Genomic DNA, 56,178 nt, shown 5'->3' on the forward strand with positions numbered 1-56,178 from the left:
ATCAACCGCTCTCGTTCGGCACGGGGTCGGCCATGTCGTCGTATTCTTCCACCGTGCGCTTCGGCTTGACCAGCGGCTCCGGCTTGACCGGGCGCGAGTAAAGCATGTGACGTCCGGCCTGCAGGCCTTCGGCCGCCTGCAGGACCAGCCGGTCCTCGTCGCGGCGGCGGATGTCGTCGCTGATCAACGTTGCGTCCTCCTCCCGCAACCCCAACCCTTCCAGTGCCCGGCGGCCGAACAGCAAGCCGGATTCCAGGGTTTCGCGCAGCTCGTATTCGATGCCGCGTTCGCGCAGCGCCAGCGTGTGGATACGGTCATAGGCGCGCACGAACAGTCGCGCCTGCGGGAATTCGGCGCGCACGAGTTCGACGATGCGGTCGGTCACCTGCCGGTTGTGGGTACAGATGGCGATGATTTTCGCCCGTTCGATGCCCGACGAAAGCAGCACGTCCTTGCGGGTGCCGTCGCCGAAATAGATGCGGAAACCGAAGCTTGCCGCCTGGCGGATGCGGTCGGCGGAATAGTCGATGACGGTCACGTCGCGGCCGCCGGCCAGCAGGATCTGCGCGGCGATCTGCCCGAAACGGGAAAAGCCGATCATCAGCACGTCGGATCCGGCGCCGTCGAAATCCTCTTCCAGTTCCTCGTGCCCTTCTTCCTTCATCAGCCGCCGCGACAGGGAGGCGCCGAGCGGCGTCAGCGCCATCGACAGGGTGACGATGGCGACCAGCAACGATGCCGTTCCCGATGCCATCAGCCCATGGGCGGCAGCGGTGGTGAACAGCACGAAGCCGAACTCGCCCCCCTGCGGCAGCAGGAAGGCGATGCGGATGGCGTCATTGTGGTTCGAGCCGGCAGCGCGGCAGACGAGATAGACGACCGTCGCCTTCAGCGCCATCATCAGCGGTACGGCGACGACAATGAGGGCGATGTTGGAAAGAATGACCTGGAGATCGAGCGACAGGCCGACGGCGATGAAGAACATGGCGAGCAGGATGCCGCGGAAAGGCTCGATATCGGCCTCCAGTTCGTGCCGGTAGGAGGATTCCGCCAGCATGACGCCGGCAAGGAAGGCGCCCATGGCCATGGAGAGGCCGACCGCCTGCATCAGTGAGGCAGCGCCCATGACCACAAGCAGGGCGGCGGCGATCATCACCTCGCGGGCACCGGTGCGGGCAATCACCTGGAACAGCCGAGGCAGCAGGTAGCGTCCCGCAAGCACCATCACCGCCACGGCGGCAACGGCGATGAACAGATCGCGGATCGGCTCGCCCATCTCGCCGTCCGGCCCGTCGAGAACGGTGATCAGGGCCAGCAGCGGCACGATCGCCAGATCCTGCAAGAGCAGGATGCAGAAGGAAAGCTGTCCGTAACGTGTATTGGTGTCGCCGGACTCGCCGAGGATCTGCAGCGCAAAGGCCGTCGAGGACAGCGCCAGCCCGAAACCGGCGATCAGCCCGCCGCGCCAGTCGACGACGCCGCTCAAGGTGGCAACGGCCGACAACACGAGGCCGGTCACCAGCACCTGCGCGGTGCCGAGGCCGAAGATGTCGCGCCTGAGCTGCCACAGCCGCGAGGGCTTGAGCTCGAGGCCGATGATGAACAGTAGGAAGACGATGCCGAGTTCGGAAACACGAAGGATGTTGTCGGCATCGGTGATCACCTGCAGCGCCGGGCCGATGACGACGCCGGCGAACAGGTAACCGAGCACGGTGCCAAGGCCGAGCTTCTTGAACACAGGTGCGGCGACCACCGCGCCGCCGAGCAGGAGAAGCGCCTCGGAGAAAAGGGAAGTCGGCTCGGACATGAAAAAGAACGTCTTTCGAGAGCTTGTAAAACGACGACAGAAAGAATCGGCGGCTGCGGACTTGATGCTTGCTGGAGTGCACAATAAATGGAACGCGAATGAAAGGCTAAATCATGTCCTCAGAAATCGACTCCGCAACATTGCTTTCGCAGGCCAGCCAGCTCATCGATCTTGCACTTGCCGCCGGCGCTGACAAGGCCGATGCCGTGGTTGTGCGCTCCCGTTCCCGTTCGGTCAGTGTCCGTCTCGGCAAGGTCGAGGCGACCGAGGCATCTGAGAGCGACGATTTCGCCCTCAGGGTCTTCGTCGGCAACCGTGTGGCCAGCATCTCGGCAACCCCGGGGGCGACCGATGCCCGGACGATTGCCGAACGCGCCGTCGCCATGGCAAAGGTTTCCCCGGAAGATCCCTTCGCCTGCCTGGCGGATGAAGCCGATCTCGCAAAGAGCTACCCGGACCTCGATCTCTTCGATGGCACCGAGATCCCCACCGACGCGCTTGCCGAGGCGGCGCTGGCGGCGGAGGCCGCGGCCATGACGATCCCGGGCGTGGCGAATTCTTCCGGCGCCGGCGCTTCGGCGGGCATGGGCGGCATGGTGCTCGCCACCTCGCACGGTTTTTCCGGCAGCTACATGGGCTCGCGGTTCGGCCGTTCCGTCAGCGTCATCGCCGGCGAAGGCACGAAGATGGAGCGCGACTACGATTTCGACAGCCGTCTCTATTTCGCCGACCTCGACAGCCCGGAGGAGATCGGCCGGCGGGCCGGCGAGCGGACCGTCAAGCGGCTGAACCCGCGGCAGGTCGATACCGGCAAGAACGTCACCGTCGTTTTCGATCCCCGCGTCGCCCGCGGTTTTGTCGGCCACATCGCCGCGGCGATCAATGGTGCTTCCGTGGCCCGTAAGACGAGTTTTTTGCGCGACAAGATGGGGCAGCTGGTGCTGAAATCCGGCCTGACCATCACCGATGACCCGCTGATCGTGCGCGGCCCGGCATCGCGGCCGTTCGACGGTGAAGGCATCACCGGCAAGAAACTCGCGATGATCGAGGACGGGGTGCTGCAACAGTGGTTCCTGTCGACCTCGACGGCACGCGAGCTCGGCCTGAAGACCAACGGCCGCGGCGCCCGCGGCGGCTCCTACGTCAACCCCACCTCCACGAACCTGACGCTCGAGCCGGGCACGATCGATCCCGAAGCGCTGATCCGCCAGGTCGGCACCGGCTTCTACGTCACCGAGCTGATCGGCCAGGGTGTCAACATGATCACCGGCGAATACAGCCGCGGCGCCACCGGCTTCTGGATCGAGAACGGCGAGATCGCCTACCCGGTCTCGGAAGTGACGATCGCCTCCAACCTCAAGGACATGTTCATGCGGGTGACGCCGGCAAACGACATCGACCGCAGCTTCTCCATCGTCGCGCCGACCATCGCCATCGAGGGAATGACCCTGGCGGGACGCTGACCATGGACACCGCAAAACAGCCCGACTGGAACGCGGACCTGCAGCTGATCCGTGATGCGGCGCGGCAGGCGGGCGAGATCGCGCTGAAATTTTTCCGGCGTTCGCCGGAGGTCTGGTGGAAGAACGAAGGCCGCTCGCCGGTCAGCGCCGCCGATTATGCCGCCAACGAGTGCCTGGAAAGCGTCTTGCGCGGCGCCCGGCCCGGTTACGGCTGGCTTTCGGAGGAGACGGACGACGATGTGGCGCGGCTTGGCCACGACACGCTGTTCGTCGTCGATCCCATCGATGGCACCCGGGGCTTCATCAACGGGCTGGAGATGTGGTGCGTCAGCGTTGCCGTCGTCCATCGCGGTCGGCCGGTGGCGGGCGTCTTGTTTGCGCCGGCGCTGCAGGAAGAGTTTTCCGCCGGTCTCACCGGTGATGCGCTCAAGAACGGCCAGCCGATTGCCGTCTCGTTGCCTGATCCCGGCCGTCTCCAGAAATTCGCCGCAGCGGAAGAGATGGTCTCGAAACTGGAGCCGGCTTTTCGCGCAACCATCGAACGCGCCAAACACGTGCCCTCGCTGGCCTACCGGCTGGCCATGGTCGCCGATGGCAGGCTCGACGGCACGCTGGTCAAGCGCAATTCCCACGACTGGGATCTGGCTGCCGCCGACCTTATCCTTGCCCGTGCCGGCGGACAGCTTGTCGATCTGGAGGGCGCGCCGTTGTCCTATAACCGCCCGGAGGTGACGCACGGCACGCTCTGCGCAGCCGGAGAAAGCCGTCTTCCCGAGATTCTCGACCATCTGCGACGCATTTGAACGTTGACCTTTCGGACAAAATCTCGCAGAGGAAAGGGGGAGGGAGTACAAATTGGGAAAACCAGAATGACCGACTCCGGCGACAAGAAACAACTCCTGCACCTCGTTTTCGGCGGTGAACTCGACGATCTCTCGAAGGTCGATTTCCGCGATCTGAACAAGCTTGATATTGTTGGTATTTTTCCAGACTATGCGACGGCATTGACCGCCTGGAAGGCAAAAGCACAGCAGACGGTCGACAATGCCCACATGCGTTATTTTATCGTTCATATGCATCGGTTGCTGAATCCGGCGGACTGACGAAAGGCGGGGCTTGCGCCGCAGGCCCCGGCCGGGACGCGAATTTGTCCAATTCGTCGATCATGAATGACCGGAAACTATTGGGGAACTTGGCTTTGAAGACGATCGTGCAAGATCGGAGACCGCATTCATGAGCAGCCGCATGGCGCGCATGGCTTTGACCAGCTACCGTTGGGCCGGCGTGGCGTTCTATCCGTTGGTCGGCGCTTACCTGACATACAGGGCGGCGAAGGGCAAGGAAGACCGCACGCGCCGCTCCGAGCGGTTCGGCTTCGCCAGTGCCGCGCGTCCGCAAGGGCCGCTCATCTGGTTCCATGCCGCCAGCGTCGGCGAGACCAATGCGGTGGTGCCGCTGATCCGCGAAATGCGTCGGCGCGATATCAATGTGGTGCTGACGACGGGCACCACCACCTCCGCCAAGGTTGCCCATGCGCGCCTCGGCAGCGAGACGGTGCATCAATACGTGCCGCTCGACCTGAAACCGGCCGTCGGCCGCTTCCTCGACTACTGGCAGCCGGATGTGGCGATCATCGCCGAATCCGAAATCTGGCCGATGACGATCATGGAGCTTGGCAACCGCCATATTCCGCAGGTCCTGGTCAACGCCCGCATGTCGGACCGCTCCTTTGCGCGCTGGCGCAGCCGGCTGTCGCTGGCGGAAGCGCTGTTCGAGAACCTGGCGCTGGTCATCGCCCAGTCGGATGTCGATGCCGAACGTTTTCGCGATCTCGGCGCCCTGCCGGTGACGGTCTCGGGCAATCTCAAGGTCGATAACGACATGCCGGCACACGATCCAGCGCAGCTTGAAGACTACAAACGCCAGATCGGCGCACGCAAGACATGGGCGGCGATCTCCACCTTCGAGGGCGAGGAGATGGCGGCGGCGACCGTGCACCGGGCGCTGAAGGAGCGTGACGGAGTGCTGACCATCATCGTGCCGCGCCATCCGGAGCGCAGCGACGATCTGGAAAAAGCCTTGACGGAAAAGGGCCTCAAGGTGGCCCGTCGCACCCGCAACGACCCGCTGACGCCCGATACGGACATCTTCCTCGGCGATACGATCGGCGAGATGGGTCTCTACCTTCGGATGACCGAAGTCGCTTTTGTCGGCCGCTCGCTGTTTGCCGAAGGCGGCCAGAACCCGCTGGAGCCGGCCATGTTGGGTTGTGCCGTCCTTTCCGGTGGGCACGTACAGAATTTCCGCGATACCTACCAGAAGCTTGCCCGCAACGGCTCCGCTCGCATGGTGCGGGATGTCGAGATGCTGGCGAAGGCGGTTCACTACCTGCTTGCCAACGATGCTGCCCGGCAGACGATGATCAATGCCGGTCTGGAGACGGTGCAGGAAATGCGCGGCGCGCTCACCGCCACCATCAAGGGGCTGGAACCCTACATCAATCCCCTCACGGTCAAGGCCCGCCTGCAGCCGAGAACTGCGGCGCAAGGCTGACAACGGAAGATTTTATCGTGGCGTCATCCCCCATCTCAGGCATTCTCTTCGACAAGGACGGCACGCTTCTGGATTACGCCAAGACCTGGCTGCCGGTGAACCGTGCGCTGGCACGCTTCGCGGCGCAGGGCGACGGCGTGCTCGCCGACCGGCTGCTGTCGGCCTGCGGCATGGACCCGGTGAGCGGCTATGTGGTGCCGGACAGCCTGCTGGCAGCCGGCAATACGGTCGAGATCGCCACCGGTCTCGTCGAGGCCGGCTCGCCGCTCTCGGTCGAGGCGCTGACGGAAGAACTCGATGCGATGTTTGCCGATGCCGCCCAGCATGCCGTGCCGGTCACCGATCTCGAAAGCTTCTTCAAGGGCTTGAAGGCGAAGGGGTATCGCCTCGGCGTCGCTTCCAGCGACAACGAACAGTCGATCCGCCAGACCGCTGACCGCCTCGGTTTCGCACCCTATCTCGATTATGTCGCCGGTTACGACAGCGGTTTCGGCGTCAAGCCGGAGCCCGGCATGGTGCTCGGCTTCTGCATGGCAACCGGGCTTGATCCGCGAGAGGTCGCTGTCGTCGGCGACAACAATCACGACCTGCATATGGGGCGCAATGCCGGCGTTGGCCTGACCGTCGCCGTACTGACCGGCACCGGCTCGCGCGCCTCGCTGTCGGCCGGCAGCGATCATTGCCTCAACGATATCACCGAGCTTGAGTCGGTCCTGCCGAACCTCCAGACTGTTTGAATTCGCCGCACGGTGCCGGCGGTCTTCGGCATAAGGGGAGGGGGGACAAGATGATTTCGGAAGCGCCACCCTTCTGGTGGAAACGTCCCGGCTGGCGGGCATGGCTGCTTTCACCCTTTTCCTTCCTCTATGGCCGCATCGCCGGCTATCGTATGACCCATGGCCGGCGGGCTTCGATCCCCGTTCCGGTTATCTGCGTCGGCAATTTCACGGTCGGCGGTGCCGGCAAGACGCCGACGGCGCTGGCGATTGCCAAGGCCGCCAAGGCACGCGGCCTGAAACCCGGCTTCCTCAGCCGCGGTTACGGCGGGTCGCTCGATGTGACGACACTGGTCGATCCGCATCATCATCGGGCGACGGCCGTGGGCGACGAACCGCTCCTGCTGGCGCAAGAGGCGACAACGGTGATCTCGCGGCGCCGCGTCGAAGGCGCAAAACGGCTGGCCGAGGCCGGTGTCGACCTGATTATCATGGATGACGGTTTCCAGAGCGCCCGGCTGGCCGTCGATTATGCGCTGGTGGTCATCGACACGGTGCGCGGTATCGGCAACGGACATCTGGTGCCGGGCGGTCCTGTCCGGGCGCCGATCGACATCCAGCTGCGATATGCCTCGGCCCTGATGACCGTCGGGCGTGGCAATGCCGCAGACCGTCTGGTGCGCCGTGCTGCCCGTGCCGGCAAGGGCATCTTCGTCGGCACCATCACGCCACGGCCGGAGCCGGATCTCGGTGGCCGCCGTGTTCTCGCTTATGCAGGCATCGCCGATCCGGAAAAATTCTACCGGACGGTGGAGGAATTGGGGGCGGAGATCGTGGCTCGCCATGCCTTCGGCGATCACCAGCATATTTCCGACGACGAGATGGCCGACCTGCTCGATACGGCTGCCCGCCAAGGCCTGCAACTGGTGACGACGTCGAAGGATATCGTCCGCCTGACGGGGACGCACGGCCGGGCTTCGGAGCTGGTCTTCCTGTCGAAGGTCATCGAGGTCGACATGGTCTTCGACGATCCGCATGCTCCCGACCATATCATCGACGATGCGATCAAGGCGTCGAAGACACGGCTCTTCGCCAAGGGCGGCAAGCAGCATTGACTGCGAGCCGGTGCGCCTTGAACGGCATTCGCGTCAATACCAGGCGTCGGGGATATCCCGCGTCTTCCGCTCCATGAAATCTTTCAACGCGTCATCGATTGCGACATCCAGTGGCGGCGCTTCATATTCGGCCAGCGTCTTTTTCCACTGCCGGTTGGCGCGGGTGGCGATATCGGTCGAGCCGCCTTCCTCGCTCCATTTCTCGAAGGGCTCGTTGTCGGAGAGTGTCGAGTCCCAGAAGGCGCTGGTGTAGTTGCGCATCGTGTGGTCGCAGCCGAGGAAATGGCTGCCGGGGCCGACCTGCAGGAAGGCGTCCATGGCCAGCGTATTGTCGTCCACCACCACGCCGGCAAGATAGGAGTGCAACGCGCCGCAGAGATCGGCGTCCATGACGAATTTTTCGTAGGACATGGCCAGCAACCCGTCGAGGAAGCCGGCCGAATGCAGGATGAAGTTGGCGCCGCAATGCACCGCCGACAGCATCGACATCAGCCCTTCCTGCATCGCCTGGCCGTCCGGCAGCTTGGAGTTGGAAAAGTTGCCGGCGCAACGCAGCGGCAGTTTCAACCGGCGGGCAAGCTGGCCGATGACCATCGAGCCAATCGCCGGCTCCGGCGTGCCGAAGGTCGGCGAGCCGGAGCGCAGCGACATGGAGGAGAGGAAGTTGCCGAAAATCACCGGCGCACCCTTGCGCTCCAGCTGCGTCAGCGCGCAGCCGGCCATGGTTTCGGCAAAGGATTGCGCGATCGCGCCGGCATTGGTGACCGGCCCCATGGCACCGCCGAGAATGAAGGGCACAATCACCGCCGCCTGGTTGGCACGGGCATAGGCGCGCAGCGACTTCGTCATCGTGCCGTCCCAGACGAGCGGCGAATTGACGTTGACGTTGCCGAGGATGACACAGTTCTTGTCGACGAAATCGGCGCCGAACAGGATGCGGGCCATCTCGATGGAATCGTCCGCCCGCTCTTCCGCCGTGATCGAGCCCATGAAGGCGCGGTCGGAATATTTGATATGGCTGTAGACCATGTGCAGGTGGCGCTTGTTGACGGCGATGTCCACCGGCTCGCAGATCGTGCCGCCGGAATGGTGCAGCCAGGGGCTCGACTGCGCCAGCTTGATGAAGTTGCGGAAATCCTCGATCGTGCCGTAGCGGCGGCCCTTGTCGAGATCCATGACGAAGGGGGAGCCGTAGGCCGGGGAAAAGACGACGTTGCTGCCGCCGATCTCGACGCTGCGGGCGGGGTTGCGGGCATGTTGGGTAAAACTTGCAGGCGCCGATTTGAGGATCTCGTTGAGCATGCCCGGCTCGAACTTGACGAGCAGCCCGTCCACCTTGGCGCCCGCCTTCTTCCAGAGGTCGATCGCCTCAGGATCGTCGCGGAATTCGATGCCGACTTCCGAGAGGATGCGATCCGCGGTGCGCTCGATCTTCTGCAGGTTCTCTTCGGAGAGGATGTCGTAGGTCGGGATGTTGCGGCGGATATAGGGAATACCGGCCGGCTTCGTCGAGGCGTCGCGCCTGTTGGCGCGCCCCCCGCGTGCGCGGCGACCGGTGTCGAGTGTGGTGTCTTCCGCCAGGGCCATCTGCTTTCCTCCGTTTCCGCTGATGGTAACGGCCAGAAAATCCGTTGTAACGCCGGAAAGATTTGAGGCATGATATAAGCTGAGCTTATGGAAAAAATGACGATGAACAGTTTCCGCCGTCTTCTTCCGTCTGCCACCAGCCTCATCGTCTTCGAGGCGGCGGGGCGGCATGAAAATTTCACCCGCGCCGCCGAAGAACTCGGCATGTCGCAGGCGGCGGTGTCTTATGCCGTGCGGGGGCTGGAGGAGCAGCTCGGGGTGCCGCTGTTCCATCGCGTCCACCGGGCGGTGGAGCTGACCGACGTCGGCGAACGTTTTCATGCCGACGTATCCGCCGGGCTGGCGCGCATCCAGAAATCCGCGGAGGATATCCGCGCCAAGGGCCGCGAGGTCAATGTGACGCTTGCCGCCTCGACCGCCTTTGCCTCGATGTGGATGCTGCCGCGCCTGCCGCGGCTGCGCCAGGACCTGCCGGAGGTCGATCTGCGCATCCAGACCAGCGTGCGTGAACTCGATCTGGAGGAGGAATCGATCCCGCTCGCCGTCCGCGGCGGTGGCGATCCGGTGGACTGGCCGCGTTATCACACGGCGCTCCTGGCGCCGGAGGTGATCAACGCCGTTGCCAGCCCCGCTTTCGTCGAGGCGCACGGCATGCCGGAAACGCCGGCGGAGCTGGCGCGCCATCGCCTGATCTGGCTGGAAGAGCCTGTGCGCAAGGCCTGCGACTGGCCGGAATGGTTTGCCAGCGCCGGGGTCTCCTACACATCGCAGAGCAAGGGCCTGGTGATCAACGACTACGTGCTGGTCATCCAGGCGGTGCTGGCGGGGGAGGGCATCGCGCTCGGCTGGCAGCACCTGACCGGGGGGCAGACGCGTTCCGGCGCGCTTTTACCGGTCGGCGGCCATGTGCTGGAAACCGGGCAGGCCTTCTACATCGTCTGGCCGCGCTCGCGCGAGCTGAACGCCCATGCCGCCCGCGTGCGCGACTGGTTGCTGCAGGAGGGACAGCGTGACCGGGAGGCTTCCGCTACTGGCTAGAGCAATTCCAGCAAAAGCGCATAGCGGTTTTACGTCCGGAATTGCCTGGAAACAGCGAGATAAAGGGGATCAGGCGAAGGCGGATTCGATGGCACCGGTGTTCTGATAGAAGCTGTGGACGCAATCGAGCGTCGCGGCGGCGTCGGCGGGGCGACCGTAGAAATAACCCTGCCCCATGGCACAGCCCATCGCCTTGAGTTTCTTGGCTTCGATGACGCTTTCGATGCCTTCCGCCACCACTTCCAGATCCAGCCCGTCGCACATGGCGACGATGGCCTTGACGATATGCTCGGAAGCACGGTCTGTGGTGATGCGCGAAACGAAGGCCCGGTCGATCTTCACCTTGTCGAAGGTGAAATCGCGCAAGCGACCGAGACTCGACTGGCCGGTGCCGAAATCGTCGAGCGAGATGCGCACGCCGGCATGGCGTAGTTCGGAGATGATCTTCTGGGCGGTTTCCGCCGAGGTCATCACCGCAGTTTCGGTGATTTCAAGCTCCAGCCGGTGCGGATCGAGACCGACGCGGCCGAGGATGGACAGGATATTGAGCGCCGTCGACGGATCCATCAGCTGCGCCGAGGACAGGTTGAACGACAGGAATAGGTCGCGCGGCCAGGAGAGCGCCGCCTCGGCAGCCTTGCGCAGCAGCGTTTCCGACAGCGCGTCGATAAAGCCGCGCTCTTCGGCCAGCGGCACGAAGACGGCGGGAGAAACGAAACCGAGATCGGCATCGTTCCAGCGCGCCAGGGCTTCGAAACCGAGCACCGTATTGTTTTCAAGATTGACGATCGGCTGGAAATGCACGTCGACGGCATCGTTGATGATGGCGTTGCGCAGCGCTTGCTCGATCTGGGTCGCCCGTTTCATTTCCTGGGCGATTTCGCGGGAATAGACGGTGATTTGCCCGCGACCGCGGCGCTTGGAGCGATAAAGCGCGGTTTCGGCGCTCTTCAGCAGGTCCTCGAATTCCTCGCCGGCGAAGGGATAGACGGCAAAACCGATGGAGGCGGACAGGCGCACGTTGCGGTCGCCGAGATCGTAGGGGGCCGACAGCACTTCCTTGATCATCTGGCCGACCCGCTCGGCGCTGAAGCGCTCGAAGATCAGCGGCAGCACAAAGGCGAACTCGTCGCCGCCATGGCGGGTCACGGTGGCGCCGTCGGGTACGCAGGCCTTCAGGCGGTGCGCGACCTGGCAGAGAATCTCGTCGCCGGCCGCCGTTCCGAAAAGATCGTTGATCGGCTTGAAGCCGTCGAGGTTGGCAATGCCGATGGTGAAGGGTGCGGGGTCGTCGGCACGCTCTGCCGCCAGCATGCGCACCTTGTCGCGCATCCTGTAGCGATTGCCGAGACCGGTCAGCGGATCGGTGTAGGCCATCGCCTGCAGCTCGTTCTGGCTCACCTGCGGCAATGTCTGATCGCCCGACTTCATGAACACGTCCTAGGACCTCCTTCCAATATCGAAAGGATGAGCCTGAATTCTTAAAAAAATCATAGCTTTTTGTGCCTCCGCCCTAGAGGATCTATCCCGTAAATTAGGGGGTTGACGTCGCATTTCGGATCAGCCGGCAGCAATCGACGGTTTGGGAGAACGATAGGTCTCGAAAACCGCAATCAGGCCATCCGGGCTGATCGGTTTCAGGATGACATCGTCCATGCCGGCGTCCAGGCAGGCCTTGTGGTCGCGGTCGAACGCCTGGGGCAGCACGCCGATGATCGGCGTGCGATAGGATTGCCCCGCCTCCCGCTCGCGGATTTTCTGCGTCGCCTCGTAGCCGTTGAGCACGGGCAATGTCGTATCCATCAGCACGATGGCCGGCCGGTGGCGTTCCCAGAGATCGACGGCATCGTTGCCGTCGGCGGCCAGAACATAACTCAGCCGGAGACCTTCGAGGATCTGGGAGAAGACAATCCGGTTGACGTCGTTGTCCTCGGCGACGAGGACGTCGACCTGCGATTCCGGTGGCGCTTCCGTCGCAATGCTCCAGTCGTCCGTTGGCGGCGCGGGCAAGGAGGGGGCGTCGCGGCGGCGGTTGAAATGCCGGGCGATGAGATAAGCGAGCTGCGTCGTCAGCTGGAAACCATCCAGCGTCAGGACATCGATACCGTGTTCTCTGGCGATCTCCAGACTGCGGAAATCCATCTGCGTATCGATGACGACCAGATCGACCGCGAGACCGACGGAGCGGGCCATGTCGAGGAAGGCCGCCTGCTCGTCCTCGCCGTGGACAGTGCAGGCTTCGATACCGAAGCGGCCGAGCGTGCGCATCGCAGCGCTCTCCACCAGCGTGTCGGCAGTGACGAGCAGGACCTTGCGGCCGGTGAACTGTTCCGGCGATACGATTTCGACCTGCGCGGAGGGCGGAAAATCGACGGGTGACAAGCTGGTCACCGTGTTCGAGGGGTCACCTTCGACTTTGACGCCGCCACTGGCGCCGGCCAGGGCGAGTTCGGAAATGTCTTCGACGCTGGTCACCAGGAAATATCGTCCTGGCTTGCCGATGCGCTGCTTGCGGGTGATGACCGACATTTCCGCACCGTCGGAGCGCACCAACACTTCGGCGATCATCGCCGGCATGCCGGTCTCCATCACGTGCCGGTCGGCGCGGTCGAAGTGGACGGCTGCTTCCGGCACGAGGATATCGTAGACGGTCCGGCCGATCAGCTGTTCGACACCCATGCCGCGCAGGGTGCAATAGGCCTTGTTGGCCGCGACATAGGTGAGATTGCGGTCCTTGACGAAAACCGGGAAGGGCAGCGTATCGAGGATTTCTTCGGTGAGCTGCACCCGTTCCAGGTCGGCGCGCCATTGCTCCTCGCGCTTTTTCTGTTCCGATACGTCGACGAACAGGCACACGCCATAGCCGCTCGGCAGGCGGCGCTTGACGATACGGGTCCAGCGGTCCGGGCCGTGGCGTTCGGTCTGGTCGGAGCGCTCGCGCCAGTGGCTGGCGATGCGCTCGGCGATCCAGTCCTCGCGGCAGAGGTTGCTGCGGTCGCGCGTGGCGTAACGGAAACGTATGCCGCTATCATAGAGGGCGCCGAGAAAATCCCTGAGGCGCGTGCCCGGCTCCACGAACTGCGAATTCACCGGAAAATAACCGAGAACCTGCCGGCTGGCGAAAATCAGGAGGTCGTTCTTGTCGTACACGATGAACGCCGCCGACAAGGCGTCGCCGACCGTATTCAGTGTATCGATTTGAATGGCTGCGTCATCAGACGCTTCGTCATTCATTCTGAACTCCCTGCGGCACATCCTGAAAAGGGTGTGCGAACCATGTCTTCCCGAAATAGTCGGGCAGGCTTGCCCACGGCTTGATCGTGGCGCCTCTTTGCAAACAAGAACGAACATGCTGGCGGTGGCCTCGAAACAGGAGCGACGCGATGGGCATGACGGCTCCAGCTTGCCGTCATCAGGTCGGCCGGGTTTTCGTCCGGCATCCTGCTTTGTCGTTTCAAGATGATGCGAGAATTGTCATATTTATGTTAAGGCGGTCTTAAAGAAGCGGTGGGTGCATCGGTTGAGGCAAGGCCGCCGGATTTTCCGGCAATCGTGCACAAGTCGCATTGCAGCTTTCCAGCGGCTGCCGAATCCGGATAAAATCGGCCATGTCCATCAAGCAGCTTTCCGAAACGATCATCAACCAGATTGCCGCCGGCGAAGTCATCGAGCGGCCGGCGAGTGCCGCCAAGGAACTAATCGAAAACGCCATCGATGCCGGCGCCAGCCGCATCGAAATCGCCACCGCCGGCGGCGGCAAGAGCCTGCTGCGGGTTACCGACAACGGCGGCGGCATGGGGCCGGACGACCTGGCGCTGGCGATCCGCCGGCATTGCACCTCGAAGATTTCCGAGACGCTGACCGATATCCGCACACTCGGTTTCCGCGGCGAAGCGCTGCCGTCGATTGGCTCGGTTGCCCGCCTGTCGATCACCAGCCGGTTGCCCGGCAGTGCCGAGGGGGCGGAGGTTTCGGTAACCGGCGGAAAACTGTCGGCGGTCAAGCCGGCGGCAACGAATGCCGGCACCATCGTCGAGGTGCGCGACCTGTTTTTCGCCACGCCGGCCCGGCTGAAATTCCTCAAGACCGAAAAGGCCGAGGCCGGCGCGATCACCGAAGTGGTGAAGCGCATGGCGATCGCTTTCCCCCATATCCGTTTCGTGCTGTCGGGCGCCGACCGCTCGACGCTGGAGTTCCCGGCCACCGGCGACGATCGCCTGGCGCGCATGGCGCAGGTGCTCGGCAAGGAGTTCCGCGACAACGCCATCGAGATCGATGCGGTCAGGGAAGATGTGCGGCTCACCGGCTTCGCCGGCGTGCCGACCTTCAATCGCGGCAACTCCGCCCATCAATATGCTTTCATCAACGGCCGGCCGGTGCAGGACAAGCTGATCCTCTCGGCGATCCGCGGCGCCTATGCCGAAACCGTACCGCAGGGCCGCTATCCGGTGGCGGTGCTGTCGATCGATATCGATCCGGCGCTGGTCGACGTCAACGTTCACCCGGCAAAATCCGATGTCCGTTTCCGCGATCCCGGCCTCATCCGCGGCCTGATCGTCGGCGCCATCCGCGAGGCCCTGGCGCAGAATGGCGACCGGGCGGCGACCACCGGCGCTGACGGCATGATGCGCGCCTTCCGGCCGGGCTTCCAGCCCACCTACCAGCAGCCGGCGCCGGCAGCCAACTGGTCGCGCGAGGCGTCGCCCTATCGTCCGTTCGAACCGGCCCCCGTTTCCGGCGGTTTCGGCGAGCGGCCGCAGGCCAGTTTTTCGGATTTCGCGACACCTGCCGCCCGCAGCGACCGCCCACCGGTCGAGCCTGTCACCGCAGCAGCAACACCTGAGCCGGTGCGGCACTATCCGCTTGGCGCCGCCCGCGCCCAGCTGCACGAAAACTACATCGTTGCGCAGACGGAAAACGGCCTTGTCATCGTCGATCAGCACGCCGCCCATGAGCGGCTGGTCTATGAGGAACTGCGCAAGGCGCTGCGCGATCGCCGCCTGCCGTCGCAGGTTTTGCTCATTCCCGAAATCGTCGATCTGCCGGAGGAAGACTGCGACCGGCTGATGGTCCACAGCGAAGAATTCGACCGCCTGGGTTTCGCCATCGAGCGTTTCGGCCCCGGCGCGGTTGCGGTGCGGGAAACGCCGGCCGTGCTCGGCGAGGTCGATGCCCCTGGCCTGGTGCGGCAGCTCGCCGACGAGATCGCCGAATGGGATACGGCATCAGGGCTTTCCGCCAAGCTCGAACATGTCGCTGCCACCATGGCCTGCCACGGTTCAGTGCGTTCCGGACGGCGCTTGCGCCCGGAGGAAATGAACGCGCTGTTGCGGCAGATGGAGGCGACCCCCGGCTCCGGCCAGTGCAATCACGGCCGGCCGACCTACATCGAACTCAAGCTTTCCGACATCGAGCGGCTGTTCGGCCGAAGCTGACGCAAAAGCGCGGGAAAAAGCTGGAAATCCGCCTTGCCAGAGAGTATGGCAATCCGATGATACGCGGCAGGAGAGTGCGCATGAACCGTTTCGAAGGCAGCGGAAACCGCGAGGCGAAGCTCAAATATCTCGATGCCGATTTCCAGATCCTGCTGCCGGGCGCCTATGTCATCTGTGCCATGACCGGCAACCAGATCCCGCTCGACGAGTTGCGTTACTGGAGCGCCGCGCGCCAAGAGGCTTATGTCGATGCCGGGGCCTCCTTCGAGGCGGAAAAGCGCGCTGGCGCCCTGCCAATCCAGAACCCGTGATCCGTTTGGCGCAGGAATAAGTGTCAATCGCGGTACCCGGTTAGACCGCCGATCCCGTCAATAAACCTATCCGACGTGCTTAGATCCTCGGCACAAGGCCGAGGATGACGGCAGGTGGGACTATACCCCATCAAAAAGAAAAAGGCGGCGCTTGCGCACCGCCTCTTCCAAGTGAACGGACAAGCCGTCCCGCGTTCCTGACCAGGATCACTCTGCCGGGGGCGTGGCCGTCGTATCCGTGGTCGTCGACGAGGTGGTTGTGCTGTCCGTCGGGGTCATGCCGACGCCGGTGGTCGCGTTGCTGCGTTCGGCGGTCTGCATGGCCAGGGTCTTGAATTCCGGCGCAGCCTTCAGGCTTTCGGCCGTTTCCGTGGTCGTCAGCTTCAGGTCGGAGCCTTCCGCATCCTGCGACACGGCGACATTCTGGATCGGAACGGCGACGTATTTTTCGCCGATGCCAAGGAAGCCGCCGACGCCGATCACCGCAGCAACAATGCCGCCATCCTTCTTCAGGATGAGGTCGTTGATGTCACCGACATTTTCGTTTGCGCCATTATAGACCGGCTGGCCGATATAGGTGTTGGCGCTGATTTCGTCGGGAGACTGCTGGGTCAGGTAGGTATCACCGGCTGCTGCCGTCTGATTGGTGGTGTCGGCCGTCGCCGGCGTGTTTGCCGCAGCGTCAGGCGTTGCCTCCGGGGTTGTCGTTGCCGCGCCGTCCATCGTCTGGGACTGCGTGGTCGTGTCCATCGGTTTCGTCGTGTCTTGGGCATAGGTGGCGGTGGCTCCCATGAGAAGAGCACCGGCAGCCGCTGTGGTGAGGAGTTTCTTGAGCATGATAAACCTGCCTTTCCAGATGTCATCGGTTGTCGTCAGACCCGGAAGTGACCAATTTTTAGTCTCATCCGCGCCGGTTCGATGCAAAAACTGAAAAGCAGAGGATTTGGTTCCGAAATGTTATTCGGAAAATTTTCGGAACTTTTTGCCGTTTTAGAATGTGAAAAGCGGCGGAATAGCTGCCGCCGCTTTGAATTTTGCGCAATATTTGTCCGAGACCGGCCTAGAGGCGGAACGGCGCGTCGAAAACACCTATGACGGAAACGCCGAGCTCGAAGGTCATGCCGGCCTGCGGATCGGCACCGCGTGCCGTAGCATCCATGCCCTGGAAAGCCGAGGTTACCATCAGCCGGTCGGCCTTGGCGCCGATGAAGGCCGGGCAGCTGCTCTGGCTGGCCGGCACGCGGTAGCGGGCAAGATGTCGTCCGTCCGGCGCGTAGCGGTCGACGGCACCGGCGCTCCAGCGGGCATTCCAGATGTTACCATCGGCATCGCAGACCGAGCCGTCGATGTCATGCGGTTCGCCGGCAACGTCGACCAGCACGGTTGCTTCGCCAGTCGGAAGGCCGGTTGCCGGATCGACGGCAACGCGCATCAGCTTGTTCACCTTGCTGTCGACGAAATAACCGATCGCGCCATCCGGCGAAAAGCAGATCGAATTCGGAATGCTGACGCGGTCGTAGAGGCGCGTCACCGTGCTGCCGGCGACATGATAGATGGCGCCGGCGCCGTCTTCGGCCGACTTGCCCATGGTGCCGATCCACAAGGCGCCGGAGGAATGAGTGCGCCCGTCATTGGAGCGGTTGCCGGGTTTACCCGGCTCGAACTCCACGTGCAGGGTCAGCGCGCCGGTGGCGGTGTCACGAATGAACAGGCCGTCCTCGGAGGCGATCAGCTGGCGCTTGTCGTCGATGCGGGCGAGCACGCTGGCCATGAAGGGCAGGGCATGCACGCGCTTGGTGCCGCTGGCCAGATGCAGCTCGTGCAACTCCTTGCCGACGATGTTGAACCACCAGGCCGTATCGGTGGCCGGGTCGTAGGTCGGGCCTTCGCCGAGCGCGAGCGGCGTATCGAACAGCACGCTGCCCTTGAAATCATGGGTTTCGGTCATGGTTCAGCCTCCGATCGCGGCGTCGTAGGCGGCAACGGTGCGCTTCGCCCGCTCCGCAACCTCGGCTGCCGTCATGCCCGGCTTGTAGATCGAGGTGCCGAGGCCGAAGGCGAGGATGCCGGCGGATGTATAGTCATGGAAATTCGCGTCGGAAACACCGCCCACGGCGGCGAGCGTCAGGTCCGGCGGCAGGATGGCGCGGATCGCCGTGATGCCGGAGGCGCCGAGTGCGCTGGCCGGGAAAAACTTCAGGCCGGTCGCGCCGGCCTTGGCGGCCAGCAGGGCCTCGGTAGCGGTGAAGACGCCGGGCATCGTCACCATGCCCTTGGCAGCGGCGGCCTGGATGACGTCGGTATCGACATTCGGGCTGACCATCAGCTTGCCGCCGACGGCATCGAGCCATTCGACCTGCTGCACGGTCAGCACCGTGCCGGCGCCGATCAGGCAGTTGTCCGGGGCCATCTTCACGGCGGTCTCGATGGAGCGGAACGGTTCGGGCGAGTTGAGCGGGATCTCGATGGCCGTCAGGCCGTTGTCGATCAGCGCGCCGACCACGCCTTCGGCCTCCTCGGGCTTCAGGCCGCGCAGGATGGCGATCAGCGGGTACTTCATGTCGGGGAAGGGGATGCGGGTCATGCCTGTGTCTCCTGCGTGAGCGGCCAAAGCGTGCGGGCGGCGGCAAAGAGCCCCTTGCAAACCGCATCGTCGGCGTCGATGGTGGTGAAGTCGATGGAAAGCCGCCGGAAGGCGGTCTCGTAGAGGTGCTGCAGCCGGCCGGATGCGACGAGGCGGACGACGGCGCCCGACTTCGCCTGCGACAGCGCGCCGGCAATCTCCAGGCCGATCAGCGTGCCGGAAAGCTGCGATTTGGCGGCGTCGGCTGAAATGCCGTGCAGAAGCTGGCCGGCGCGGGCGCGGAACAAAAGATTGGTCACCATCGCCGGGGCTGCATAGGCGGCGGCGGCGGCATCGGCAAAACCGGCATCGTCGATGGCTTCGGAGCCGGCGACGGCATGGCTAAGGATGGAGTGACGGGTGATCACATCGAAGAGCTCGCCGGTCATGAAGGTGGAGAAGCCGTCGACGGTTTCTCCCGAGACATGCACCCATTTCGAATGCGTTCCCGGCATGCAGACCACATGATCGCCGCCGGAAAAGGCTGAAAGCGCGCCGAGAAGCTGCGTTTCTTCGCCCCTGATGACATCTGGGTCCGCCGTCCGGCGCTGGGCGAGGCCGGGCAGGATGCGGATGTCGCGGCTTTCGGCGGCAATACGCACCGCGCCGGCGGCAATGCCCGAGATCGATGCGGGAAGGTCTATATAGCCGGCTTCCACCCAGCCCTGCCGGGCGCCGGCCATGCCGCAGATCAGCACCGGCAGGTTGGCCGGGGCCGAAATGGCGTCGAGATGGGATTGCAGGATGGCGGCGAAACCGGCCGTGGCGGCCGTTGTCATGCCTTCGCCGCTGCGGCGTTCGGCAAGCGGCTTGCCGTCGCGGTCAAGCATCCAGAGCCGGAAACTGGAGGTGCCCCAGTCGACGGCGATAAAGGCGGGTTCGGTCATTTAGAGAAGGCCTCCGTCGGCAATGATGGTTTGTGCGGTAATGGCGCCCGAACAGGCGGAACTGAGGAAAAGGCAGGGGCCGATCATATCTTCGGCAACAAGCGGCCGTTTCAGGCATTGGCGACCGACCAGCGCTTCGATGCCTTCGTCCGTCAGCCAGAGCCGTTTCTGGCGCTCGGTGACGATGGCGCCCGGCAGGATGGCGTTGACGCGGATATTGTCCGGCCCGAGCCTGCCGGCAAGGCTTTTTGTTAACCCGATGATGCCGGCCTTGGCGGCGGCATAGGCGGGCAGGTCCGGCATGTTGAGCAGGAAGGCGATCGAGGAAAAATTGACGATGGCGCCGCCGCCGGCGCGGCGCAGATGCGGCACGACCGCCTGGGAAACGAAGAAGACCGGCTTCAGGTTGACCGACTGATTGTTGTCCCAGTAATCCTCCGTCACCGTGTCGATGTCGTGCCGGTCATCCCAGGCGGCATTGTTGACGAGGACGCGGATCGTGCCCAGCGCGCCTGCCAGGCGCTCGACAGCCTGTTGCGTGGCGGCGATATCGCGCAGGTCCACGGCTTCGAAAACCGGCGTATGCTCTGCCGCGCCGCGCAAGCGCTCGACCAGCGCCTTTCCCTCATCCACAGCAATATCGAGGAACCCGACCCTGGCCCCCTGGCGGACAAAAGCCTCGACCAGCGCCGCGCCGATGCCAGTGCTGCCGCCGGTGACGATGACGCCTGCGCCCTCAAGATCGGGGAATCGTGCATGGGCCGCTGTCATCGACATTTTCCTCTCCCAAGAACGGAAGTTCCATTATTTGGAATTCTGTTTGACTATATGGAATTATCGAAGTATCCAGTCAGCGTGTCAAGCGGTGAGACCATGGCAGGAACGATCGATACGGAGGACGCTGGGCCGAAAGGGCAGGGCACCGGCACGTTGGGAAAGGCGATTGCCACGCTGGCGCTGGTCGCCGAGGCTGAGCAACCACTGCGCTTCACCGATGTGCTCGCCCTTTCCGGCGAGCCGCGGGGCACCCTGCATCGACAACTCAGCCACCTCGTCGAGGAAGGTCTGCTCGATCTCGATCGCAACCAATGTTACGTGCCGGGGCTGCGGCTTCTGAAATTTGCCTCCCTTGCCTGGGCGCGCAACGAGGTGCGCCTGCTGGCCGAGCCGCATCTCAAGGCACTGCACCGGCTGACCGGCGAGACGGTGCATTTTGCCGTGCTGCGGGGTGCGCAGGTCGTCTATCTCGACAAGGTGGAGGGGCGGCAGTCGGTGCGGATGTATTCCGAGGTCGGCAAGGTTTCGCCCGTCCACTGCACGGGTGTCGGCAAGGCGGCGCTGTCCGTGCTTCCCGATGCCCTGTTGCAGGAGCGAATCGCCGGGCTGGAGTTTCGGGTGTTTACGGCGCAGACACATGCCAGCGCTGCCGCGCTGCTGGCGGAGATCGCGGCCATTCGCCGGGAAGGCGTCGCGTATGATCGGCAGGAGCATGAGGAGGGCATCCACTGTGTGGCCGCTCCGGTCCGCTCCGATGACAAGTCGCTGGTCGCGGCAATTTCGGTCACGGCGCCGGTTTACCGTATTTCCATGCAGCAACTGGTCGATTGGGCCGAGCCCGTTCGGGCTGCGGCGGACAGCATTGGTGAAGCATTGCGATTCGGTCTCGGGCCGCATGCCGGTGCTTCCCTTTGATCGCTGTCGCTTCCGGTGCGGGCATGGAACGGCTTGCCGGGAAAATTTACGGTAACGGCCTGTTTCGAGTGCGGCAGCTAATTCAAAGCGATGCTTATGTCGAAGCACAGTATATTAGAATATTGATCGCTATTGGGGTATTTTTCTACTATTTTCTTCTAACGGGTAGAGGGATTTTTCTGTTTCTTGTCTTTTGTCATTTGGGCATTGTCACGATTGTAAAGATCTGTATCGTTGCAGAACGAAGTTTGCATGTCGGATGCGGAAGGCTTGGGATCATCAGCGCATTTTGATGGATTTCCTTTTCCCGAACGATTAAAGCTAGATAAATCAATCTAGAATAGTGCTGGGTCACCTCCCGCGATCCGTCGGCGCTCCTCCCGCCTTCACGGACCAGGCTAAGAAAACAATGGCTGCTGAAATCGAAAACGGCCCTCTCTCGAAGGGTGAGGCCTACATCGCTGAAATCGAAGGCCTCAAGACCCAGTTCGACGTGTTCCGGTTCATGAAGCGTTTGACCGAGTCCTTCGGCATGAAGGCGTTCATGGTGCTTCACCTGCCGGGCAAGACCTCGGTCGAGCTTTCAGCCAATTCGGTGATCACCAACTGGCCGGCCGAACTGCTCTCCATCTATGACCAGCAGAAGATGTTGTCGGAAAGCCCGCTTCTGCGCCGGTTGCGCAAGACGACCGTGCCGTTTCGCTACGATCTCGGCGAAGCGGTCATGCGACGCGAGGATGGGCGCACCGATGCCGTAGCCAGTCTTTTCACGCGCTTCGGCCTGGTCAGGGGAGCGTATTTTCCGGTGCACGACGCTGCGGGTGGGCGTGGTGCGATTTCTTTCGCCGGTGACCGGGAGGCGATCAGCTTCGAGGAGGAACTGATTCTCCACCTCGTCTGCACCCATATCCAAGGCCGGCTGTCGGAAATTCGCAACCAGGATATCAGGAGCACCGATTCGCTGACGGAGCGGGAAATCGATTGCCTGAATTGGACGGCAGCGGGCAAGACCAGTGCGGAAATCGCCGAAATTCTCACCCTGTCGGAGCATACGGTCAACCATTACCTCAATCGTGCTGCCAAGAAGCTCAATACGGTCAATCGCACCCAGGCCGTCGCCAAGGCCTTGCGCCTCGGCATGATCAAATAAACAGGCAGTGCGCTGCATTTTTATTGTGCATTGCATCAGATTTGGGCGCGGTTCTTTTTGAGGCAGTCGCCGTCGTTCAGGATCGGTGTTTTCATAAATACGTGAATTTATTGAATATTTTTGGCATACTTGAAACTGGCACGCATCCTGCATTCTTATCATCATAGGTCCAGAGGGGACTTTGCAAACGACAGCGCCGATGAATGGCGCGCGATGCAGAGCCGCCGGTCATGATATGCGAGCCCGGATGTACGGCAGCGGTCATGACCGGCGGTTTTGTGTTTGAGCTTCCCGCACAGCTTCATGTCCGATGGCCTTGGCGAACCGCCTCGGCTCGCTTATCTAGAGCAATTCCAGCAAAAGTGCGTAGCGGTTTTGCGTCCGGAATTGCGTAGGAAACGCTCTAACGAAGAACATGAAATGCGGGGGCTGCAAGGTGGATGTCACCAAGGAACAGGTTCTGGACAAGCTGAAGACGGTGCGCGGTCCGGATCTGGAAAGCAATATCGTCGATCTCGGCATGGTGTCGGATGTCTTTATCGCGGACGGCAAGGTCTACTTCTCGATCACCGTGCCGGCCGAGCGCGCCAAGGACCTGGAGCCGCTGCGGCAGGCTGCCGAACGCACCGTCAAGGAACTCCCGGGCGTCAAGGGCGCCATGGTGGCGCTGACCGCCGACAAGAAGGCCGGCGGCGCGACCCCTCCGCGCCCTGCGGCCCAGCCGGCACATGGTCATAATCACCAGGGGCATCACCACGGCCATGCGCATGCGGCGCCGCAAGGCCGGCCACCGCAGCAGCAAGGCAAGGCCGGCGTGCCCGGCATCGGTGCGATCATCGCCGTCGCTTCGGGCAAGGGCGGCGTCGGCAAATCCACCACGGCGGTCAACCTGGCGCTGGCGCTGCAGGCAAACGGTCTGCGTGTCGGTGTTCTGGATGCCGATATCTACGGCCCGTCCATGCCGCGCCTCCTGAAGATTTCCGGCCGTCCCGGCCAGATCGACGGCCGCATCATCAAGCCGATGGAAAATTACGGCCTCAAGGTCATGTCCATGGGTTTCCTCGTCGATGAGGAAACCGCGATGATCTGGCGCGGGCCGATGGTGCAGTCGGCCTTGATGCAGATGCTGCGCGAGGTCGCCTGGGGCGAGCTTGACGTGCTAGTCGTCGACATGCCGCCCGGCACCGGCGATGCCCAGCTGACCATGGCGCAGCAGGTGCCGCTGGCCGGTGCCGTCATCGTCTCGACGCCGCAGGATCTGGCTTTGATCGATGCCCGCAAGGGCCTGACCATGTTCCGCAAGGTGGAAGTGCCGGTGCTCGGCATCATCGAGAACATGAGCTATTTCATCGCCCCTGATACCGGCAATCGTTACGATATCTTCGGCCATGGCGGCGCCAGGAACGAGGCGGAGCGCATCGGCGTGCCCTTCCTCGGCGAAGTGCCGTTGACGATGACCATCCGCGAGACCTCCGATGCCGGCACGCCGGTGGTGGTGTCCGAGCCGGACGGCGTTTCGGCCGGTATCTATCGCGATATTGCCACAAAGGTCTGGCAACAGCTCAAGGGCAGTACACAAAGAGCCGCCCCCGCCATCGTTTTCGATTAACTGTCGTCGCTCTGTGCATGGCTGCCCTTCGAAAGAAGGGATTGATTCTCTCCGTACCTTCGATCAGAAGGCTGCGGCCCGAGCTGCTCGAGGGTGGCATTGTCCTGGGCAACCGGCCGAACGCAGCATCGGCCGGCATGAAATAAATGCTGCGTTGCATCCCCTATCCGTCCCGCAGCAATTGCTGTAGATAGTCGCGATGCGGTAATCCACCGTGCGAAGCTAGGAAGCGGCCCGATGCCAGGGGCGCAGGAGTTATTGATTGATCAATGCCTGTCGTTTCAGCGGTGAGGCCGGCTTCCCTCCGATGGATTGCGCAACCCATGGCCTTGCCCCGATCGCGTCCTGCGCGTGGGAACGTGCCGGGAGTCCGCGGCCGCGCCGCGTTGCCGCCCTGTCTGCCCGCTATGGACCATCCTGATCCTCTGATGCGCCGGACCCTGTGAGGGGCAAGCGCATGGCCGCATCGTATGCGGTGATGGCGGTCTGCCGTCGTTTTCGTTATTCTTTCTCTGGAAAGGCTGGCTTTAGGCCTGTTTTTACACCCCATGTCTCACAATGCTGAGCATTCCGCGCAGGATGGCAACAAACTGCGCAATCTCGTTGGCCTTGCGCTCGGTTCCGTCGGCGTCGTTTACGGCGATATCGGTACGAGCCCGCTTTACGCTTTCCGCGAGGCGCTGCGGCCGATCGGCCGCGACGGCATCACCGAATTCGAGATCATCAGCCTGATCTCGATGATGATCTGGTCGCTGACCATCATCGTCACCATCAAATACGTGCTGTTCCTGCTCCGGGCGGACAACGATGGGGAAGGTGGCACGCTGTCGCTTCTGGCGCTGCTGATGAAGACCGCCAACGGTCACACGGCACTCTTGATGCTGCTCGGCCTGATCGGCGCTGCGCTGTTTCTCGGTGAAGTCATGATCACGCCGGCGCTGTCGGTCCTGTCGGCGGTGGAAGGCATCAAGCTGGTGGCGCCCAGCATGGCGGAATACATCGTCCCCATATCGGTCGCCATCCTGTTTTTCCTGTTCGCCATCCAGTCGCACGGCACCGGCGCGGTGGGGCGGTTCTTCGGGCCGATCATGGCGGTCTGGTTCGTCGTCATGGCGGCTGCCGGCATCGCCCATATTTCCGACGATTTCAGCATCCTGGGCGCCTTTAACCCCTGGTATGCCATCTCCTTCATGATCGACGAAGGCTTCATCGGCCTGCTGGTGCTCGGTTCTGTGTTCCTGACGATCACCGGCGCGGAAGCGCTGTATGCCGACCTCGGCCATTTCGGCCGCAAGCCGATCCAGCTCGCCTGGTTCCTGCTGGTATTCCCGGCGCTGACGCTGAACTATCTCGGCCAGGGCGCGCTGGTTCTGAAACACCCCGAAGCGGTTGCCAATCCCTTCTACCTGATGTTCCCGCAATGGGCGCTGCTGCCGATCGTCATCCTGGCGACGGCCTCGACGATCATCGCCAGCCAGGCGGTCATCACCGGCGCGTTTTCGCTGACGCGGCAGGCCATCCATCTCGGCTACCTGCCGCGCATGGAAATCCTCTTCACCTCGGAGACCAACACCGGGCAGATCTTTCTGCCGTCGGTCAACACCATCCTGCTGGTCGGCGTCATCGGCCTGGTCCTCGCCTTCCGCAGCTCAGACGCGCTGGCGACCGCCTACGGCATTTCGGTCACCGGCACGATGCTGATCAGCAGCATCCTGGCCTTCGAATTCATCACCACCCGCTGGCAATGGTCGCGAGCAATGGCGGCGCTGGTCATGGCGCCCTTCGTGACGCTGGAGATCATCTTCCTCGGCTCGAACCTCCTGAAGATCGAGGAAGGCGGTTATGTGCCGGTGCTGATCGCCACCGCCTTCACGGTGATCATGTGGACCTGGCGCCGCGGCACGCGCATCCTGTTTGCCCGCACCCGCCACACGGATATCCCGCTGGCCGCCTTCATCACCTCCATCGAACGCAAGAGCGAACACGGCCCCGTCGCCGTTCCGGGCACGGCGATCTTCCTGACCAGCGATCCGGAATCGGCACCCGCCGCCCTGCTGCACAATCTCAAGCACAATCACGTGCTGCACCAGAAGAACGTCATCCTCACCATCCAGACGATCAACAAGCCGCGCGTCACCAGTGAAGATCGGTATGTGGTCGAGCAGATCAGCGAACGGTTTTCCCGCGTCATGCTGAACTTCGGTTACATGGAATCGCAGAACGTGTCGCAGGCCCTGGCGCAGCTGCGCAAGACCGGGCTGAAGTTCGACATCATGTCGACCTCCTTCTATCTCGGCCGGCGCAAGCTGGTGCCGGATGCCAAATCCGGCATGCCGCACTGGCAGGACCGGCTGTTCATCGCGCTGGCCAACAGTGCTGCCGACCCGTCGGATTATTTCCGCCTGCCGGCGAATCGTGTCGTCGAATTGGGGTCGCACGTCATTATCTGAGCCAAAAAGGGTCGTTTCGGTCAGATTGTCGCAGTCGAAGGCGCCGTGCAGACGTCGCCATTAACCCGCTGTAAAGGTTAATGAGCGATTTTGCATACATGTCTTGCGTCGCCTTCGTGGAGTTTTGTTTTGCGTCAAGAAAGCCGTTCGCGCCGTAAGTCCCGTTCGTCATTTGGCAACTGGACTTCGCCCCTCGTCTTTGGACTCGCGATGTGGATCGGGTTTCCCTCGATGTCCGCCCATGCCGATCTCGCCGGGCTGCTGGCGGGTCTCGATCGCGGCGGCCAGCAATGGCGCATGGTGCTGACCAATTCGCCGGCAGGGTCCATCCACGAATCGGAACTCTTCTTTGCCGATCCGATCGTCACCGGCTCGCTGGGCGCCGATGCCGGCCTGATGTTGCCGGACGGACGCCGCGTTGCGATCATCGACCGGGAAAAGGGCGATGGCACGCCGGACGAGGACCGCATCAACCGCAAGGAAAAGAAACGCCGCGTCGTGGCTGTGGAAAAGATGCTGCCGCCGAAGGATTTTTCCGCAGGTTCCGTGCTCGATCGCACCACATCGCTGTTCGAGCCGCTGTTCGACAGCAAGGAGCCGACCGGCTTCGTCAAGCCGAAGATCCGCGGCAAGGAACTGCAGATCGCCAGCGCCTTCTATAAGAAGAAGGAGCCGGTGGCCGAAGTCGGCGTCTCCTCGATGCTCGCCAGCCTGGTGACCAACGACAAGGCCGATGTGCTTGCCACCGCCTATGCGCCCGTCGAGCCGGACTATGCCCAGGAATCGCCGTTCGATTCGATTCTCGCCGACAAGCAGGATACCGGTCGCTTCGTGCCGCAGATCGGTCCGGAGGATCATGCCTGGGCTGCAAGCGTTCTGCCGGCATCGGTGTTTTCCGCCGAAGAGCAGCAATGCCTGGCCTCCGGCATCTATTTCGAGGCGCGCGGTGAGTCGGTGAAGGGGCAGGCGGCCGTGGCGCAGGTCATCCTCAACCGGGTGCGCAATCCTTCCTACCCGAAAACCATTTGCGGCGTCGTCTACCAGAACGAGGACTGGCGCAACCGTTGCCAGTTTTCCTTTGCCTGCGACCGCATCAAGGATCGCGTCAACTCGCAATATCACTGGAAGATCGCCCGCGACGTCGGCATGGCGGTGACGGCCGGGAAGATCTGGCTGCCGGAAGTCGGCTCTGCAACCCACTACCACGCGATCTATGTCTGGCCGCGCTGGGCCCGCAGCATGAAGAAGGTCGGCCGCATCGGGCTTCACGTCTTCTACCGCACCTATGGCGGCGGCTGGAGCTGAGGAAGGCGTCGGTTTGCGGCAGGGAAATCCCGGATTCTGGGGGGATTCCCTTCAATGTTCAGCTAAGTTCCTGAATCTTTACAGTAAAATAGTCCCTTAACAACCTTGGTCGACGCCTTGACTATAAGGACGGCCAAAACTATGTTGCGCGCGACTTCAAAACGGCCCGAAAGGTGCTATTTACCTCTCCGTCTGCTTCTCGCTAGCCTGACTTTAAGGCAGGAAAAGGACAAAGGAAGAGGAGAGTACCATGACGGATAACCGGGATGACGGTCTGGAAGCGCGCCGCAAGCGTCTGGATGCCGAACTGGCAGACATTCGCAAGGCGGCGCACGACGAGAAGGCAAGCGAAAGCAGTGCCGAGGCAAGCCGCAAGGGTTATGCCATGGCCATGAAGCTTTCCAGCGAATTCATCGCAGCCATCATCGTCGGTGCTCTTCTGGGCTATCTTTTCGATCGTTTTGTGGGTACAGCGCCTTGGGGCATGATCGTTCTTCTGCTCCTCGGTTTTTGTGCCGGTATATTGAATGTTCTTCGCTCGGCGGGGATGGTGGCGACGCCGCATCCGGTCGATAAGAAGAATGAGACGTGAAAGATGAGGCGTGGCCCCCAGGTCGCTCCTCGGTTAGAGGCCTCCGCCTGAGCGCGGGCAGAATGAAAGAGATCAACGGTGTCAAACGATCCGATCCATCAGTTCGTGGTACAAAAGATTGTTCCGATCGAAATTGGCGGGATTGATTTCTCTTTTACCAATGCTTCGCTGTTCATGGTTGCGACCGTAGCCGCCGCATCGGGCTTCCTGTATTTCGCAACCTCGCAGCGCGGCCTCATTCCGGGCCGGACGCAGTCGGTTGCCGAAATGTCCTATGAGTTCATCGCCTCGATGCTCCGGGAAGGGGCGGGCAGCCATGGGATGAAGTTCTTCCCGCTGGTGTTCTCGCTGTTCATGTTCGTGCTGACGGCCAACATGCTCGGCATGTTCCCGTACTTCTTCACTGTCACCAGCCAGATCATCGTCACCTTCGCGCTGGCGCTTCTGGTCATCGGCACCGTGCTCGTCTACGGTTTCTACAAGCACGGCCTGCACTTCCTCAAGCTCTTCGTACCGTCCGGCGTGCCGCCGATGCTGCTGCTGCTGGTCGTGCCGATCGAAATCATTTCCTTCCTGTCGCGTCCGATCTCGCTGTCGGTTCGTCTTTTCGCTAACATGCTGGCAGGCCATATCACGCTCAAGGTGTTCGCAGGCTTCGTCGCCTCGCTCGGAACCCTCGGTGCGCTCGGCGTCGGTGGCGCCATCCTGCCTCTCATTATGACCGTCGCCCTGACTGGTCTCGAGTTCCTCGTCGCCTTCCTGCAGGCTTACGTCTTCGCGGTACTGACTTGCATGTACCTCAACGACGCAGTTCACCCTGGCGGGCACTAAGGATACCGACAACGGCGCCCTCCCGGCGCCAGTCATTCGCCGCAACAACCATTCGAAGGAGTTCAATCATGGAAGCGGAAGCAGCAAAGTACATCGGCGCAGGTCTGGCTTGCCTCGGTATGGCCGGTACGGCTCTCGGTCTCGGCAACATCTTCGGCAGCTACCTGTCCGGCGCCCTGCGCAACCCGTCGGCTGCTGACGGCCAGTTCGGCCGCCTGGTATTCGGCTTCGCCGTTACGGAAGCTCTGGGCATCTTCTCGCTGCTCATCGCTCTCCTCCTGCTCTTCGCCGTCTAATACCGGCTGAGATCTGGATCACGGTTCGCGGCATGCGGACCGTGATCCTTTGCATTTGCAGTACACCTGGAGGTGAGCATGTTTGTGACCCCGGCTTATGCCGAAGAAACCCCGGCCGCGGGCGAGACCCATACGGAAACGGGCGTGGCACATGAAGCTGGTCACGAGACCGGTGTTTTCCCGCCGTTCGATTCGACCACATTCGCGTCCCAGATCCTTTGGCTGGTGATCACGTTCGGCCTCTTCTACATGCTCATGAAGAAGGTCATCGTGCCGCGCATCGGTGGCATCCTTGAAAATCGCCACGACCGCATCGCCCAGGACCTGGACGAAGCAGGCCGCCTGAAGGCGGAAGCCGACGCCGCGATCGAGACCTATGAAAAGGAACTCGCTGCCGCACGCGCCAAGGCAAATACCATTGCAACGACTGCCCGCGACGCCGCCAAGGCGAAGGCTGATGCCGACCGCGCCGCTGTCGAAGCCGAACTTTCCGGCAAGCTCGCTGCTGCCGAAGAGCACATCGCCGGCATCAAGGCGAAGGCTTTTGCCGAAGTCGGCGCCATTGCCGAAGACACGGCAAGCACCGTCGTCGAAGAACTGATCGGCCAGCAGGCCACGCAGGCCGACATCTCGGCCGCCGTCGCAGCTGCCAAGCAGGGGGCATGATCCATGGCTTTTGATGCAACATTCTTTGCCCTCGTCGGCCTGGTCGTTTTCCTCGCCCTGGTGATCTACCTCAAGGTTCCGGGCATGGTGGGCAAGAGTCTCGACGCCCGCGCCGACCAGATCCGCAACGAACTGGCGGAAGCCAAGCGCCTGCGCGAAGAGGCCCAGCACCTGCTGGCCGAATACCAGCGCAAGCGCAAGGAAGCCGAAGCCGAAGCTGCCAACATCGTCGCCGCCGCCGAGCGCGAGGCGCAGATGCTGACTGCCGAAGCCAAGCAGAAGACGGAAGAATTCGTCGCTCGCCGCAACGCGCTGTCCGAGCAGAAGATCAAGCAGGCCGAAGCCGACGCCGTCAATGCCGTCCGCTCTGCCGCTGTCGATCTGGCGATTGCCGCTGCCGAAGCCGTCATCGCCAAGAAGAGCGACGCTGCCGTGCAGTCCGACCTCTTCAACCGTTCGCTGAACGACGTGAAGACGCGCCTGAACTGAGAGTTCGCCGCATTATTTTAGAAAAGGCCGGGGAAACCCGGCCTTTTTTTGTTTTTCAGCAAGCCCTCATCCCCTGACGGGAGCTTTTTCCCGCAGGTGGGGAGAAGGAGACGCGCCATACCCTTTCCGCCACACTCAGCGCCGCATCGGGCAAGTCCGCTTTCCCCGCTTGCGGCAGAGCTGTCGCATTTGGCGTGACGTCGCCTCTTTCACCTTCTCCCCCGCGGGGAGAAGGGGGCCCGAAGGGTTGGATGAGGGGTCAAGCGGAAGGGTTTTGCCGTGGCCCCCCTCATCCCGCTGCCGCGACCTTCTCTCCGCGGGGGAGAAGGCGGGAGGTGGCACCGCCTCATTCCATATGCGATAGCCCTGCCGCTTGCGGGGAGAGGGCCAGGGTGAGGGACAGAGCGACCGGTGAGGCCGTTCCCACCGAGCCCTCAATCGTCGGCCGGCGACACGTCTTTTCTCAGCGGCTTGAAACTCATCCGGTGCAGGAGGCATGGGCCATGGATCTCGATGTTGCGTCGATGGACGGCGGTGGCATAACCGACATGGTTGGCAAAGCCGTAGGCCGGGAAAACATCGGCGGCGCGGGCCATCATCCGATCCCGCGTCACCTTGGCGACGATCGAGGCGGCCGCAATGGACACCGATCGGGCATCACCCTTGATTACCGCCCGGCCATGGCAGTGCAGACCCGGAGGAACATCACGACCGTCGACCAGCACCAGCTTGGGGGCAAGGCAAAGGCTCAGCACCGACCGCCGCATGGCATCAAGGCTTGCCCGCAGGATATTCATGCCGTCAATGCGTTTCGGCCCCGAAGATGCGATGGCGACGGTGGCGGTCGACAGGATGACATCGAACAGGTTTTCCCGCTCTGATAGCGTCAACTGTTTTGAATCGTTGAGGCCCTGCGGGATATTGTCCGGATCGAGAATCACCGCTGCGGCGACGACCGGCCCGGCCAGTGGCCCACGACCAGCCTCATCGGTGCCGGCAACCGGCCAGAGACCGTCCTTGCAGGCGGCAAGCTCCATGAAAAAATCCGGTCCCGAAGGCGGGATATCGAAAAGCAGTGGAGAATCGGGCGGCATGCGCTTTTTCATGCGGCGAAAATTGCACGCCGGCCCGATCTCCTGCAAGCCCCCGGTCTGCGGCTCGTATCAGGCCAAGCCGCAATGGAGGGCGGCTCCCCGGGGGCTTTCCGGAGGCGGGGGACAGGGGACCGCCGCCGGAAACTCTATGTCTCATCTCAAAGCAGCGACAGCTGCACGCCGCTGCCGTTCGGCGGCACGAAAAGATCGTCGCGTAACTGCGCACTGCGACGTCCCATGCCGAGCCTCTTGGTGGCCATCTCGAAGCGCCGGCCGATCTGCCAGGCATAAGGGCCGGCGCCCTTCATGCGCTTGCCGAATTCGGCATCGTAATCCTTGCCGCCGCGCATCGACCGTATCAGCGACATGACATGCCGGTAGCGGTCGGGATAATGCTGGAGCAGCCAGTCGCGGAAGAGCGGGCTGACCTCCAGCGGCAGACGCAACAGCACGTAACTCGCTTCCGTTGCTCCGGCAGCCTTGGCGGCATCGAGAATACGCTCGATCTCATGATCGTTCAGCGCCGGGATAATCGGCGACACCAGAACGCTGGCGGGAATGCCGGCTTCGGTAAGCGCCCGGATCGCTTCAAGCCGTTTCGGCGGTGTCGCAGCCCGCGGCTCCATCGTCCTTGCCAGCTTGCGGTCGAGCGTCGTCACCGACAGGCCGACCTTGGCAAGTCCCTTGGCGGCCATTTCCTGCAGGATGTCGATGTCGCGCGTCACCAGCGCCGACTTGGTGACGATCATGACGGGATGGTTGGCCTTGTTCAGCACCTCGAGGATCTGCCGCATGATGCGCCATTCCCGCTCGATCGGCTGGTAGGGGTCGGTGTTGGTGCCGATGGCGATGGTCCGCACCTTGTAGCCCGGCTTCGCCAGCTCGCGTTCCAGAAGTTTCGGCGCGTCCGGCTTGGCAAACAGCTTGGCCTCGAAATCGAGACCTGCCGACAGGCCCATATAGCTGTGCGTCGGCCGGGCGAAACAATAGATGCAGCCATGTTCGCAGCCGCGATACGGATTGACCGAGCGATCGAAGCCGATGTCAGGCGAATCGTTCTTGGTGATCGCCGTGCGCGGCTTTTCCACCTGCACCTCGGTCTTGAACGGCGGCAGTTCCTCCAGAGACTGCCAGCCGTCGTCAAAGGCGGCACGCTGCTGCAGCTCGAAACGTCCGTCCGGATTGAGGCCGGCGCCACGACCGCGCCGCCGCTCGGCATCGACCCGCAGCCCGGAGGCGACGATCAGCGCATCGGCAATATCTGCCGTATTGGCAGGCTGGAAGGCAGCCCGCCCGACATGGGACAGATCGTTCATTGGTGTTCTCCGCACGGGGGTCAATTCGCCCCGTCAAATCATGATTAAATTCCTATCGCGAAAATGAGAACATTGCAAGAACAAAATAGCGGATAGAACGATGGCAATTTCTTGTGCGATGCAGTAATCAGAAAGGCATGTTGACAGTCATCATGGAATGCCGCGATCAGGAGGCCGAACTGGCGCAGACCCTGTCGGTGCTCGTTGCAGGCGCCGTGGAGGGTCTGGTCAGCGATGTTGTCGTGCTTGATCACGGTTCGAAGGACGGGTCGTCCGACGTTGCCGATGCCGCCGGCTGCCGTTTCCATCTGCACTGGGACCTGGCCGAAATCGTGCGCGGCGCGCGCGGTGAGTGGTTGTTGCTGCTGGAGCCTGGCGCGCGGCCGCAAAGCGGATGGGTCGAGGAGATTGCCGAATACATGGCGCTGAACCGCCTGCCGGCGCGGTTTTCTCCATCGGTCAGTTACCGGCTGCCCCTCTTGAAGCGTATTTTCCGCGCCGTGCCGCCACTCGAGCCGGGCTTCTTGATTTCGAAGAGCCAGGTGCTGGCCGCGGCCAAGCCCGGCCTCTCCTTGGCCGAACTGGCAAAAGGGCAGAAAACCCGACGTCTGGCGAGCGAACTTATCCCATCTTGGGTGGCGCGCTCGTTGCGCTGACGGTTAAGCCGAGGGATTGCCGCGCTTCAGGTGCTCGTCGAGCCGCGGCATGATTTCCACGAAATTGCAGGGCATGTGGCGATAGTCGAGCTGTCCGGCAAGAATGCCGTCCCAGGCATCCTTGCAGGCGCCGGGGGAGCCCGGCAGCACGAAGATGAAGGTGGCATTGGCCACGCCGCCCGTTGCCCGCGACTGGATGGTGGACGTGCCGATCTTGTCGTAGGAAATGCGGTGGAAGACTTCCGAGAAGCCGTCCATCCGTTTTTCGAACAGCGGTTCCAGCGCCTCGGGCGTCACGTCGCGGCCGGTAAAGCCGGTGCCGCCGGTGGTGATCACCACATCGATCGTATCGTCGAGCGTCCACGCCTTCACCTGGTCGTAGATGCGGGTGCGGTCATCCGGCACGATGGCGCGAGCCGAAAGCCGGTGGCCGGCAGCCTCGATGCGGGCGACGAGCGTGTCGCCGGACTTGTCGTCGGCCAATGTCCGCGTATCGGAAACGGTCAGCACGGCGATGCCGACGGGAATGAACGGGCGGCTTTCGTCCAGGCGGGTCATACCGTGCCTCCGGCAAAGGTTTCTGTCGCCTGGACATACCAGTCCGGCCGGGCGGCGTGAAGCGCGGCGGCTGCTTTTCCGGCAAGGTGTGGATCGGTAAACAGCGCAAAACAGGTCGCGCCGGACCCCGACATCCGCACCATCGAGGCGTTTTGGTGCAACAACAGGCCTCTCGCCTCTTCGATCTCGCCGACGAGGCTTTTGGCAGGTGCTTCCAGGTCGTTGCGGCCAGAGGAAAGCCAGGAAAGCCAATCCGCGCGATCCGTCGAGGACGGCAGCGCTGGGAGCGGCGCGTTATGCTTGTCCGTCAGCAGTTTGAAGATCGCCGGCGTCGAGACCGCCTTCAGCGGGTTGACCAGCACGCAGGAAAAAGCGGGCAACTGTGGAAGGCGCTCGATCTCGTCGCCGATGCCGCGGGCAAGCAGCGGGCGTCCGGCAAGGCACATCGGTACATCGGCGCCAAGGCGCAGGGCGATGGCGTGCAGCACTGGCGCCGGCACGTCATGCTTCCACAGCCTTTGCAGGCCCCGCAGCGCAGCCGCCGCGTCGGCCGAACCGCCGCCGATGCCGGAAGCAACCGGCAAGTTCTTTTCGAGATGGATGTGAACGGCCGGTGCCTGCAAACCTTCGGCGGCAAATGCTGCCCGCAAGGCATCCCGCGCCTTCAACACCAGATTGGCCTGCGGATCTTCCGCCTGCAACAAAGATCCGAACCGGCCGGAGAGGGTGAAGTGATCGGCCTCGGCCGGCGAAAGCGTCACGCGGTCGCCGGCAACGGCGAAGGTCACCACCGATTCCATCAAGTGGTAACCATCCGGCCGCTGGCCGATCACATGCAGCGCCAGATTGATCTTGGCCGGCGCCGGCTCGGTAATGCTGTCCGCGGTCACGACAGGCGAGGACTCTTACTTCACCTTTGCCGGCAGCTTGATAACTTCGCCGGTCTTCAGGTCTTCCGGATTGCCCTTCAGCGCCGGGTTGAGTTCGAGGATCTCGTTGACGCGGTTGCCGTCGCCGAGGATTTTTTCGGCGATCTTGGCAACGGTGTCGCCGGCCGCGATGGTGTAATCCGTCGTCGGAGCCTCGGTCTTGTTGACTGCGACCTGCTGCTGTGGCCCGTCGCTCAGCCCGTCCTTGATCTTCGCCTCGATCTTCGGGATCTCGGTCATTTCCGGCTTCATCGTCAGGGCGCGCTGCCACTGGTAGCGGGCCTCGAACGTGCGGCCGACACGCCAGTAGGCGTCGCCCAGATGGTCGTTGATCGTCGCATCGCCAGCCTTCAGCTGTGCGGCGCGCTCCAGTTCGTTGACGGCTTCCTCGAAGCGGCCGAGGCGGAAATAGGCCCAGCCGAGCGAATCGACGATGTAGCCGTCATCCGGCCGCAGCTCGACGGCGCGCTTGATCATATCAAGCCCCTCGTCGAGATTGCGGTTCATGTCGACCCAGGAATAACCGAGATAGTTGAGAACCTGCGGCTGGTCCGGGTTGAGTTCCAGCGCCTTGCGGAAGTTCGGCTCGGCCTGCTCCCACTTCTTCAGCCGCTCATAAGCGATGCCGCGCTGGAAGAAGATCGTCCAGTTGCCACGGTTCGGCACCGGGCCGATCACCTCGACGGCCTTGTCGAAATTGTCCGCCATGGCCGCATAGTCCTTGGCGTCAGAAAGCACGCTGCCGTAAGCGATGTAGCTGCGGATATCCTTGGGATCGGAATCGATCAGCGACTTCAGATGCTTCTTGGCTTCGTCGACATCGCCGGTCTGGGCGAGCGCCATGCCGAGCTGCAGCTCGGAAATCCGCCGCATCGGCGAATCCTGCGGCACGCGGCGATAGAACTCGATGGCGCGTTGCGGCTGCTCGGCATTTTCGGCCAGTCCGCCGAGGAGCACCAGCGTATCGGCGCTTTCCGGGTCGAGCGCGTAGGAGGCCTGCAGGTAGAGCGCAACGGCGTCGTCGGCGCCCTGCCGGTTCAGCGCGCTGCCGACGGAGAACAGCACGGCCGCTGCACCCTGTGCCGCCGTCGTGATCTGCTGCTCCGGCTTTTCACCCTTCTCGATGCTCTGGCGAAGGGCATTCAGCGGCGCATAATTGTTGATGAAGTTGTCGCCGGCAGAAATCGCGTCCAGCGCCTTCTGCTTGTTGCCTTCCTTGGCTTCCAGCCGTGCCAGCGCCATCACGGCGCGCACATAGGTGTCCGGTGCCGTCTGGCCGCCGTCACGGTCGGCCACGGCTTCGCTGAGGTGCGAACGCGCCTTGGAGGTGTCGCCGCTGGCAGCCGCCAGCGCGCCGGCATGGTAATGCTTGAAGATGTCGAACCACTGCGGGCCCTTCATGCCTTCGATCAGCGCCAGGGCGTCCTTGCTCTTGCCGTCACCCATGCGGGCCCAGGCAACGAGCAGGCTGTTCATCATCCGCTCGAGATCGTTCGGGCCTTCATACTTGAGGATCTTCTCCGCCGAAGCGTAGTCCTTCTCGTAGATGGCATTGAGGCCGCGGACGATGGTCGTGATGCGCTCGACGGAGGGATCGTTCTTCATCTGCTCGGCCAGCTTGACGCCGTCCTGGAAGTCGCCGTTCATGAACAGCGCGATCATCAGCCGCTGGCGGATCTCGGGATTGCCCGGCTCCAGCTCCAGCGCCTTGCGATAGAGCGAAATGGCGTTCTTGTAGTCCTTGTCCACATCGGCCGTGCGTCCGGCGAGGAAAGCACCGGCAAAGGTCGTTGCGGTGGAGGGGTCGAAGGTTTCCACCTGTTCGCTTGCAGGCGCCTTTTCGGCCTGGGCGTAAGCCATCGGGGCCGCCCCGGCGACCATCAGAACCGCGATCGCGACGCCGGAAAGAAGACGGTGGGCAACTGTCTGCCGCATGAACAAGCCTTTCATCAGGGACGGGTCAAGCCCGAAAGCATAAGGAACACGGGCGTAATGATTCCGTAACAGAATGGCTTTTTTGAAGCAGCCCCGCAAGGAATTCCGCGCGTGCCTCAGTTCACCCGCTGGATGGAGAAGTCGATGACCTCCATCAGCGCCGTCTTCCAGGCGGATTGCGGCAGCGGCGCCAGCGCGTCGCGGGCGATGGTGCCGTAATGTTTGGCGCGGGCGATTGTGTCGGCAAGGCTGCCGTATTTGGTGATCAGGCCGAGCGCCTTTTCGAGGTTTTCCTCGCTGCTGTTGCCGCCTTCGATGGCGTCGCGCCAGAAGGCGCGTTCGTCCGGCGTGCCCCGGCGATAGGCGAGGATGACGGGCAGGGTGATCTTGCCCTCGCGGAAATCGTCGCCGACATTCTTGCCGAGATCGGCGGCCTTGCCGCCGTAATCCAGCGCATCATCGACCAGCTGGAAGGCGAGGCCGAGGTTCATGCCGTAGGATTTCAGCGCGTTGCGGCCTGCCTTGTCGGTCCTGGCGACGATCGGGCCAACTTCGGCGGCAGCGGCAAACAGCGCTGCCGTCTTGGCGCGGATCACCTGCAGGTAATCATCCTCGGTCGTCTCCATGTTCTTGGCGACGGACAGCTGCAGCACCTCGCCCTCGGCGATCACCGAAGCGGCGGTGGACAAAACGTCGAGTGCATCGAGCGAACCGACATCGACCATCATGCGAAACGCCTGGCCGAGCAGGAAGTCGCCGACCAGCACGCTCGCCTGGTTGCCCCAGATCATCCGCGCCGTCGATTTGCCGCGGCGCAGGTCGCTTTCGTCGACGACGTCATCGTGCAGCAGTGTGGCGGTGTGCATGAACTCGACGCTGGTGGCGAGCTTCACATGCGCATCGCCCTCGTAGCCGAACATCGCGGCGGAGGCGAGTGTCAGCATCGGCCGCAGGCGTTTGCCGCCCGAGGAGATCAGGTGGTTGGCGACCTCGGGAATCATCTGCACGTCGGAACCGGCCCGCGACAGGATGAGCTGGTTGACGCGCTCCATGTCCGCCTTGGTCAGATCGACGAGCGGCTTCACCGAAGCCTGTTTGTTCTTGCCTTCTTCAAGCGGTATTACGACGCCCAACGACCCGGACTCCTGTTCATTCTTTGCAAAAGACAATAGAAAGGGCCGGTTAGCGCGGCAAGAGGCGAATTGTCTCGCTCATGCGAATTTGACAGGGATTTCATCGGAATGCTCGAACTCATCCGCACCAACGATCCGGTCCTGCTCTCCTTTGCCGAGAGCCTGATGAAGGATGCCGGCATTCATTGCATGGTCGCCGACCAGGGAATGAGCATTCTGGAAGGCTCGCTCGGCATGCTGCCGCGCCGTTTCCTGGTCGAAAGCGACCGGGCGGACGAGGCGCGCGCCATTCTGACCGATGCCGGCCTTGCGGACGAATTGCGCGATGCACCACGCTGAGCCGAAGGAGGTCGCAGGCCCCCAGGCCGAGACCCTCGATGCCTTTCACTACGGTCGTTTCCACGTGTTGCAGCCGAAGGGCAGGGGGCACCGGTCGGGCATGGATGCCATGCTGCTGGCCGCGCTCGTCGCCGATGAGCGGCCGATCCGCGTTGCCGATCTCGGCGCCGGCGCAGGTGCTGCCGGCATGGCGGTCGCCTCGCGGCTGGCAAACGCCGAGGTGGTCCTTGCGGAACGATCGCCGGACATGGCCGATTATGCCCGCCGCAGCGCCGTCCATCCGCTCAATGCCCACATGGCTGCCCGGCTGTCCGTCGTCGAGGCGGACGTGACGGCCACCGGCCGGGCAAGGCGCGCCATGGGGCTCGACGACGACAGTTTCGACCACGTGATCATGAACCCGCCCTTCAACGACGGCAGCGACCGGCGCACGCCGGATGCGCTGAAGGCGGAAGCGCATGCCATGCATGACGGCCTGTTCGAAAGCTGGGTGCGCACGGCCGGCGCCATTCTGCGCCCCGGCGGTCAACTGTCCCTGATCGCCCGGCCGGAATCGATTGCCGAGATCATCGCCGCCTGCGGCCGCCGCTTCGGTGGCATCGAAATTACTGCCCTGCATCCTCGCGCCGGCGAGAATGCCGTGCGCATCCTGGTGACGGCGATCAAGGGGTCGCGTGCCCGCCTCAGCCAGCGTTTCCCGCTGGTGATGCATGAAGAGGACACCCACCGCTTCGCCGCCCTGTTCGACGATTTCAACAACGGCCGGGCCGCCTACGCCCGAAAACGCTGAATTTTACGTCGTGCCGCTTGTGTTCGCCGTAGCGATACACACATATCCCGGCAGGTTTTCAAACATAGGGATGACGGATGGCGGGTTTTCTGAAGCGGCTTTTACCGAAACGCTTTCGCAAGAAAAGAGTGGTCATCCCGGTCGTTAGGCTTCACGGCGCCATCCAGGCGGGCGGCAGCGCCTTCCGCCCCGCGCTCAATCTCGCCTCCTACTCCGCCGCCCTGGAAAAGGCCTTCGCGATGAAGGAAGCGCCGGCGGTGGCGCTGTCGATCAATTCTCCGGGCGGTTCGCCGGTGCAGTCCCGGATGCTCTATCAGCGCATTCGGTCGCTTGCGGGAGAAAACGGCAAGAAGGTCTTCGTGTTCGTCGAGGATGTCGCGGCCTCCGGCGGCTACATGATCGCGCTCGCCGGTGACGAGATCTTCGCCGACCCCACCTCGATCGTCGGTTCCATCGGCGTCGTTTCCGGCGGCTTCGGCTTTCCCGAGCTTCTTCGCAAGATCGGTGTCGAGCGGCGCGTCTATACCGCCGGCGAAAACAAGGTGATCCTCGATCCGTTCCAGGAAGAAAAGCCGCAGGACATCGAATATCTGAAGACGCTGCAGCTCGATATCCATGCGGTGTTCATCGACATGGTCAAGGCGCGACGCGGCGAAAAGCTGTCCTCCGAGCCGGAGGTCTTCTCCGGCCTGTTCTGGACGGGCACGCGTGGCCTCGAACTGGGATTGATCGACGGTCTCGCCGACATGCGCCAGGAATTGCGCAAGCGGTATGGCGACAAGGTCAAGCTGGAACTGGTCACCGGTGCCCGCGGTTTCCTCGGTCGCCGCGCGCCGGGCGTGTTCGGCAGCGCAAGGGCCGAAGAGGTTGCGGCAGCAGCCGCATCGGGGCTTGCCGGAACGCTGGAAGACAAGGCATTGTGGAGCCGTTACGGACTTTGAGCCGGAAGGACGGGGGAGATGGCACAACTTATATTTCTGATCATTCTCGTCGCAGGCGGCTGGATTCTCTACAAGCGCTTCATCGGCGATGCCCAGAAGCTGGCCGCCAAGTCCAGGCAAGCGGAACGCGAGCGCGAAACGGGTGCCATGGGCACCCTCATCAAGGACCCCGCCACCGGCGAATATCGGGTCAAGCGCCCGGACGAGTGATCCTCGTCCGGCGGCGGTTGTGCGTCAGCTCTGCAGGCGCGGGCTGTTGATGACCTTGCGGAACAGGGTTTCCATGGCCTGAGAGATGCCCTGCGTCGGGCTGACCTCGAAGAACAGGCCGGGCGTGGCGCATTCCTGCATCTTCGTGGAAATCTCGCTCTGGAACGGCTTGATCCAGGAATTGTACCAGCTGTTCTTCGGCAGCGGCAGGTAGGTGGTGTAGAGGATGGCGATCCGGATGCCGCGATCCTTGATCGGCTTGCAGAAGGAGACGTCGATCGGCTCCTGGCAGCGGCTGCCGGTGGTCTTCTTGGTGCAGGTCGAGGGCTTGTAGCTGTCGCCGACGCCGTCGGACACGAAGAACAGTACCTTCTGCCGGTCCGTCGAACTGTCGCCGGTACCGGGCTTGTCGATCAGCTTGTTGATTTCCGTCAGGGCCGAATCGAAGCTTGTCTGCTGGTCGTTGTTGTAGCCCTGCTGCGGAATGGTCATCAGGTCGACGGCGCTGGCATAGGTCTTGACCTGGTCCATGTTGCCGTTGAGCGTCGAAACGGTGGTGAGCTTGGCATCCTCGGCCTTCTCGCCGAACGTATAGACGCCCATGCGATACTGGTTCGAAAACAGCATCGTGTCCTTGGCGGTCTGGGTCAGCTGCTGGGTTGCCTGGCGTACGGTGTCGACACGCATGCTCACGCCAAGCTTCTTGGCGAGATTATAGTAATTGTTGGCGTTTTTCGTCTCGTGGCAGGCAAATGCGCAGCTGTCGGACGTATTGGCTTCCAGCGTCGCGATGTCGGTGGCTGTGGCGCCGACGCCCATCGACGGCGTGTTGTCGAGCAGCATGTAGAAATCGATATGCGAGCCGAGCTGGTAGGTTGCCTTCGCAGCGCCGGAAATAACGATCTCCTGCTTGCCGATGATCTTCAGGAAGGTGGTAGGAAGCGACGTCTTGAAATTGACTTCGGCGACGATGTCCTGGCCGCTGCGCTTCACGTCGACATCGATGTTCAGGCTCTCGCTGGAATAGGGATCCTTCGCTTGCGTTTCCACCGTGACACCGCTTCTGGGAAGCTGGGCGCGGAAAATCTCCTTGGCATCCTCGACAGCGGCGGCGATCTGGCCGTCGGTCACCATCTGCCGTGCCAGGGCAACACCATTGGATTTTTCCGATATGGCGCCAAGTGCGGCAGCGTCGGCAGCGCCATACAGCTTGTCGCGCAGTTCCATGGCCCGGCTGAAATCGATGGCGAGGCCGATGACGCCGGCGAAAGGAACGATCAACAATGCTGTAATGATGGCGAAGTTGCCGGCAACGTCACTCCTGAGGCGAAGGAGAGTGCGCATCATGGTTAATATTCCCTGTTCGAGCAACGAATTTCCCGGATGCATGCTCCCGATCTCTTGGAGTATCGGCGCGATGCGCCATTCGTTTTATTATGGTCAGTGCTTTTATAGACTGATGGCGTTTGTGAATTTGTTATCACGATGACTTTAACGTGCACTTAAATCACAACGTTAAGGAATTGATATGGCTGCCCTATTCCGGGACGCCGATGCTGTGTCGTTCTGGGAGGTGGCATCATGCAGGCCGGCAAGTGTCTTGACCCCCGGCGTCCGGCATGGCACCTGTCCGGCAACCTCGACCTTTACCATTGTGATAGACCGATGACCGCTGTTAGCCTGCCAGACCACATGCACCCGACGCGCTCCTTCCAGGGGCTGATCCTGACGCTGCACAACTACTGGGCGGACAAGGGATGCGCCGTGCTGCAGCCCTACGACATGGAAGTCGGCGCCGGTACGTTCCATCCGGCCACGACATTGCGCGCCCTCGGCCCCAAGCCGTGGAAGGCTGCCTATGTTCAGCCGTCGCGCCGCCCGTCGGATGGCCGCTATGGCGAAAATCCCAACCGGCTGCAGCATTATTACCAGTACCAGGTCATCCTGAAGCCCAACCCGTCGAACCTGCAGGAGCTTTATCTCGGCTCGCTGGCGGCGATCGGCCTCGATCCGCTGCTGCACGACATCCGTTTCGTGGAAGATGACTGGGAAAGCCCGACGCTCGGCGCCTGGGGTCTGGGCTGGGAATGCTGGTGCGACGGCATGGAAGTCTCGCAGTTCACCTATTTCCAGCAGGTCTGCGGCATCGAATGCTCGCCGGTTGCCGGCGAACTGACCTACGGTCTCGAGCGCCTCGCCATGTATGTCCAGGGCGTCGATAACGTCTACGACCTGAACTTCAACGGCCGCGAGGGCGACGAGAAGATCTCTTACGGCGATGTCTTCCTGCAGGCCGAACAGGAATATTCCCGTCACAACTTCGAATATGCCGATACCGGCATGCTGCACCGTCACTTCATCGATGCGGAGAAGGAATGCCAGGCGCTGCTCGCCGCCGGCGCGCCGGGCGATGCCGATAACCAGCGCCTGCACAAATGCGTGCTGCCGGCCTATGACCAGTGCATCAAGGCCAGCCACGTCTTCAACCTGCTCGATGCCCGTGGCGTCATTTCGGTGACCGAGCGTCAGGCCTATATCCTGCGCGTGCGCACGCTGGCCAAGGCCTGCGGCGAAGCCTTCCTGCTGACGGAGGCCGGTGGCGTCAACTGGCGCAAGGTGGCGTAAGCTCCGCTTCGTCCGACTGATTTTTATCGACTGGCCGCCGCCCGCAAAGTGGGCGGCGCTTTTGTTTTATGCCAGGTCGGTAACCTCCACACCCAGTTCCCACACCGGCTTCAGCGTCGGGTAGCTGCCTGTCGGCAGTTGTCCGGCGTAGATCTGCAACGCGCGACGGGTGCCCGACGGCCGCTCGGCCGGGTCGCTGGCGACATGGCTGACGAAGAGAGCGGCAAAGGCGATGGCGTTGATCAGGGTGAGGGCGGTTTTCATCGGTTCGGCTTGCGGTTTGGAGTGGATCGATCACCCAATTTCGCGCAATCCGCCGGAAATTTCGGTTCCCGCCGGAACACCTCCGACCCTGCCTTGCCGATTATTTTTCTTTCGGTACAACCAAGGTGACAATGCCGGACGAGATGCTAAGCTTCGGCCGGGGATTTCACATAAAAATTGCGGAGTATTTATCCATGTATTTGCTGCTCGTCGCGGTACCGATCGCGATCTATGCCATTTATGTCTATAACAGCCTGGTCCGGTCGCGGCAGATGACCGAAGAAGCCTGGTCGGGCATCGATATCCAGCTGAAGCGTCGTACAGACCTCATTCCAAACCTGATCGAAACGGTGAAGGGATACGCCGCCCACGAAAAGGAGACGCTGGAGAAGGTCATCGAGATGCGAAACCGTGCCCAGGCTCTTCCCTCCGGCGACATCGCCGCGCGATCCCAGGCGGAAGGCTTGCTGTCGCAGGCGCTCGGCCGGCTGATGGCCGTCGTGGAAGCCTATCCCGACCTCAAGGCCAACCAGAATTTCAACGAACTGCAGGAAACGCTGGAAACCATCGAAGGCGAAATCCAGATGTCGCGCCGCTACTACAACGGTGCTGCCCGCGACATGAACGTCAAGATCGACAGTTTTCCGTCCAACCTTGTCGCCCGCAGTTTCCGCTTCGAGAAGGCTGGTTACTTCGAGATCGCCGAAGCCGAACGCGCCGTGCCCACCGTCAAGTTCTGATCCCTCCGTTTTTGCGAGCAGACCGATGAACAGGCTGTTTTTAGCCCTTCTCCTGATGCTGGCGGCCCTTGCGCCGCTCAGTCCTGCCATGGCGGAGGAATATATCCGCACCTACGATGCGGATATCACGCTCTCCCGCGACGGCTCGATGACGGTCACCGAGACGATCGTCGCCAATGCCGAGGGCCAGGAGATCCGCCGCGGCATTTTCCGCGACTTTCCATTGACCTTCATCAACGAGAAGGGTCGCACCGCCAAGGTCGATTTCGACATCGTCTCCATCGAGCGGGACGGCGTGGCGGAGGATTACCACACCGAATCCATCTCCGGCGGCATCCGCATCTATATCGGCAAGGCGGAGGTTTTCCTGCCGACAGGCGAGCACACCTTCACCATCACCTATCGCACCGACCGGCAGATCAAGCGGTTCGAGGCCTATGACGAGCTGTTCTGGAACGTCACCGGCAACGGCTGGCGGTTCCGCATCGCCGAAGCGACGGCGACGGTCCGCCTGCCGGAAGGCGCGCGCGCCCAAGATACGATCTTCTTCACCGGTCCGCTTGGCGCGACGGAGAAGAACGCCACCGTGCAGGACAATGGCGGCACAGTCACCTTCGCCACGACGCAGCCGCTGCGCCTCAGCGAAGGCCTGACCATCGGCGTCAAGCTCGCCAAGGGCGTCATCGATCCACCCACGGCGATGCAGGTGCGGATGGCGTGGCTGGAGGAAAATCTCGGCTATTTCATCGGCTTCGGCGGTTTCGCCGTGGTGTTCTTCTATTACCTGCGCTCGTGGGTGCGGGTCGGGCGCGATCCGTCGGGCGGCGTCATGGTGCCGCGCTGGGATGCGCCTGACGGCATTTCGCCGGCGCTTGTCAACTATATCGACAACAAGGGTTTTTCCGGCCAGGGCTGGACGGCGCTGTCCGCCACGGCGCTCAGCCTTGCCGTCAAGGGGTATGCCGTCCTGGAAGACACGGAAAACTCGCTCGCCATTCGCCGCACCACCAAGCCACGCAGCGAGAAACTGGGGGCGGGCGAGGAAAGCCTGCTGCATTCGCTTGGCGGCGAAGGCGCGGCGCTGATCATCTCCAAATCGAACGGCCGCTTTGTCAAGGCGGCGGGTGACCTGTTTCGCAGTTCGATCGAAAGGGAACATCGCGGCAAATATTACAATGCCAACATCGCCTACATCATCGGCGGTGTGCTGATCAGCGCGTTTTGCCTGGTGGGACTGCTGATCTTCTCGCAACTTTCGGAAGAGGCGCTGGGCATCTTCATCGGCTCGCTGCTCATCGGCCTGGTGGTCGGGGTGTTTTCCATTCCCCTCGGCCTGGCGTTGCGGGGGACACGCAACCTCCTCGGGCGCATACTCCTGATCCTCATTCTCGGCCTTTTCCTGTTTGTCGGCGCGATCCTGCTTTTCGGCATGTTTGTCAGCGCCTATGTCGACCTCGGCGATCCGCATGAATATGTGCCGATCTATGCGGCCGGCGGCATCGTGTTCCTGAACGTGCTGTTCTTCTTCCTGATGGGCGCTCCGACGCCGATCGGCTCGAAGATGATGACCGGCATAGAAGGGCTCCGCCAGTATCTGACGCTCGCGGAAAAGGACCGGATGAACATGGCCGGGGCGCCCACCATGTCTCCGCAGCATTTCGAGACGATGTTGCCGTATGCTGTGGCGTTGGGCGTGGAAAAACCCTGGTCGAAGACGTTCGATCGCTGGCTGGCATCGGCTGCGGCCGGGGCGGCGGCAACGACCTACCAGCCGTCCTGGTATTCCGGCTCGTTGTTCCGCGACAGGCGGTTCAGCGAAAACGTCGGCAAATTTTCCAGCTCTATGGCCTCGACCATTGCCTCGACCATTCCCGCGCCGCCACGAAGCTCCTCTTCCGGCTCCTCTTCCGGCTTCTCATCCGGCGGCTCGTCCGGTGGTGGCGGCGGCGGCGGCGGTGGCGGTGGCTGGTAAAGCCCGGCGATTTTCCGCATGCTGAGAGATGACTTTTGCGCGCGGGCTTGCTAAGTCCGCCGCAACCGTTCGGATTTATGAAAAGACACATCCATGCCTGATCTCCTGCTTGAACTCCGCTCCGAGGAAATTCCCGCGCGCATGCAGCGCAAGGCGGCGGGCGACCTGAAGAAACTCGTGACCGATGCGCTGGTCGAGGCGGGCCTGACCTACGAGGGCGCGCGGGAATACTGGACGCCGCGCCGGCTGACCCTCGACATCCGCGGCCTGACGGCGCGCTCCGCCGATGTGCGCGAGGAACGCAAGGGTCCGCGCACCGACGCCAACGAAAAGGCCATCGAAGGCTTTTTGCGCGGTGCGGGTCTTTCTTCCATATCCGAAGCGCAGGTGCAGAGCGATCCGAAGAAGGGCGATTTCTACGTTGCCCTGATCGTCAAGCCGGGCCGCCCGACCGAAGAGATCGTCACCGATATCATGCCGGGCATCATCCGCGATTTCCCCTGGCCGAAATCCATGCGCTGGGGCAAGGCGTCGAGCGAGCCGGGTTCGCTGCGCTGGGTGCGGCCGCTGCAGTCGATCATCTGCACCTTCGGCACCGAGCATGAAGAAACCGTCGTCATCCCCTTCGAGATCGACGGCATCGTCGCCTCGAACGTGACGTATGGCCACCGCTTCCATGCGCCCGAGGCAATCACCGTCAAGCGTTTCGACGACTACGTCGCAAGCCTGGAAAAGGCCAAGGTGGTGCTCGATGCCGAGCGCCGCAAGCAGATCATCGCCCAGGATGCCGCCAACCTCGCCTTCGCCAGCGGCCTCGATCTCGTCGAGGACGAAGGGCTGCTGGAGGAAGTCTCCGGCCTGGTGGAATATCCGCACGTGCTGATGGGCACCTTCGAGGAGGACTATCTGGCGATCCCGGCGGAAATCATCCGCCTGACGATCAAGACCAACCAGAAGTGTTTCGTCACCCGCGTTTCCGGCAGCGAAAAACTCTCGAACCATTTCATCCTCATCTCCAACATTGCCGCCAAGGATGGCGGCAAGGAGATCATGCACGGCAACGGCAAGGTGGTGCGCGCCCGCCTTTCAGACGCCAAGCATTTCTGGACCCGCGACCAGGGCGACCTGCCGGACCTCGGCACGCTCGCGGCTTCGGCGGAAAAATTCGACCTCGACCTCAAGAAGCCGCTCGACCAGCGCATGGCCAAGCTCGACGCGCTGAACGTCACTTTCCATGCCAAGCTCGGCACGCAGGGCGAACGCGTCACCCGCATTCGGTCGCTGGCCAAAGAACTGGCGCCGATCGTCGGCGCCGATGCAGCTCTGGTCGACCGCGCCGCCGTGCGGATGAAGGCCGACCTGCGCACCGAAGCCGTGGGCGAATTCCCCGAGCTTCAGGGCGTCATGGGCCGCAAATATGCCGGCCTGCAGGGCGAAGCGGCCTCCGTCGCCGTCGCCATCGAGGATCATTACAAGCCGCAAGGCCCCTCCGACCGCGTGCCGGACGACAAGGTGGCGATCACCGTGGCGCTGGCCGACAAGCTGGATACGCTCGTCGGCTTCTGGGCCGTCGATGAAAAGCCGACGGGTTCGAAGGACCCCTATGCGCTGCGTCGTGCGGCGCTGGGCGTGGTGCGCATCCTGTTGGAGCGTGGCGTGCGTCTTCCCATTGCCCGTTTCCTCCGCAACTGGATCATTCCGGCCAAGCTGGACAACACGATCAACTACACGTTCGAGAAGGATGGTCAGGAGACGGTTGCCGACCTCCTCTCCTTCTTCCACGACCGCCTGAAGGTCTACCTGCGCGATCAGGGCGCCCGCCACGACATCATCGATTCGGTGCTGACCGCCGATGCCGACGATCTGTTGATGGTTGCCCGCCGCGCCGAGGCGCTGACGGCCTTCATCACTTCCGAGGACGGCAAGAACCTGCTGGCCGGCACCAAGCGCGCCACCCAGCTTCTCGCCGCCGAGGAGAAGAAGGGCACCGTCATCGCCGATGGCGTCTCCGAAGCACTGCTTTCGCTCGACGCCGAGAAGGATCTTTACGCCGCCGTGACCAAGACGGTGCGCGAAGCCGCCGAGGCGGTCGCCAAGGAAGATTTCCGTTCCGCCATGGCATCGCTCTCGACGCTGCGCGCCCCGGTCGACCGCTTCTTCACCGACGTGCTCGTCAACGATGAGGACCCGGCGATCCGCGCCAACCGTCTGGCACTTCTGAAAACCATCCGCGAAGCCACCGGCACGGTTGCCGACTTCTCGAAGATCACGGGGTAGGCATTGGACTCAGGGGCTGTCGTATCTGCCGCAACATTGCCTCCTTTCCCCTTCTCCCCAGCGGGGAGAAGGTGGCCCGAAGGGTCGGATGAGGGGGCAGCCAAACAGACAGATCTTGCCGTGTGGCACCCCCTCATCCCGCTGCCGCGACCTTCTCCCCAAGGGGAGAAGGCGGAAATAGGCACCCGCCCATGTCCATATGCGATAGTCCTGCATTCACCGCCCGCGCCACCGCACGAATCCTCGTCAGCGCCTGCCTGATGGGTCATGCGGTACGCTACGACGGATCGTCGAAGCCGCTGTTGCATCCTGCTCTCGCCCGCTGGCGGGAGGAGGGGCGGCTGGTGACGCTCTGCCCGGAAATGTCGGCTGGACTGCCCGTACCCCGGCCGCCGGCGGAAATCGAAAACGGCGGCAGCGGTGCGGATGTGCTCGCCGGCCGGGCGCGCGTGCTTGAAAAGGCCGGCGGTGATGTCACCGCCGCCTTCGTCGCCGGCGCGCAAAATGCCTTGCAGCTGGCGGAAGAAAACGGCTGCGCCTTCGCGCTGCTGATCGACGGCAGCCCATCCTGCGGCTCCGGCTTCATCTATGACGGCAGCTTTTCCGGCCGCAAACAGGCCGGTTACGGCGTGACGGCCGCACTTCTCAGCCAGGCCGGTATAGACGTCTTTTCCCAAACCGAGGTCGAGCGCCTGGAGGCACGCATCGCGGCCTTGCCGTAAAGGCGCCCGCCGCCAGCGGCCTCAGAACGTCACCTTCTCCAGCGGCGGCCGTGTCGCTTCGAATTCCTTCAACTTCGCCTCACGCTCCTGGATGTAGTTGCGATTGTCGGGAACGGCGAATTGCTGCTTGGCGATCTGGATCTGGAAGATGAACAACTCGTCCCAGCGGAAGGCCATTTCCGAGCCGGCGAGATAAAACTCCCACATGCGGAAGAAGCGCTCGTCATACAGCGCCACCGCCTCGGCCTTGCGGGCGACGAAGTTTTCCCGCCAGGCCCGCAGCGTATAGGCATAGTGCATCGGCAGGATTTCCACATCCTTGACCAGCAGACCGGCCTTCTCGATCGAAGGCAGCACCTCGCCGACCGCGGGGATGTAGCCGCCCGGAAAAATATACTTCTCGATGAAAGGGTTGGTCAAAAAACTCGGTTTCGGTCGGCCGATGGAATGCATCACCATCACCCCGTCCTTGTCGAGCACTTCGGAGACCTTGCGGAAAAACCCGTCATAATGCGGCCGGCCGACATGCTCGAACATGCCGACGGAGACGATGCGGTCGTAATTGTTCTTCGGCAGGTAGCGATAATCCTGCAATTCGAAGCGCACGCGGTCGGAAAAACCGCGCTTGGCGGCGCGGTCGCGCGAAACCTTAAGTTGTTCATCGCTCAGCGTGATACCGGTAACATCGACGCCGGACGATTCCGCCAAATAAAGGCCCATGCCGCCCCAGCCGGAGCCGATTTCCAGAACGCGCTGGCCAGGTTCGAGCAGCAGCTTGGCGGCGATATGGCGCTTCTTGGCCACCTGCGCCTCCGCCAGGCTGATGCCCGGCGGGTTGAAATAGGCACAGGAATATTGCCAGTCCTCGTCGAGGAAAAGATCGAAGAGCTTGGCGCTCAGATCGTAATGATGCGAGACGTTGTAGCGGTTGCGGTTGATCGGAACGCGCGAGGCAAGCTGCGACAGCCCGATGCGCCAGAACAGCTTGAGGGCCATGGCCTTCGAGAAGACTTCGTTGACGGTGTTGCTTTTGACCAGCGACAGGAAGTCATAGATATCGCCTTCTTCGAGGATGAAGCGGCCTTCCATGTACATTTCGCCGAGCTTCAGGGTTGGGTCTTTCGCGATCAGCGTTTCAGCATCGTCATCGGTGAAGCGCACCACCACCGGCGCACCCGATCCATCGCCGAATGTCGATTTTTCGCCGGACGCGCGGATAACCGTCAGGGAACCCTTGCGGACGATGCTCTCGACCAAAGCACAAAAACTCGATGCCATGCCAACCTCCGAGCATTTCAAAAATACGTCGACGAGGCTGGGTCCATTCTGTTCAAGCGAAACTGCGGAGGCAGGTCGTCCATATGAACGGAGGGAATAGGGAGGAAATATATCGATATTTTCTAATTCATTCCGGCGCATTCAAACGGAGAACATGCCTCGCTTTCTTAAAAAGGGGAAACCGCAGACAGGCAACGACCCGGAAAAACGGGCCAGTTGTCGGCCCCGGTTACGCCCCAAACGGGTGACACGAACCTTACGGAACCAGACTCTTATATGCATAAAGAATCTATGCACTGCTTGTCGAAGATACAAGCGTGGTCCCGGGATTGACGGATGCAAAGAGCGGAAGTGTTGCATCATCGCATCGCTTCCGCTGTTTACGGTATTTTACGGGGCTATTTGCGTTTCATTGCCGCAGCCAGCGCAGCGCCCAGACTCCCTTGCGTTTCAGGCTTTTTCTTGTCGTCGCGCGGTTTACCCCCGGCCGGGCGGGAGGCGCCTGTAGGAGCACCACGATCACGCGATTGTGACGCCGGCATGCTGCCGTCGTCCTTGCGCATCGACAGGGCGATGCGCTTGCGCTTGGCATCGACTTCGACGACGCGCACCTTCACCACGTCGCCCGCCTTGACCACTTCATGCGGATCCTTGACGAAGCGGTCGGCCAGCTGGGAGACATGCACCAGCCCGTCCTGGTGGACGCCGATATCGACAAAGGCGCCGAAAGCGGCGACGTTGGTCACCGTGCCCTCCAGCACCATGCCCGGCACCAGATCGGAAATCTCGTTGACGCCTTCGGCAAAGGTTGCGGTCTTGAAGCTCGGGCGCGGGTCGCGGCCGGGCTTCTCCAGTTCGGCGATGATGTCGCGCACCGTCGGCAGGCCGAATTTTTCATCGACGAACTGGCGCGGATCGACGCTCTTCAGGAGAACGCTGTCGCCCATCAGCGTGCGCAGGTCGCGGCCGCAGGCGGCAACGATCTTCTTGGCGACGCCATAGGCTTCCGGATGTACGGAGGAGGCGTCGAGCGGCTCCTTGCCGTTCGGGATGCGCAGGAAGCCGGCGCACTGTTCGAAGGTGCGGTTGCCAAGGCGGGCGACCTTGAGCAGGTCCTTGCGGCTGGCAAACGGCCCCTCCTGGTCGCGATGGGCGACAATCGCCTCGGCAATCGACGGGCCGAGACCGGAAACGCGGGCAAGCAGCGGCGGCGAGGCGGTGTTGAGATCGACGCCGACGGCATTCACCGCATCTTCGACGACGGCATCCAGCGACCGGCTGAGGCGCTGCTGGTCGACATCGTGCTGATACTGGCCGACGCCGATGGACTTGGGGTCGATCTTGACCAGTTCGGCCAGCGGGTCCTGCAGGCGGCGGGCGATGGAGACGGCGCCACGCAAGGAGACGTCGAGGTTGGGGAATTCGTTGGCCGCCGTCTGAGAGGCGGAATAGACCGAGGCGCCGGCCTCCGATACGATGACCTTGGTGGGTTTCGGTGCCGGAAGATTGGCCAGCATGTCGGCCACCAGCTTTTCCGTCTCGCGGCTGCCGGTGCCGTTGCCGATCGAGATCAGCTCGACATTGTGCTTGCGGATCAGTGAGGCGAGTTCGGCCTGGGTGCCGCGCACGTCGTTCCTCGGCGGGAAGGGATAGACGGTGGTGGTTTCGATGAGCTTGCCGGTGCCATCGACGATGGCGACCTTGACGCCGGTGCGGATGCCCGGATCGAGGCCCATCGTGGCGCGCGAGCCGGCGGGGGCGGCGAGCAGCAGGTCCTTGAGGTTGCGGGCAAAGACGTGGATCGCCTCTTCCTCGGCGCGCTCGCGCAGCTCGCGCATCAGGTCGAGCGACAAGGACATGGAGAGCTTGACACGCCAGGTCCAGCCGGCGACCTCCATCAGCCACCGGTCGGCGCCGCCCTTCTGGCCGATCTCGTAGGCGGCGGCGATCATCCGCTCGACCGGCTTGACCGGTGACGTATCGTCGGCATCGACATCGATGGTCAGCGTCAGCATTTCTTCGTTCCAACCGCGCAGCATGGCCAGCGCACGGTGACCGGGTGCATTGGCCCAGCGTTCGGCATGGTCGAAATAATCGGCAAACTTGGCACCTGCCTCCTGCTTGCCGTCCACCACCTTGGCGCGGAGGAAGGATTTATCCTTCATGTAGTTGCGCAGCTTGCCGAGCAGATCGGCATTTTCGGCAAAACCTTCGGCGACGATGTCGCGGGCGCCTTCCAGCGCCGTCTTCACGTCGGCCACATCCTGGGTGAGATAGGCTTCGGCCAGCTTGGCCGGCTCGGCGGCGCGGTTGGCCAGGATCGCTTCAGCCAGCGGCCCAAGGCCGCGCTCGCGGGCGATTTCGGCGCGGGTGCGACGCTTCGGCTTGTAGGGCAGGTAGATGTCCTCAAGCTCGGCCTTGGTGGCGGTGGCGGCGATCTTTGCCCTCAACTCGTCGGTCAGCTTGCCCTGGCTTTCGATGGAATCGACAATCGCCTTACGGCGGGCGCCGAGTTCACGCAGGTAGACCAGCCGCTCGGCCAGCGTGCGCAGCTGCGTATCGTCGAGGCCGCCGGTGACTTCCTTGCGGTAGCGGGCGATGAAGGGCACGGTGGCGCCTTCGTCGAGCAGCTCAATGGCGGCGACCACTTGCGGGCCGCGCGCGTTGATTTCCGAAGCGATGATCGTGGCGAGTTCTTGTGTTGCGACGGCCATGGGTGTTCCTGTTACAAGATAGAGGCTTGGCACTTAGCGCAATTCCAGCAAAAGTGCGTAGCGGTTTTGCGTCCGGAATTGCGTAGAAACAAAACGCGCTAGCGGCACATAACGGCAAGATGACGGAGAAGTGCCGATCTTCCCCGGGAAAGCAATGCCGCCCGAACCGCTTGGCGCTTGACCTTTGCTGCGCCCGCCCTTAACCCGCGGAGAGCGCGAAAGGAAGGGTGAAGCGATGAAAGTTCTGTTGATCGGATCCGGCGGCCGCGAGCATGCGCTCGCCTGGAAGCTTTCGCAATCGCCGCGTCTCGGCACGCTTTACGCGGCCCCCGGCAATCCCGGCATCGCCGAGGTGGCGACGCTCGTTTCCCTCGATATCGAAGACCACGCCGCCATCCTGCGCTTCTGCGCCGAAAACGCCATCGATTTTGTCGTCGTCGGCCCGGAAGCGCCGCTGGTTGCCGGCCTCGCCGACAAGCTGCGCGCCGAAGGCATCGCCACCTTCGGGCCATCCGCCGCTGCAGCCCAGCTGGAGGGCTCGAAAGGCTTCACCAAGGATCTCTGCGCCAAATACGACATCCCGACCGGCGCCTATCAGCGCTTCAACAACGCGCCGAAGGCCAAGGCCTATATTCGCGAGCAGGGTGCGCCCATCGTCATCAAGGCGGACGGGCTGGCAGCCGGCAAGGGCGTCACCGTCGCCATGACGCTGGACGAGGCGCTGGCCGCCGTCGACGACTGCTTCGAGGGCGCTTTTGGCGCGGCCGGTGCAGAAGTCGTGGTCGAGGCCTTCCTCGACGGCGAGGAGGCGAGCTTCTTCTGCCTCTGCGACGGCAAGACGGCGCTGGCGCTGGCCACGGCGCAGGATCACAAACGTGTCGGCGATGGCGATACCGGCCCGAACACCGGCGGCATGGGCGCCTATTCGCCCGCCCCGGTGATGACGCCGGCCCTGGTGGAGCGCACGATGAAGGAAATCATCGAGCCGACCATGCGCGGCATGGCGGAAAGCGGCCATCCGTTCAGCGGCGTGTTCTTCGCCGGCCTGATGATCACCGCCAAGGGGCCGGAACTGATCGAATACAACGTCCGCTTCGGCGATCCGGAATGCCAGGTGCTGATGATGCGGCTGAAGAGCGACCTGCTGCCGCTGCTGTACGCCACCGCCACCGGCACGCTGGACCAGGTAAACGCCGAATGGCGCGATGAGGCCGCACTGACCGTCGTCCTCGCCTCCAAGGGGTATCCTGGCTCCTACGAGAAGAATACCCCGATCGCCAGCCTGCCGCAGGCGGAAGAGGGCGCCAAGGTTTTTCACGCCGGCACGGCGCTCAAGGATGGCAAGCTGGTGGCGACCGGCGGACGCGTGCTGAACGCGACAGCGATCGGCCAGAGTGTCGGGCAAGCGCAGACGCGCGCCTATGCCCTCGTCGATGGCATAGAATGGCACAACGGCTTCTGCCGCCGCGACATCGGCTGGCGGGCGATCGAGCGCGAAAAGGCCTGAATTCCGGGAAAAACCCGCTCGTCAGTTCAAATTTTACCATTTCCCATGACGGGAAAGAAAGAAACGCCTGATACCTTCCGTTTCAACAATCAAACGGGTGGTGGTTTCGATGCGCTTTTTCCTTCTTGCGTCAGCATTTTCGGTGATCGCTTGTTCGGCGCTCGCCTCGTCCGTGGAGCCCGTCACCACGAAAGTTTCGGCCGGCAGCATCGTCACAAAATCCTGTGACGCCTGCCCCGAGCTGAAGATCACCAAGTCGAAGCGCGCCTACATCGTGCCCACCCTCAAGGAGGGCACGCAGGTCACCGAAATCCGCGACATCAACGGCGAGAAGAAGATGGTGCGCACCGAAGCCTGGCTCGGCGGCTCGCCGGTGGTCTTCGTCAGCAAGGCGCCGGAAGGGGCCGTCACGGCATCGGCGACGGCCGGGCAGCCGGCGCAGGCAGCGGACATCGAGCTACCGGCCACCGGCGTCGATGCAACGGCCACCACAGCTGCAGTCGGCGTTGCCGGGGCGGAAGAGCCGGCCATTGCCACCAGCACGCCGACGCTCGATGCCACGAACTTCAACCTCCGGGTCGAATAAAGAGCCCTTTCCCTGCCCCGTACAGCCGATCCACTGTGCTGTTGAGGCCATGCCGCAAGGCGAAACATGCGTCCCCGAGAGAAGCGGGGACGCATTTTTTTTGGCCGGCCGAGAATTCGAGGCGTGGGGATGAAGGCGCGGTCCGGACGAAATGACGCGCGCACCCCCGACTATAGTCTTATGCCTGCTTTCATATTAGAAAATTCTGACTTTCGAACTCTACTCTTGGTTACGCTTTCTGGCAGGAACAATCGAAGTATTTGAATTAAATCATTCTTTATACAAACATCACTATTCTGCGGCCCACGAAGACCCGCGACACTTTACGCGCATGAGGACGCCGGCATTTGCGATGGGGCAGCGGAGATGGGAGCAGATGATCTGTTTTCGTTTCTATCATCAACCCCTCTGTGAGGCGTCATGAAGAACCTGAAGATCTCCCGACAGCTGATAATACTTGTCAGCACCTTGCTGATCGCCTTCGCGGGCGCGACTTATTACCAGATCCGCTCATCGATCGATGCCATCTATGCCGAGCGCTACGATATGTTGCGCACGCAGGTCGAGTCCGGTCTTTCGATCATGCAGTCCTATTACGACCGGGAAAAATCCGGTGAGCTGACGCATGAGGAAGCGCAGGCGCAGGCCTACAAGACCCTGGCGGGCATCAAGTTCGAGCCGGCCGGCTATCTGTTCGGCATGAGCTACGACATCGTCACGGTGTTCCACTTCAACCCGAAGAATGTCGGCACGCAGCAGAGGGGCATGCCCGACAAGATGGGCAACATGTTCCGCGACGAGCTGGTGTCCAAGGGACGCGCCGGCGGCGGCATTACCGAATATTACTGGGAAAAGCCCGGCAAGTCGGCTGACGAGGTCTACAAGAAGGGCGTTTACTCCAAGGCATTCGAACCCTGGCAGCTCGTCGTGGCAACCGGCGTCTACCTCGACGACCTGGACGCCAAGGTCTGGGATAC

51 protein-coding genes and 1 pseudogene (1 of these 52 only partly in view) are annotated in these 56,178 nt (G+C 62.5%); 33 read left to right on the plus strand and 19 right to left on the minus strand.

Features of this window, described 5'->3' with window-relative positions; genetic code table 11:
• Window position 1: 1 nt before the first annotated feature.
• Window positions 2-1,807 (minus strand): monovalent cation:proton antiporter-2 (CPA2) family protein, encoded by a 1,806-nt coding sequence (locus ACSQ3I_RS21155; protein ID WP_436002127.1) that lies wholly within the window; start codon window positions 1,805-1,807, stop codon window positions 2-4.
• A gap of 113 nt (window positions 1,808-1,920) precedes the next feature.
• On the opposite strand from ACSQ3I_RS21155, the gene ACSQ3I_RS21160 reads away from it, so the two are divergent.
• The 6 genes from ACSQ3I_RS21160 to lpxK all read left to right on the plus strand — a co-directional run bounded on the left by ACSQ3I_RS21160 (window position 1,921) and on the right by lpxK (window position 7,654).
• On the plus strand, window positions 1,921-3,270 hold the full coding sequence (locus tag ACSQ3I_RS21160) for a TldD/PmbA family protein (RefSeq protein WP_436002129.1): 1,350 nt from the start codon (window positions 1,921-1,923) through the stop codon (window positions 3,268-3,270).
• A gap of 2 nt (window positions 3,271-3,272) precedes the next feature.
• Window positions 3,273-4,073, plus strand: a complete 801-nt coding sequence (locus ACSQ3I_RS21165) for a 3'(2'),5'-bisphosphate nucleotidase CysQ (RefSeq protein WP_436002131.1) — start codon at window positions 3,273-3,275, stop codon at window positions 4,071-4,073.
• 66 nt (window positions 4,074-4,139) lie between these two features.
• On the plus strand, window positions 4,140-4,373 hold the full coding sequence (locus ACSQ3I_RS21170) for a DUF4170 domain-containing protein (RefSeq protein WP_436002133.1): 234 nt from the start codon (window positions 4,140-4,142) through the stop codon (window positions 4,371-4,373).
• 130 nt (window positions 4,374-4,503) lie between these two features.
• On the plus strand, window positions 4,504-5,823 hold the full coding sequence (waaA, locus tag ACSQ3I_RS21175) for a lipid IV(A) 3-deoxy-D-manno-octulosonic acid transferase (RefSeq protein WP_436002134.1): 1,320 nt from the start codon (window positions 4,504-4,506) through the stop codon (window positions 5,821-5,823).
• Window positions 5,824-5,837: 14 nt separating this feature from the next.
• Entirely contained in the window at window positions 5,838-6,560 is a 723-nt protein-coding gene (locus ACSQ3I_RS21180) for an HAD family hydrolase (RefSeq protein ID WP_436002396.1), read from the plus strand.
• Between the two features lie 50 nt (window positions 6,561-6,610).
• Complete coding sequence (gene lpxK / locus ACSQ3I_RS21185; RefSeq protein WP_436002136.1) at window positions 6,611-7,654, plus strand: tetraacyldisaccharide 4'-kinase; 1,044 nt, start codon at window positions 6,611-6,613, stop codon at window positions 7,652-7,654.
• Window positions 7,655-7,687: 33 nt separating this feature from the next.
• On the opposite strand, the gene ACSQ3I_RS21190 is transcribed toward lpxK, so the two are convergent.
• Window positions 7,688-9,241 (minus strand): trimethylamine methyltransferase family protein, encoded by a 1,554-nt coding sequence (locus tag ACSQ3I_RS21190; RefSeq protein WP_436002138.1) that lies wholly within the window; start codon window positions 9,239-9,241, stop codon window positions 7,688-7,690.
• Between the two features lie 102 nt (window positions 9,242-9,343).
• Here ACSQ3I_RS21190 and ACSQ3I_RS21195 point away from each other — a divergent pair, with 102 nt between their 5' ends.
• Window positions 9,344-10,279, plus strand: a complete 936-nt coding sequence (locus ACSQ3I_RS21195; protein WP_436002140.1) for a LysR substrate-binding domain-containing protein — start codon at window positions 9,344-9,346, stop codon at window positions 10,277-10,279.
• Between the two features lie 69 nt (window positions 10,280-10,348).
• Here the strand turns inward: ACSQ3I_RS21195 and ACSQ3I_RS21200 are convergent, their stop codons facing one another.
• Both ACSQ3I_RS21200 and ACSQ3I_RS21205 read right to left on the minus strand, forming a co-directional pair.
• Complete coding sequence (locus tag ACSQ3I_RS21200; protein WP_436002142.1) at window positions 10,349-11,710, minus strand: putative bifunctional diguanylate cyclase/phosphodiesterase; 1,362 nt, start codon at window positions 11,708-11,710, stop codon at window positions 10,349-10,351.
• A 129-nt stretch (window positions 11,711-11,839) separates the two neighbouring features.
• On the minus strand, window positions 11,840-13,513 hold the full coding sequence (locus ACSQ3I_RS21205) for a response regulator (protein WP_436002144.1): 1,674 nt from the start codon (window positions 13,511-13,513) through the stop codon (window positions 11,840-11,842).
• 374 nt (window positions 13,514-13,887) lie between these two features.
• Here ACSQ3I_RS21205 and mutL point away from each other — a divergent pair, with 374 nt between their 5' ends.
• Window positions 13,888-15,714 (plus strand): DNA mismatch repair endonuclease MutL, encoded by a 1,827-nt coding sequence (gene mutL / locus ACSQ3I_RS21210; RefSeq protein ID WP_436002146.1) that lies wholly within the window; start codon window positions 13,888-13,890, stop codon window positions 15,712-15,714.
• Between the two features lie 80 nt (window positions 15,715-15,794).
• Window positions 15,795-16,025 (plus strand): DUF2093 domain-containing protein, encoded by a 231-nt coding sequence (locus ACSQ3I_RS21215; protein ID WP_436002148.1) that lies wholly within the window; start codon window positions 15,795-15,797, stop codon window positions 16,023-16,025.
• A gap of 207 nt (window positions 16,026-16,232) precedes the next feature.
• Here ACSQ3I_RS21215 and ACSQ3I_RS21220 read toward each other — a convergent pair whose 3' ends face one another.
• The 5 genes from ACSQ3I_RS21220 to ACSQ3I_RS21240 all read right to left on the minus strand — a co-directional run bounded on the left by ACSQ3I_RS21220 (window position 16,233) and on the right by ACSQ3I_RS21240 (window position 20,306).
• A complete protein-coding gene (locus ACSQ3I_RS21220; RefSeq protein ID WP_436002150.1) occupies window positions 16,233-16,862 on the minus strand; it encodes a PRC-barrel domain-containing protein in 630 nt (209 codons plus the stop codon).
• Between the two features lie 223 nt (window positions 16,863-17,085).
• Complete coding sequence (locus ACSQ3I_RS21225) at window positions 17,086-17,973, minus strand: SMP-30/gluconolactonase/LRE family protein (protein ID WP_436002152.1); 888 nt, start codon at window positions 17,971-17,973, stop codon at window positions 17,086-17,088.
• A 3-nt stretch (window positions 17,974-17,976) separates the two neighbouring features.
• On the minus strand, window positions 17,977-18,609 hold the full coding sequence (locus ACSQ3I_RS21230; RefSeq protein ID WP_436002154.1) for a 2-dehydro-3-deoxy-6-phosphogalactonate aldolase: 633 nt from the start codon (window positions 18,607-18,609) through the stop codon (window positions 17,977-17,979).
• Window positions 18,606-19,535: a 2-dehydro-3-deoxygalactonokinase gene (locus ACSQ3I_RS21235; protein ID WP_436002156.1), complete on the minus strand. Its 930-nt coding sequence runs from the start codon at window positions 19,533-19,535 to the stop codon at window positions 18,606-18,608. Before ACSQ3I_RS21235 ends, ACSQ3I_RS21230 begins: the two co-directional genes overlap by 4 nt.
• Complete coding sequence (locus ACSQ3I_RS21240) at window positions 19,536-20,306, minus strand: SDR family NAD(P)-dependent oxidoreductase (RefSeq protein ID WP_436002398.1); 771 nt, start codon at window positions 20,304-20,306, stop codon at window positions 19,536-19,538.
• Window positions 20,307-20,408: 102 nt separating this feature from the next.
• Between ACSQ3I_RS21240 and ACSQ3I_RS21245 the strand changes: the two genes are divergently transcribed.
• From ACSQ3I_RS21245 to ACSQ3I_RS21295, 11 genes are all read left to right on the plus strand, one after another.
• A complete protein-coding gene (locus ACSQ3I_RS21245; protein WP_436002158.1) occupies window positions 20,409-21,227 on the plus strand; it encodes an IclR family transcriptional regulator in 819 nt (272 codons plus the stop codon).
• Window positions 21,224-21,520 carry a hypothetical protein gene (locus ACSQ3I_RS21250; RefSeq protein WP_436002160.1) on the plus strand — a complete coding sequence of 99 codons (297 nt, stop codon included), beginning with the start codon at window positions 21,224-21,226 and terminating at the stop codon, window positions 21,518-21,520. The genes ACSQ3I_RS21245 and ACSQ3I_RS21250 overlap by 4 nt, the downstream gene beginning before the upstream one ends.
• Window positions 21,521-21,636: 116 nt before the next feature.
• Window positions 21,637-22,377, plus strand: a complete 741-nt coding sequence (locus ACSQ3I_RS21255; RefSeq protein WP_436002162.1) for a LuxR family transcriptional regulator — start codon at window positions 21,637-21,639, stop codon at window positions 22,375-22,377.
• A 436-nt stretch (window positions 22,378-22,813) separates the two neighbouring features.
• On the plus strand, window positions 22,814-23,986 hold the full coding sequence (gene apbC, locus ACSQ3I_RS21260) for an iron-sulfur cluster carrier protein ApbC (protein WP_436002164.1): 1,173 nt from the start codon (window positions 22,814-22,816) through the stop codon (window positions 23,984-23,986).
• A 548-nt stretch (window positions 23,987-24,534) separates the two neighbouring features.
• A complete protein-coding gene (locus ACSQ3I_RS21265) occupies window positions 24,535-26,436 on the plus strand; it encodes a potassium transporter Kup (protein ID WP_436002166.1) in 1,902 nt (633 codons plus the stop codon).
• Between the two features lie 129 nt (window positions 26,437-26,565).
• Window positions 26,566-27,741 carry a cell wall hydrolase gene (locus ACSQ3I_RS21270; RefSeq protein ID WP_436002168.1) on the plus strand — a complete coding sequence of 392 codons (1,176 nt, stop codon included), beginning with the start codon at window positions 26,566-26,568 and terminating at the stop codon, window positions 27,739-27,741.
• 250 nt (window positions 27,742-27,991) lie between these two features.
• Window positions 27,992-28,333 carry an AtpZ/AtpI family protein gene (locus tag ACSQ3I_RS21275; RefSeq protein WP_436002170.1) on the plus strand — a complete coding sequence of 114 codons (342 nt, stop codon included), beginning with the start codon at window positions 27,992-27,994 and terminating at the stop codon, window positions 28,331-28,333.
• Window positions 28,334-28,411: 78 nt separating this feature from the next.
• On the plus strand, window positions 28,412-29,164 hold the full coding sequence (locus tag ACSQ3I_RS21280) for a F0F1 ATP synthase subunit A (RefSeq protein ID WP_436002172.1): 753 nt from the start codon (window positions 28,412-28,414) through the stop codon (window positions 29,162-29,164).
• A 68-nt stretch (window positions 29,165-29,232) separates the two neighbouring features.
• The gene (locus tag ACSQ3I_RS21285) at window positions 29,233-29,460 is read left to right on the plus strand and encodes a F0F1 ATP synthase subunit C (protein WP_003533642.1); all 228 of its coding nucleotides are present in this window, start codon (window positions 29,233-29,235) and stop codon (window positions 29,458-29,460) included.
• A 78-nt stretch (window positions 29,461-29,538) separates the two neighbouring features.
• Window positions 29,539-30,126, plus strand: a complete 588-nt coding sequence (locus ACSQ3I_RS21290; protein ID WP_436002180.1) for a F0F1 ATP synthase subunit B — start codon at window positions 29,539-29,541, stop codon at window positions 30,124-30,126.
• Window positions 30,127-30,129: 3 nt separating this feature from the next.
• Window positions 30,130-30,615 (plus strand): F0F1 ATP synthase subunit B, encoded by a 486-nt coding sequence (locus ACSQ3I_RS21295; protein ID WP_436002182.1) that lies wholly within the window; start codon window positions 30,130-30,132, stop codon window positions 30,613-30,615.
• Window positions 30,616-31,049: 434 nt separating this feature from the next.
• Here the strand turns inward: ACSQ3I_RS21295 and ACSQ3I_RS21300 are convergent, their stop codons facing one another.
• Both ACSQ3I_RS21300 and ACSQ3I_RS21305 read right to left on the minus strand, forming a co-directional pair.
• Complete coding sequence (locus ACSQ3I_RS21300; RefSeq protein ID WP_436002184.1) at window positions 31,050-31,721, minus strand: ribonuclease HII; 672 nt, start codon at window positions 31,719-31,721, stop codon at window positions 31,050-31,052.
• 146 nt (window positions 31,722-31,867) lie between these two features.
• On the minus strand, window positions 31,868-33,025 hold the full coding sequence (locus ACSQ3I_RS21305; protein ID WP_436002186.1) for a PA0069 family radical SAM protein: 1,158 nt from the start codon (window positions 33,023-33,025) through the stop codon (window positions 31,868-31,870).
• Window positions 33,026-33,162: 137 nt separating this feature from the next.
• Here ACSQ3I_RS21305 and ACSQ3I_RS21310 point away from each other — a divergent pair, with 137 nt between their 5' ends.
• Window positions 33,163-33,681 carry a glycosyl transferase gene (locus ACSQ3I_RS21310; protein WP_436002188.1) on the plus strand — a complete coding sequence of 173 codons (519 nt, stop codon included), beginning with the start codon at window positions 33,163-33,165 and terminating at the stop codon, window positions 33,679-33,681.
• A gap of 3 nt (window positions 33,682-33,684) precedes the next feature.
• On the opposite strand, the gene moaB is transcribed toward ACSQ3I_RS21310, so the two are convergent.
• The 4 genes and pseudogenes from moaB to ACSQ3I_RS21330 form a co-directional block, all read right to left on the minus strand.
• Window positions 33,685-34,239 carry a molybdenum cofactor biosynthesis protein B gene (gene moaB / locus ACSQ3I_RS21315; protein ID WP_436002190.1) on the minus strand — a complete coding sequence of 185 codons (555 nt, stop codon included), beginning with the start codon at window positions 34,237-34,239 and terminating at the stop codon, window positions 33,685-33,687.
• Complete coding sequence (locus tag ACSQ3I_RS21320) at window positions 34,236-35,129, minus strand: 4-(cytidine 5'-diphospho)-2-C-methyl-D-erythritol kinase (protein WP_436002192.1); 894 nt, start codon at window positions 35,127-35,129, stop codon at window positions 34,236-34,238. Before ACSQ3I_RS21320 ends, moaB begins: the two co-directional genes overlap by 4 nt.
• A 77-nt stretch (window positions 35,130-35,206) precedes the next feature.
• Window positions 35,207-37,103, minus strand: a pseudogene (locus ACSQ3I_RS21325) (tetratricopeptide repeat protein).
• 116 nt (window positions 37,104-37,219) lie between these two features.
• Entirely contained in the window at window positions 37,220-38,236 is a 1,017-nt protein-coding gene (locus tag ACSQ3I_RS21330; protein ID WP_436002194.1) for a polyprenyl synthetase family protein, read from the minus strand.
• A 108-nt stretch (window positions 38,237-38,344) separates the two neighbouring features.
• Between ACSQ3I_RS21330 and ACSQ3I_RS21335 the strand changes: the two genes are divergently transcribed.
• The 4 genes from ACSQ3I_RS21335 to ACSQ3I_RS21350 all read left to right on the plus strand — a co-directional run bounded on the left by ACSQ3I_RS21335 (window position 38,345) and on the right by ACSQ3I_RS21350 (window position 40,516).
• The gene (locus tag ACSQ3I_RS21335; RefSeq protein WP_436002196.1) at window positions 38,345-38,575 is read left to right on the plus strand and encodes a DUF2007 domain-containing protein; all 231 of its coding nucleotides are present in this window, start codon (window positions 38,345-38,347) and stop codon (window positions 38,573-38,575) included.
• Window positions 38,562-39,365 (plus strand): tRNA1(Val) (adenine(37)-N6)-methyltransferase, encoded by an 804-nt coding sequence (locus ACSQ3I_RS21340; protein WP_436002198.1) that lies wholly within the window; start codon window positions 38,562-38,564, stop codon window positions 39,363-39,365. The genes ACSQ3I_RS21335 and ACSQ3I_RS21340 overlap by 14 nt, the downstream gene beginning before the upstream one ends.
• 77 nt (window positions 39,366-39,442) lie before the next feature.
• The gene (locus ACSQ3I_RS21345; RefSeq protein ID WP_436002200.1) at window positions 39,443-40,306 is read left to right on the plus strand and encodes a S49 family peptidase; all 864 of its coding nucleotides are present in this window, start codon (window positions 39,443-39,445) and stop codon (window positions 40,304-40,306) included.
• Window positions 40,307-40,324: 18 nt separating this feature from the next.
• Window positions 40,325-40,516: a hypothetical protein gene (locus tag ACSQ3I_RS21350; protein WP_436002202.1), complete on the plus strand. Its 192-nt coding sequence runs from the start codon at window positions 40,325-40,327 to the stop codon at window positions 40,514-40,516.
• A gap of 24 nt (window positions 40,517-40,540) precedes the next feature.
• Here the strand turns inward: ACSQ3I_RS21350 and ACSQ3I_RS21355 are convergent, their stop codons facing one another.
• Entirely contained in the window at window positions 40,541-41,860 is a 1,320-nt protein-coding gene (locus ACSQ3I_RS21355; protein WP_436002400.1) for a TadE/TadG family type IV pilus assembly protein, read from the minus strand.
• A 321-nt stretch (window positions 41,861-42,181) separates the two neighbouring features.
• On the opposite strand from ACSQ3I_RS21355, the gene ACSQ3I_RS21360 reads away from it, so the two are divergent.
• Entirely contained in the window at window positions 42,182-43,141 is a 960-nt protein-coding gene (locus ACSQ3I_RS21360) for a glycine--tRNA ligase subunit alpha (protein WP_436002204.1), read from the plus strand.
• Between the two features lie 66 nt (window positions 43,142-43,207).
• Here ACSQ3I_RS21360 and ACSQ3I_RS21365 read toward each other — a convergent pair whose 3' ends face one another.
• Window positions 43,208-43,405 carry a hypothetical protein gene (locus ACSQ3I_RS21365; RefSeq protein ID WP_436002206.1) on the minus strand — a complete coding sequence of 66 codons (198 nt, stop codon included), beginning with the start codon at window positions 43,403-43,405 and terminating at the stop codon, window positions 43,208-43,210.
• A gap of 194 nt (window positions 43,406-43,599) precedes the next feature.
• Here ACSQ3I_RS21365 and ACSQ3I_RS21370 point away from each other — a divergent pair, with 194 nt between their 5' ends.
• The 4 genes from ACSQ3I_RS21370 (at window position 43,600) to ACSQ3I_RS21385 (ending at window position 49,116) form a co-directional block, all read left to right on the plus strand.
• Window positions 43,600-44,145, plus strand: a complete 546-nt coding sequence (locus ACSQ3I_RS21370) for a LemA family protein (protein ID WP_436002208.1) — start codon at window positions 43,600-43,602, stop codon at window positions 44,143-44,145.
• Window positions 44,146-44,170: 25 nt separating this feature from the next.
• Entirely contained in the window at window positions 44,171-46,117 is a 1,947-nt protein-coding gene (locus tag ACSQ3I_RS21375) for a DUF2207 domain-containing protein (protein ID WP_436002210.1), read from the plus strand.
• Between the two features lie 93 nt (window positions 46,118-46,210).
• Window positions 46,211-48,394 carry a glycine--tRNA ligase subunit beta gene (gene glyS, locus ACSQ3I_RS21380; RefSeq protein WP_436002212.1) on the plus strand — a complete coding sequence of 728 codons (2,184 nt, stop codon included), beginning with the start codon at window positions 46,211-46,213 and terminating at the stop codon, window positions 48,392-48,394.
• A gap of 191 nt (window positions 48,395-48,585) precedes the next feature.
• Window positions 48,586-49,116, plus strand: a complete 531-nt coding sequence (locus ACSQ3I_RS21385) for a DUF523 domain-containing protein (RefSeq protein ID WP_436002214.1) — start codon at window positions 48,586-48,588, stop codon at window positions 49,114-49,116.
• 21 nt (window positions 49,117-49,137) lie between these two features.
• Here ACSQ3I_RS21385 and ACSQ3I_RS21390 read toward each other — a convergent pair whose 3' ends face one another.
• Together ACSQ3I_RS21390 and ACSQ3I_RS21395 are read right to left on the minus strand one after the other, a co-directional pair.
• Complete coding sequence (locus ACSQ3I_RS21390) at window positions 49,138-50,394, minus strand: class I SAM-dependent methyltransferase (protein WP_436002216.1); 1,257 nt, start codon at window positions 50,392-50,394, stop codon at window positions 49,138-49,140.
• A gap of 398 nt (window positions 50,395-50,792) precedes the next feature.
• The gene (locus ACSQ3I_RS21395; protein WP_436002218.1) at window positions 50,793-53,108 is read right to left on the minus strand and encodes a Tex family protein; all 2,316 of its coding nucleotides are present in this window, start codon (window positions 53,106-53,108) and stop codon (window positions 50,793-50,795) included.
• A 235-nt stretch (window positions 53,109-53,343) separates the two neighbouring features.
• Here ACSQ3I_RS21395 and purD point away from each other — a divergent pair, with 235 nt between their 5' ends.
• The 3 genes from purD to ACSQ3I_RS21410 form a co-directional block, all read left to right on the plus strand.
• The gene (purD, locus tag ACSQ3I_RS21400; protein WP_436002220.1) at window positions 53,344-54,615 is read left to right on the plus strand and encodes a phosphoribosylamine--glycine ligase; all 1,272 of its coding nucleotides are present in this window, start codon (window positions 53,344-53,346) and stop codon (window positions 54,613-54,615) included.
• Between the two features lie 109 nt (window positions 54,616-54,724).
• Window positions 54,725-55,201, plus strand: coding sequence for a plant virulence effector HPE1-like domain-containing protein (locus ACSQ3I_RS21405; protein ID WP_436002222.1), 477 nt, complete (start codon window positions 54,725-54,727; stop codon window positions 55,199-55,201).
• Window positions 55,202-55,621: 420 nt separating this feature from the next.
• Window positions 55,622-56,178, plus strand: partial view of a methyl-accepting chemotaxis protein gene (locus tag ACSQ3I_RS21410; RefSeq protein WP_436002224.1) — the start only. It continues 1,279 nt past the right edge of the window; only the first 557 of its 1,836 coding nucleotides appear in the window; it begins with the start codon at window positions 55,622-55,624; the stop codon falls past the right edge of the window.

Source organism: Rhizobium sp. LjRoot30, from assembly GCF_964253915.1.
Taxonomy (GTDB): Bacteria; Pseudomonadota; Alphaproteobacteria; order Rhizobiales; family Rhizobiaceae; genus Metarhizobium.

What these genes read in the sequence shown, in the direction of transcription:
- ACSQ3I_RS21155 (WP_436002127.1), bottom strand. Translation starts at nt 1,807, where the DNA reads ATGTCCGAGCCGACTTCCCTTTTCTCCGAGGCGCTTCTCCTGCTCGGC.
- ACSQ3I_RS21160 (WP_436002129.1), top strand. Translation starts at nt 1,921, where the DNA reads ATGTCCTCAGAAATCGACTCCGCAACATTGCTTTCGCAGGCCAGCCAG.
- ACSQ3I_RS21165 (WP_436002131.1), top strand. Translation starts at nt 3,273, where the DNA reads ATGGACACCGCAAAACAGCCCGACTGGAACGCGGACCTGCAGCTGATC.
- ACSQ3I_RS21170 (WP_436002133.1), top strand. Translation starts at nt 4,140, where the DNA reads ATGACCGACTCCGGCGACAAGAAACAACTCCTGCACCTCGTTTTCGGC.
- waaA (WP_436002134.1), top strand. Translation starts at nt 4,504, where the DNA reads ATGAGCAGCCGCATGGCGCGCATGGCTTTGACCAGCTACCGTTGGGCC.
- lpxK (WP_436002136.1), top strand. Translation starts at nt 6,611, where the DNA reads ATGATTTCGGAAGCGCCACCCTTCTGGTGGAAACGTCCCGGCTGGCGG.
- ACSQ3I_RS21190 (WP_436002138.1), bottom strand. Translation starts at nt 9,241, where the DNA reads ATGGCCCTGGCGGAAGACACCACACTCGACACCGGTCGCCGCGCACGC.
- ACSQ3I_RS21195 (WP_436002140.1), top strand. Translation starts at nt 9,344, where the DNA reads ATGAACAGTTTCCGCCGTCTTCTTCCGTCTGCCACCAGCCTCATCGTC.
- ACSQ3I_RS21200 (WP_436002142.1), bottom strand. Translation starts at nt 11,710, where the DNA reads ATGAAGTCGGGCGATCAGACATTGCCGCAGGTGAGCCAGAACGAGCTG.
- ACSQ3I_RS21205 (WP_436002144.1), bottom strand. Translation starts at nt 13,513, where the DNA reads ATGAATGACGAAGCGTCTGATGACGCAGCCATTCAAATCGATACACTG.
- mutL (WP_436002146.1), top strand. Translation starts at nt 13,888, where the DNA reads ATGTCCATCAAGCAGCTTTCCGAAACGATCATCAACCAGATTGCCGCC.
- ACSQ3I_RS21215 (WP_436002148.1), top strand. Translation starts at nt 15,795, where the DNA reads ATGAACCGTTTCGAAGGCAGCGGAAACCGCGAGGCGAAGCTCAAATAT.
- ACSQ3I_RS21220 (WP_436002150.1), bottom strand. Translation starts at nt 16,862, where the DNA reads ATGCTCAAGAAACTCCTCACCACAGCGGCTGCCGGTGCTCTTCTCATG.
- ACSQ3I_RS21225 (WP_436002152.1), bottom strand. Translation starts at nt 17,973, where the DNA reads ATGACCGAAACCCATGATTTCAAGGGCAGCGTGCTGTTCGATACGCCG.
- ACSQ3I_RS21230 (WP_436002154.1), bottom strand. Translation starts at nt 18,609, where the DNA reads ATGACCCGCATCCCCTTCCCCGACATGAAGTACCCGCTGATCGCCATC.
- ACSQ3I_RS21235 (WP_436002156.1), bottom strand. Translation starts at nt 19,535, where the DNA reads ATGACCGAACCCGCCTTTATCGCCGTCGACTGGGGCACCTCCAGTTTC.
- ACSQ3I_RS21240 (WP_436002398.1), bottom strand. Translation starts at nt 20,306, where the DNA reads ATGACAGCGGCCCATGCACGATTCCCCGATCTTGAGGGCGCAGGCGTC.
- ACSQ3I_RS21245 (WP_436002158.1), top strand. Translation starts at nt 20,409, where the DNA reads ATGGCAGGAACGATCGATACGGAGGACGCTGGGCCGAAAGGGCAGGGC.
- ACSQ3I_RS21255 (WP_436002162.1), top strand. Translation starts at nt 21,637, where the DNA reads ATGGCTGCTGAAATCGAAAACGGCCCTCTCTCGAAGGGTGAGGCCTAC.
- ACSQ3I_RS21265 (WP_436002166.1), top strand. Translation starts at nt 24,535, where the DNA reads ATGTCTCACAATGCTGAGCATTCCGCGCAGGATGGCAACAAACTGCGC.
- ACSQ3I_RS21275 (WP_436002170.1), top strand. Translation starts at nt 27,992, where the DNA reads ATGACGGATAACCGGGATGACGGTCTGGAAGCGCGCCGCAAGCGTCTG.
- ACSQ3I_RS21285 (WP_003533642.1), top strand. Translation starts at nt 29,233, where the DNA reads ATGGAAGCGGAAGCAGCAAAGTACATCGGCGCAGGTCTGGCTTGCCTC.
- ACSQ3I_RS21290 (WP_436002180.1), top strand. Translation starts at nt 29,539, where the DNA reads ATGTTTGTGACCCCGGCTTATGCCGAAGAAACCCCGGCCGCGGGCGAG.
- ACSQ3I_RS21295 (WP_436002182.1), top strand. Translation starts at nt 30,130, where the DNA reads ATGGCTTTTGATGCAACATTCTTTGCCCTCGTCGGCCTGGTCGTTTTC.
- ACSQ3I_RS21300 (WP_436002184.1), bottom strand. Translation starts at nt 31,721, where the DNA reads ATGAAAAAGCGCATGCCGCCCGATTCTCCACTGCTTTTCGATATCCCG.
- ACSQ3I_RS21305 (WP_436002186.1), bottom strand. Translation starts at nt 33,025, where the DNA reads ATGAACGATCTGTCCCATGTCGGGCGGGCTGCCTTCCAGCCTGCCAAT.
- ACSQ3I_RS21310 (WP_436002188.1), top strand. Translation starts at nt 33,163, where the DNA reads ATGTTGACAGTCATCATGGAATGCCGCGATCAGGAGGCCGAACTGGCG.
- moaB (WP_436002190.1), bottom strand. Translation starts at nt 34,239, where the DNA reads ATGACCCGCCTGGACGAAAGCCGCCCGTTCATTCCCGTCGGCATCGCC.
- ACSQ3I_RS21335 (WP_436002196.1), top strand. Translation starts at nt 38,345, where the DNA reads ATGCTCGAACTCATCCGCACCAACGATCCGGTCCTGCTCTCCTTTGCC.
- ACSQ3I_RS21340 (WP_436002198.1), top strand. Translation starts at nt 38,562, where the DNA reads ATGCACCACGCTGAGCCGAAGGAGGTCGCAGGCCCCCAGGCCGAGACC.
- ACSQ3I_RS21345 (WP_436002200.1), top strand. Translation starts at nt 39,443, where the DNA reads ATGGCGGGTTTTCTGAAGCGGCTTTTACCGAAACGCTTTCGCAAGAAA.
- ACSQ3I_RS21350 (WP_436002202.1), top strand. Translation starts at nt 40,325, where the DNA reads ATGGCACAACTTATATTTCTGATCATTCTCGTCGCAGGCGGCTGGATT.
- ACSQ3I_RS21355 (WP_436002400.1), bottom strand. Translation starts at nt 41,860, where the DNA reads ATGCGCACTCTCCTTCGCCTCAGGAGTGACGTTGCCGGCAACTTCGCC.
- ACSQ3I_RS21360 (WP_436002204.1), top strand. Translation starts at nt 42,182, where the DNA reads ATGACCGCTGTTAGCCTGCCAGACCACATGCACCCGACGCGCTCCTTC.
- ACSQ3I_RS21365 (WP_436002206.1), bottom strand. Translation starts at nt 43,405, where the DNA reads ATGAAAACCGCCCTCACCCTGATCAACGCCATCGCCTTTGCCGCTCTC.
- ACSQ3I_RS21370 (WP_436002208.1), top strand. Translation starts at nt 43,600, where the DNA reads ATGTATTTGCTGCTCGTCGCGGTACCGATCGCGATCTATGCCATTTAT.
- ACSQ3I_RS21375 (WP_436002210.1), top strand. Translation starts at nt 44,171, where the DNA reads ATGAACAGGCTGTTTTTAGCCCTTCTCCTGATGCTGGCGGCCCTTGCG.
- glyS (WP_436002212.1), top strand. Translation starts at nt 46,211, where the DNA reads ATGCCTGATCTCCTGCTTGAACTCCGCTCCGAGGAAATTCCCGCGCGC.
- ACSQ3I_RS21385 (WP_436002214.1), top strand. Translation starts at nt 48,586, where the DNA reads ATGTCCATATGCGATAGTCCTGCATTCACCGCCCGCGCCACCGCACGA.
- ACSQ3I_RS21390 (WP_436002216.1), bottom strand. Translation starts at nt 50,394, where the DNA reads ATGGCATCGAGTTTTTGTGCTTTGGTCGAGAGCATCGTCCGCAAGGGT.
- ACSQ3I_RS21395 (WP_436002218.1), bottom strand. Translation starts at nt 53,108, where the DNA reads ATGGCCGTCGCAACACAAGAACTCGCCACGATCATCGCTTCGGAAATC.
- purD (WP_436002220.1), top strand. Translation starts at nt 53,344, where the DNA reads ATGAAAGTTCTGTTGATCGGATCCGGCGGCCGCGAGCATGCGCTCGCC.
- ACSQ3I_RS21405 (WP_436002222.1), top strand. Translation starts at nt 54,725, where the DNA reads ATGCGCTTTTTCCTTCTTGCGTCAGCATTTTCGGTGATCGCTTGTTCG.